This window comes from Sulfurisoma sediminicola (assembly GCF_003865015.1).
In the GTDB taxonomy this organism is placed as follows: domain Bacteria; phylum Pseudomonadota; class Gammaproteobacteria; order Burkholderiales; family Rhodocyclaceae; genus Sulfurisoma; species Sulfurisoma sediminicola.
Window position 1 is genome coordinate 1 of record NZ_BHVV01000006.1, and the last position, 53290, is coordinate 53290.

Annotated in this window: 68 protein-coding genes, 1 tRNA gene and 1 pseudogene (1 of these 70 cut by a window edge); 54 read left to right on the forward strand and 16 right to left on the reverse strand. The window is 65.7% G+C overall.

Annotated features, from left to right (window positions below; translation table 11 throughout):
• Positions 1-1033: pseudogene (locus tag EJE94_RS08760) on the reverse strand (hypothetical protein); the annotation flags it as partial.
• Positions 1034-1439: 406 nt separating this feature from the next.
• On the opposite strand from EJE94_RS08760, the gene EJE94_RS08765 reads away from it, so the two are divergent.
• Together EJE94_RS08765 and EJE94_RS08770 are read left to right on the forward strand one after the other, a co-directional pair.
• The gene (locus EJE94_RS08765; protein ID WP_121240677.1) at positions 1440-1937 is read left to right on the forward strand and encodes a peroxiredoxin; all 498 of its coding nucleotides are present in this window, start codon (positions 1440-1442) and stop codon (positions 1935-1937) included.
• Positions 1910-2392, forward strand: coding sequence for an FKBP-type peptidyl-prolyl cis-trans isomerase (locus EJE94_RS08770; RefSeq protein ID WP_121240679.1), 483 nt, complete (start codon positions 1910-1912; stop codon positions 2390-2392). The genes EJE94_RS08765 and EJE94_RS08770 overlap by 28 nt, the downstream gene beginning before the upstream one ends.
• Before the next feature lie 6 nt (positions 2393-2398).
• Here the strand turns inward: EJE94_RS08770 and mutS are convergent, their stop codons facing one another.
• Together mutS and EJE94_RS08780 are read right to left on the reverse strand one after the other, a co-directional pair.
• On the reverse strand, positions 2399-4954 hold the full coding sequence (gene mutS, locus EJE94_RS08775) for a DNA mismatch repair protein MutS (protein WP_121242183.1): 2556 nt from the start codon (positions 4952-4954) through the stop codon (positions 2399-2401).
• A gap of 56 nt (positions 4955-5010) precedes the next feature.
• Entirely contained in the window at positions 5011-5808 is a 798-nt protein-coding gene (locus tag EJE94_RS08780; protein ID WP_121240681.1) for an inositol monophosphatase family protein, read from the reverse strand.
• Positions 5809-5849: 41 nt separating this feature from the next.
• Between EJE94_RS08780 and EJE94_RS08785 the strand changes: the two genes are divergently transcribed.
• From EJE94_RS08785 to EJE94_RS08855, 15 genes are all read left to right on the forward strand, one after another.
• The gene (locus tag EJE94_RS08785) at positions 5850-6626 is read left to right on the forward strand and encodes an RNA methyltransferase (protein ID WP_121240683.1); all 777 of its coding nucleotides are present in this window, start codon (positions 5850-5852) and stop codon (positions 6624-6626) included.
• Between the two features lie 53 nt (positions 6627-6679).
• Positions 6680-7432, forward strand: a complete 753-nt coding sequence (cysE, locus tag EJE94_RS08790) for a serine O-acetyltransferase (protein ID WP_121240685.1) — start codon at positions 6680-6682, stop codon at positions 7430-7432.
• 94 nt (positions 7433-7526) lie between these two features.
• Positions 7527-8015: a Fe-S cluster assembly transcription factor gene (locus EJE94_RS08795; protein WP_121240687.1), complete on the forward strand. Its 489-nt coding sequence runs from the start codon at positions 7527-7529 to the stop codon at positions 8013-8015.
• A 15-nt stretch (positions 8016-8030) separates the two neighbouring features.
• The gene (locus tag EJE94_RS08800) at positions 8031-9188 is read left to right on the forward strand and encodes a cysteine desulfurase family protein (protein WP_121240689.1); all 1158 of its coding nucleotides are present in this window, start codon (positions 8031-8033) and stop codon (positions 9186-9188) included.
• A gap of 33 nt (positions 9189-9221) precedes the next feature.
• On the forward strand, positions 9222-10436 hold the full coding sequence (locus EJE94_RS08805; protein ID WP_121240691.1) for an IscS subfamily cysteine desulfurase: 1215 nt from the start codon (positions 9222-9224) through the stop codon (positions 10434-10436).
• Positions 10437-10462: 26 nt separating this feature from the next.
• On the forward strand, positions 10463-10846 hold the full coding sequence (iscU, locus tag EJE94_RS08810) for a Fe-S cluster assembly scaffold IscU (RefSeq protein WP_121240693.1): 384 nt from the start codon (positions 10463-10465) through the stop codon (positions 10844-10846).
• A 171-nt stretch (positions 10847-11017) separates the two neighbouring features.
• Positions 11018-11341, forward strand: a complete 324-nt coding sequence (gene iscA / locus EJE94_RS08815) for an iron-sulfur cluster assembly protein IscA (RefSeq protein ID WP_121242184.1) — start codon at positions 11018-11020, stop codon at positions 11339-11341.
• On the forward strand, positions 11341-11883 hold the full coding sequence (hscB, locus tag EJE94_RS08820) for a Fe-S protein assembly co-chaperone HscB (RefSeq protein WP_121240694.1): 543 nt from the start codon (positions 11341-11343) through the stop codon (positions 11881-11883). The genes iscA and hscB overlap by 1 nt, the downstream gene beginning before the upstream one ends.
• 6 nt (positions 11884-11889) lie before the next feature.
• On the forward strand, positions 11890-13752 hold the full coding sequence (hscA, locus tag EJE94_RS08825; RefSeq protein WP_121240696.1) for a Fe-S protein assembly chaperone HscA: 1863 nt from the start codon (positions 11890-11892) through the stop codon (positions 13750-13752).
• Positions 13749-14096: an ISC system 2Fe-2S type ferredoxin gene (gene fdx / locus EJE94_RS08830; protein ID WP_121240698.1), complete on the forward strand. Its 348-nt coding sequence runs from the start codon at positions 13749-13751 to the stop codon at positions 14094-14096. The genes hscA and fdx overlap by 4 nt, the downstream gene beginning before the upstream one ends.
• Positions 14093-14287, forward strand: a complete 195-nt coding sequence (gene iscX / locus EJE94_RS08835) for a Fe-S cluster assembly protein IscX (protein WP_121240700.1) — start codon at positions 14093-14095, stop codon at positions 14285-14287. Before fdx ends, iscX begins: the two co-directional genes overlap by 4 nt.
• Positions 14288-14289: 2 nt before the next feature.
• The gene (locus EJE94_RS08840; protein ID WP_121240702.1) at positions 14290-14943 is read left to right on the forward strand and encodes a rhodanese-like domain-containing protein; all 654 of its coding nucleotides are present in this window, start codon (positions 14290-14292) and stop codon (positions 14941-14943) included.
• Positions 14940-15716: a TatD family hydrolase gene (locus EJE94_RS08845; protein ID WP_243642574.1), complete on the forward strand. Its 777-nt coding sequence runs from the start codon at positions 14940-14942 to the stop codon at positions 15714-15716. The genes EJE94_RS08840 and EJE94_RS08845 overlap by 4 nt, the downstream gene beginning before the upstream one ends.
• A gap of 36 nt (positions 15717-15752) precedes the next feature.
• On the forward strand, positions 15753-16256 hold the full coding sequence (tpx, locus tag EJE94_RS08850) for a thiol peroxidase (RefSeq protein ID WP_121240704.1): 504 nt from the start codon (positions 15753-15755) through the stop codon (positions 16254-16256).
• 37 nt (positions 16257-16293) lie between these two features.
• Positions 16294-17319, forward strand: a complete 1026-nt coding sequence (locus tag EJE94_RS08855; protein WP_121240706.1) for an ABC transporter substrate-binding protein — start codon at positions 16294-16296, stop codon at positions 17317-17319.
• A gap of 25 nt (positions 17320-17344) precedes the next feature.
• Here the strand turns inward: EJE94_RS08855 and EJE94_RS08860 are convergent, their stop codons facing one another.
• From EJE94_RS08860 to mfd, 6 genes are all read right to left on the reverse strand, one after another.
• Entirely contained in the window at positions 17345-18577 is a 1233-nt protein-coding gene (locus EJE94_RS08860) for a DUF1015 domain-containing protein (RefSeq protein WP_121240708.1), read from the reverse strand.
• 7 nt (positions 18578-18584) lie between these two features.
• Positions 18585-19655, reverse strand: coding sequence for a 3-deoxy-7-phosphoheptulonate synthase (locus EJE94_RS08865; RefSeq protein WP_121240710.1), 1071 nt, complete (start codon positions 19653-19655; stop codon positions 18585-18587).
• Between the two features lie 7 nt (positions 19656-19662).
• On the reverse strand, positions 19663-20049 hold the full coding sequence (locus EJE94_RS08870) for a type II toxin-antitoxin system VapC family toxin (protein ID WP_121240712.1): 387 nt from the start codon (positions 20047-20049) through the stop codon (positions 19663-19665).
• Positions 20049-20276, reverse strand: a complete 228-nt coding sequence (locus tag EJE94_RS08875; RefSeq protein ID WP_121242186.1) for a type II toxin-antitoxin system Phd/YefM family antitoxin — start codon at positions 20274-20276, stop codon at positions 20049-20051. The genes EJE94_RS08870 and EJE94_RS08875 overlap by 1 nt, the downstream gene beginning before the upstream one ends.
• A 10-nt stretch (positions 20277-20286) precedes the next feature.
• Entirely contained in the window at positions 20287-20535 is a 249-nt protein-coding gene (locus EJE94_RS08880; RefSeq protein ID WP_121240714.1) for an Nmad3 family putative nucleotide modification protein, read from the reverse strand.
• 700 nt (positions 20536-21235) lie between these two features.
• Positions 21236-24688, reverse strand: coding sequence for a transcription-repair coupling factor (gene mfd / locus EJE94_RS08885; RefSeq protein WP_121240716.1), 3453 nt, complete (start codon positions 24686-24688; stop codon positions 21236-21238).
• 83 nt (positions 24689-24771) lie between these two features.
• Between mfd and EJE94_RS14955 the strand changes: the two genes are divergently transcribed.
• From EJE94_RS14955 to ftsB, 10 genes are all read left to right on the forward strand, one after another.
• The gene (locus tag EJE94_RS14955) at positions 24772-25098 is read left to right on the forward strand and encodes an isochorismatase family protein (protein WP_275540522.1); all 327 of its coding nucleotides are present in this window, start codon (positions 24772-24774) and stop codon (positions 25096-25098) included.
• Positions 25038-25313 (forward strand): isochorismatase family protein, encoded by a 276-nt coding sequence (locus EJE94_RS14960; RefSeq protein WP_275540529.1) that lies wholly within the window; start codon positions 25038-25040, stop codon positions 25311-25313. The genes EJE94_RS14955 and EJE94_RS14960 overlap by 61 nt, the downstream gene beginning before the upstream one ends.
• A gap of 9 nt (positions 25314-25322) precedes the next feature.
• Positions 25323-25730 carry an alternative ribosome rescue aminoacyl-tRNA hydrolase ArfB gene (gene arfB, locus EJE94_RS08895; protein ID WP_121240720.1) on the forward strand — a complete coding sequence of 136 codons (408 nt, stop codon included), beginning with the start codon at positions 25323-25325 and terminating at the stop codon, positions 25728-25730.
• Positions 25727-26428 carry a 3'-5' exonuclease gene (locus EJE94_RS08900; RefSeq protein WP_207855860.1) on the forward strand — a complete coding sequence of 234 codons (702 nt, stop codon included), beginning with the start codon at positions 25727-25729 and terminating at the stop codon, positions 26426-26428. Before arfB ends, EJE94_RS08900 begins: the two co-directional genes overlap by 4 nt.
• 98 nt (positions 26429-26526) lie before the next feature.
• Positions 26527-28161, forward strand: a complete 1635-nt coding sequence (pyrG, locus tag EJE94_RS08905; protein ID WP_121240724.1) for a CTP synthase — start codon at positions 26527-26529, stop codon at positions 28159-28161.
• Positions 28158-28994, forward strand: coding sequence for a 3-deoxy-8-phosphooctulonate synthase (kdsA, locus tag EJE94_RS08910; protein WP_121240726.1), 837 nt, complete (start codon positions 28158-28160; stop codon positions 28992-28994). The genes pyrG and kdsA overlap by 4 nt, the downstream gene beginning before the upstream one ends.
• Entirely contained in the window at positions 28991-29284 is a 294-nt protein-coding gene (locus EJE94_RS08915; RefSeq protein ID WP_124962426.1) for a Dabb family protein, read from the forward strand. Before kdsA ends, EJE94_RS08915 begins: the two co-directional genes overlap by 4 nt.
• Entirely contained in the window at positions 29281-29574 is a 294-nt protein-coding gene (locus EJE94_RS08920) for a DUF1330 domain-containing protein (protein WP_121240730.1), read from the forward strand. Before EJE94_RS08915 ends, EJE94_RS08920 begins: the two co-directional genes overlap by 4 nt.
• A gap of 21 nt (positions 29575-29595) precedes the next feature.
• Positions 29596-30882, forward strand: coding sequence for a phosphopyruvate hydratase (gene eno / locus EJE94_RS08925; RefSeq protein ID WP_121240733.1), 1287 nt, complete (start codon positions 29596-29598; stop codon positions 30880-30882).
• Between the two features lie 11 nt (positions 30883-30893).
• The gene (gene ftsB / locus EJE94_RS08930; protein ID WP_121240735.1) at positions 30894-31172 is read left to right on the forward strand and encodes a cell division protein FtsB; all 279 of its coding nucleotides are present in this window, start codon (positions 30894-30896) and stop codon (positions 31170-31172) included.
• Between the two features lie 7 nt (positions 31173-31179).
• Here ftsB and EJE94_RS08935 read toward each other — a convergent pair whose 3' ends face one another.
• From EJE94_RS08935 to queD, 3 genes are read right to left on the reverse strand one after another with little or no spacing between them, the layout of a single operon-like run.
• Positions 31180-31875, reverse strand: a complete 696-nt coding sequence (locus EJE94_RS08935) for an SIMPL domain-containing protein (RefSeq protein WP_121240737.1) — start codon at positions 31873-31875, stop codon at positions 31180-31182.
• Positions 31872-32399, reverse strand: a complete 528-nt coding sequence (locus tag EJE94_RS08940) for a gamma carbonic anhydrase family protein (RefSeq protein WP_121240739.1) — start codon at positions 32397-32399, stop codon at positions 31872-31874. Before EJE94_RS08940 ends, EJE94_RS08935 begins: the two co-directional genes overlap by 4 nt.
• Positions 32400-32402: 3 nt before the next feature.
• Positions 32403-32852 (reverse strand): 6-carboxytetrahydropterin synthase QueD, encoded by a 450-nt coding sequence (gene queD / locus EJE94_RS08945; RefSeq protein WP_121240741.1) that lies wholly within the window; start codon positions 32850-32852, stop codon positions 32403-32405.
• Positions 32853-32899: 47 nt separating this feature from the next.
• Here queD and EJE94_RS08950 point away from each other — a divergent pair, with 47 nt between their 5' ends.
• On the forward strand, positions 32900-33733 hold the full coding sequence (locus tag EJE94_RS08950) for a radical SAM protein (protein WP_121240743.1): 834 nt from the start codon (positions 32900-32902) through the stop codon (positions 33731-33733).
• A gap of 17 nt (positions 33734-33750) precedes the next feature.
• Here EJE94_RS08950 and EJE94_RS08955 read toward each other — a convergent pair whose 3' ends face one another.
• The gene (locus EJE94_RS08955; RefSeq protein ID WP_121240745.1) at positions 33751-34044 is read right to left on the reverse strand and encodes a helix-turn-helix domain-containing protein; all 294 of its coding nucleotides are present in this window, start codon (positions 34042-34044) and stop codon (positions 33751-33753) included.
• Positions 34045-34270: 226 nt separating this feature from the next.
• Here EJE94_RS08955 and EJE94_RS08960 point away from each other — a divergent pair, with 226 nt between their 5' ends.
• Positions 34271-35512 (forward strand): aspartate kinase, encoded by a 1242-nt coding sequence (locus EJE94_RS08960; protein ID WP_121240747.1) that lies wholly within the window; start codon positions 34271-34273, stop codon positions 35510-35512.
• Positions 35513-35531: 19 nt separating this feature from the next.
• Here EJE94_RS08960 and EJE94_RS08965 read toward each other — a convergent pair whose 3' ends face one another.
• On the reverse strand, positions 35532-36362 hold the full coding sequence (locus EJE94_RS08965) for an amidohydrolase family protein (RefSeq protein ID WP_121240749.1): 831 nt from the start codon (positions 36360-36362) through the stop codon (positions 35532-35534).
• Positions 36363-36392: 30 nt separating this feature from the next.
• The gene (locus tag EJE94_RS08970; RefSeq protein WP_121240751.1) at positions 36393-36650 is read right to left on the reverse strand and encodes a hypothetical protein; all 258 of its coding nucleotides are present in this window, start codon (positions 36648-36650) and stop codon (positions 36393-36395) included.
• 128 nt (positions 36651-36778) lie between these two features.
• Here EJE94_RS08970 and EJE94_RS08975 point away from each other — a divergent pair.
• From EJE94_RS08975 to EJE94_RS09015, 10 genes are all read left to right on the forward strand, one after another.
• Positions 36779-36871 (forward strand) — tRNA-Ser (locus EJE94_RS08975).
• A gap of 489 nt (positions 36872-37360) precedes the next feature.
• Positions 37361-37666 carry a helix-turn-helix transcriptional regulator gene (locus EJE94_RS08980; RefSeq protein ID WP_121240753.1) on the forward strand — a complete coding sequence of 102 codons (306 nt, stop codon included), beginning with the start codon at positions 37361-37363 and terminating at the stop codon, positions 37664-37666.
• Positions 37663-38091, forward strand: a complete 429-nt coding sequence (locus EJE94_RS08985) for a hypothetical protein (RefSeq protein ID WP_121240755.1) — start codon at positions 37663-37665, stop codon at positions 38089-38091. The genes EJE94_RS08980 and EJE94_RS08985 overlap by 4 nt, the downstream gene beginning before the upstream one ends.
• A complete protein-coding gene (locus tag EJE94_RS08990) occupies positions 38088-38837 on the forward strand; it encodes a hypothetical protein (protein ID WP_121240757.1) in 750 nt (249 codons plus the stop codon). Before EJE94_RS08985 ends, EJE94_RS08990 begins: the two co-directional genes overlap by 4 nt.
• Before the next feature lie 130 nt (positions 38838-38967).
• On the forward strand, positions 38968-39111 hold the full coding sequence (locus EJE94_RS14600; RefSeq protein WP_165904794.1) for a hypothetical protein: 144 nt from the start codon (positions 38968-38970) through the stop codon (positions 39109-39111).
• Positions 39111-39509, forward strand: coding sequence for a hypothetical protein (locus tag EJE94_RS08995; protein ID WP_121240759.1), 399 nt, complete (start codon positions 39111-39113; stop codon positions 39507-39509). The genes EJE94_RS14600 and EJE94_RS08995 overlap by 1 nt, the downstream gene beginning before the upstream one ends.
• A 2-nt stretch (positions 39510-39511) precedes the next feature.
• On the forward strand, positions 39512-39736 hold the full coding sequence (locus EJE94_RS09000) for a hypothetical protein (RefSeq protein ID WP_124962427.1): 225 nt from the start codon (positions 39512-39514) through the stop codon (positions 39734-39736).
• Positions 39712-41160: a type IV secretory system conjugative DNA transfer family protein gene (locus EJE94_RS09005; RefSeq protein ID WP_124962428.1), complete on the forward strand. Its 1449-nt coding sequence runs from the start codon at positions 39712-39714 to the stop codon at positions 41158-41160. Before EJE94_RS09000 ends, EJE94_RS09005 begins: the two co-directional genes overlap by 25 nt.
• A 46-nt stretch (positions 41161-41206) precedes the next feature.
• Entirely contained in the window at positions 41207-41944 is a 738-nt protein-coding gene (mobC, locus tag EJE94_RS09010; RefSeq protein WP_121240764.1) for a MobC family replication-relaxation protein, read from the forward strand.
• Between the two features lie 53 nt (positions 41945-41997).
• Positions 41998-42213, forward strand: coding sequence for a hypothetical protein (locus tag EJE94_RS09015; RefSeq protein WP_121240766.1), 216 nt, complete (start codon positions 41998-42000; stop codon positions 42211-42213).
• A gap of 1047 nt (positions 42214-43260) precedes the next feature.
• On the opposite strand, the gene EJE94_RS09020 is transcribed toward EJE94_RS09015, so the two are convergent.
• A complete protein-coding gene (locus EJE94_RS09020) occupies positions 43261-43446 on the reverse strand; it encodes a hypothetical protein (protein WP_124962429.1) in 186 nt (61 codons plus the stop codon).
• Here EJE94_RS09020 and EJE94_RS09025 point away from each other — a divergent pair.
• The 15 genes from EJE94_RS09025 to EJE94_RS09095 form a co-directional block, all read left to right on the forward strand.
• Positions 43445-44254 carry a TrbJ/VirB5 family protein gene (locus tag EJE94_RS09025; protein WP_121240768.1) on the forward strand — a complete coding sequence of 270 codons (810 nt, stop codon included), beginning with the start codon at positions 43445-43447 and terminating at the stop codon, positions 44252-44254. The genes EJE94_RS09020 and EJE94_RS09025 overlap by 2 nt on opposite strands.
• Positions 44251-45231 carry a type IV secretion system protein gene (locus EJE94_RS09030; RefSeq protein WP_121240770.1) on the forward strand — a complete coding sequence of 327 codons (981 nt, stop codon included), beginning with the start codon at positions 44251-44253 and terminating at the stop codon, positions 45229-45231. The genes EJE94_RS09025 and EJE94_RS09030 overlap by 4 nt, the downstream gene beginning before the upstream one ends.
• A 13-nt stretch (positions 45232-45244) precedes the next feature.
• Entirely contained in the window at positions 45245-45484 is a 240-nt protein-coding gene (locus EJE94_RS09035; protein WP_121240772.1) for a hypothetical protein, read from the forward strand.
• Positions 45485-45591: 107 nt separating this feature from the next.
• Positions 45592-45834, forward strand: coding sequence for a hypothetical protein (locus EJE94_RS09040; RefSeq protein WP_121240774.1), 243 nt, complete (start codon positions 45592-45594; stop codon positions 45832-45834).
• Positions 45835-45962: 128 nt separating this feature from the next.
• The gene (locus EJE94_RS09045) at positions 45963-46448 is read left to right on the forward strand and encodes a hypothetical protein (RefSeq protein WP_121240776.1); all 486 of its coding nucleotides are present in this window, start codon (positions 45963-45965) and stop codon (positions 46446-46448) included.
• Positions 46449-47130: 682 nt separating this feature from the next.
• A complete protein-coding gene (locus EJE94_RS09050; RefSeq protein WP_121242187.1) occupies positions 47131-47577 on the forward strand; it encodes a DUF6573 family protein in 447 nt (148 codons plus the stop codon).
• A 123-nt stretch (positions 47578-47700) separates the two neighbouring features.
• The gene (locus tag EJE94_RS09055) at positions 47701-47934 is read left to right on the forward strand and encodes a hypothetical protein (RefSeq protein WP_124962430.1); all 234 of its coding nucleotides are present in this window, start codon (positions 47701-47703) and stop codon (positions 47932-47934) included.
• 130 nt (positions 47935-48064) lie between these two features.
• The gene (locus tag EJE94_RS09060) at positions 48065-48472 is read left to right on the forward strand and encodes a hypothetical protein (RefSeq protein WP_121240780.1); all 408 of its coding nucleotides are present in this window, start codon (positions 48065-48067) and stop codon (positions 48470-48472) included.
• Between the two features lie 80 nt (positions 48473-48552).
• A complete protein-coding gene (locus tag EJE94_RS09065; RefSeq protein ID WP_207855861.1) occupies positions 48553-48981 on the forward strand; it encodes a DUF7673 family protein in 429 nt (142 codons plus the stop codon).
• A 28-nt stretch (positions 48982-49009) separates the two neighbouring features.
• The gene (locus EJE94_RS09070) at positions 49010-49222 is read left to right on the forward strand and encodes a hypothetical protein (RefSeq protein WP_121240782.1); all 213 of its coding nucleotides are present in this window, start codon (positions 49010-49012) and stop codon (positions 49220-49222) included.
• Between the two features lie 470 nt (positions 49223-49692).
• Positions 49693-49830 (forward strand): hypothetical protein, encoded by a 138-nt coding sequence (locus EJE94_RS09075; protein ID WP_165904795.1) that lies wholly within the window; start codon positions 49693-49695, stop codon positions 49828-49830.
• A gap of 10 nt (positions 49831-49840) precedes the next feature.
• Positions 49841-50314, forward strand: a complete 474-nt coding sequence (locus EJE94_RS09080; RefSeq protein WP_121240784.1) for an SEN1982 family lipoprotein — start codon at positions 49841-49843, stop codon at positions 50312-50314.
• A gap of 283 nt (positions 50315-50597) precedes the next feature.
• The gene (locus EJE94_RS09085; protein ID WP_121240786.1) at positions 50598-52121 is read left to right on the forward strand and encodes a hypothetical protein; all 1524 of its coding nucleotides are present in this window, start codon (positions 50598-50600) and stop codon (positions 52119-52121) included.
• Between the two features lie 75 nt (positions 52122-52196).
• Positions 52197-52652 carry an SEN1982 family lipoprotein gene (locus EJE94_RS09090; RefSeq protein WP_121240788.1) on the forward strand — a complete coding sequence of 152 codons (456 nt, stop codon included), beginning with the start codon at positions 52197-52199 and terminating at the stop codon, positions 52650-52652.
• 298 nt (positions 52653-52950) lie between these two features.
• Positions 52951-53290, forward strand: the start of a protein-coding gene (locus EJE94_RS09095; protein ID WP_207855862.1) for an ATP-binding protein. The gene runs 5702 nt beyond the window's last position; only the first 340 of its 6042 coding nucleotides appear in the window; the start codon lies at positions 52951-52953; the stop codon falls past the right edge of the window.

Sequence of the window (53290 nt, forward strand, 5' to 3'; positions counted from 1 at the left end):
CCAAGACGGCAATAGTCGGTGTCTGCTGGCTGTCGGCTGTGTAGGAATTGATCCGGAACTCTGTACCCTGCGCGACTCCAGCAGAGTTGTAGCGCTGGGCGTAGATGCCGTAGCTGCTGCCGTCCTGGTCGGAATTCCAGACCACGACGATATCGCCGCCCGTCAGCTGAACGATCTTCGGACCCGACTGTTCGGCGGAGGTTGTCGTATTGACGCGGAACTCCGTGCCCACCAGCCCGCCGGCGGCATCGTAGCGCTGGCCGTAGACGCCCCAGCTGCTGCCGTCCTGGCCGTAGGAATGCCAAGTCGCGATGAAGCCACCGTCGGCAAGGCCGGTGACTGAAACGCCAGCCTGCTGGTCGCTCGTGGTGTTGTTGATCCTGAATTCGCTGCCGGCCGGGTTGCCACTGGCGTCATAAATCTGGCCATAGACGCCCCAGCTTGAACCGTCCTGGTTGAGGGATTGCCAGGTGGCGACAAAGCCGCCGGCATTCGTGCCTTTCAGCGCTGCGACCGTTGCCAGTGACTGCTGGTCGGCCGTCTGAGTGCTGACGTGAAATTCGTTTCCGATTGCGACTCCGGCGGCATCGAAGCGCTGGGCGTAAATGCCCCCGCTGCTGCCGTCCTGTCCGTCGGAGTTCCAGGCGACCACGATTTCCCCTGTGGTCAACTGCGCGATCCTCGGATTCGCCTGATCGTTCAAGGTCGTCGTATTGACGCGGAACTCGCCGCGGCCGAGGAGGTTGAGGGTGATGTCCTTGCCGTCGCCGGCGAAGTGGAGTTTCTCGACGTTCCGCAGGGTGTCGGTGCCGTCGGTGCCGTCGGTGCCGTCGACGTCCTCCACCGTCCACACGCCGTTGGCGTAGCTGACGCGGTAGCCGGGCTGCAGGTTGCCGGCGCTGCCCGTGAGCACGACGGTGTCGGTACCGGCGCCGCCGTCGATCGTGTCGTTGCCCTCGAAACCGGTGATCAGGTCATCGCCGCTGGTGCCGTTGATGATGTCGTTGCCAGAAGTGCCGTCGAGCGTTGCCATGGCTCACTCCCAAGAAAACTGAACATTTTCGCGGGGGGCTCCCGGCAAGGGATTTCATTTGGTCGCTTACAACCGTCTGCAATTTCTCGTCCAGCGCGGGTGCCCACAACCAAGCCTTGCGAAAATGATCAGAAGAGAACAAATGACTCAAAAGACCATTCTGTGATTAATGGCATGTCCCTTATTGACAGGCGTCAAAAGCTCGCGTGATTTACGTGTGGAAAATTCGTCGCACCGTGTCAAATCTCTCATCCGATCGGGAGGTCGGTGCCGTGGAAAGAACGGTTCTCCGGTGGTCTCCGCGGGGACGTCGTCGGCCGCCTCGTTGGAAATCTCGCACAATGCAATACGGAGGTATTGGCGTCGGTTAGAATCGGCGCACTGCCTCTATGGAGGAGGAACATCGATGCTTCACCCCGGACAGCCTGCCCCCGAGTTTTCCCTGCCCGACGCGGACATGGAGGCCTTCGCTCTGGCGTCGCTGCGAGGCAAGCAGCACGTCGTTCTGTTCTTCTATCCGAAGGATGGCACGCCCTACTGCACGCAGGAGGCCATCGACTTCTCCGATCACGAGGCGGACTTCGCCAAGCTGCACTGCGAGGTGATCGGCGTCTCGCGCGACGACTGCATCAAGCACGCGGAATTCCGCGATCGGCACGGCCTCTCGGTGCGGCTGCTCTCCGACGAGGACGGCAAGGTCGGCCACAAGTACGGCGTCTACCAGTACCGCGAACACGATGGCCACAAGCGGCTGACGGTCGTGCGTTCGACCTTCGTCATCGACAAGCACGGCACGGTTCGCCACACCTTCTACGATGTCAGCCCCAAGGGCCACGCGGCGGAAATCTTTCAACTCGTCAAGGAACTCGAAAAATCATGCAAATCGGCCAAGATACCGTCGTGACCCTCAAGTATCGCGTCACGGACCCGGATGGCAACGTCGTCGACGAGGGCAAGATGCCGCTCACCTATCTGCATGGCGGCTACCACGGCATCTTCCTGCGCATCGAGGAGGAACTCGAAGGCAAGTCGGCGGGCACCGCCATCGAGGTCAAGCTGCAGCCGGAGGACGCCTTCGGCGAATACGATGCCGATCTCGTCACCGTCGAGCCGCGCGACCTGTTCCCCGACACCATCGAAGTCGGCATGCAGTTCGAGCGCGCCACCGAGGGCGAGTCCGACGAGATGCTCTACACCATCACCGACATCGCCGGCGACAAGGTCGTGGTCGACGGCAACCACCCGCTGGCGGGGGCGGCGCTGGTGTTCGCATGCACCGTCACTGAAGTGCGCGCGGCCTCGGCCGAGGAATTGGCCCATGGCCACGTGCATGGCCCCGAGGGCCACCATCACCACTAGCGCGCCTCAGCCTTCGCCGAGGCGTTTCAGTTCGTAGAGTTTCTCCAGCGCCTCGCGCGGCGTGAGGCTGTCCGGGTCGATCGCGGCCAGCGCGTCGAGCGCGGGGTGGGGTTCGGAAAATGTCGGCTCCGGCGGGACGCCGTTCGGTGCGGCGAAAAGGTCGGGCTGCGGCCCCATCGCATCCTTCGCCGCTTCGCGATTTTCCAGTTGCACCAGCCGGCGCTTCGCGTCTCGGATCACCGCGACGGGCACGCCCGCCAGCGCCGCGACCTGGATGCCGTAGCTCTGCGAGGCCGGGCCTTCCTCGACCGCGTGCATGAAGACGATGGTGTGGGCATGCTCCACTGCGTCGAGATGCACGTTGGCGCACTCCGGGTAGTCGTGCGCGAGTCGCGTCAGCTCGAAATAGTGGGTGGCGAAGAGCGTGTAGGCGCGATTTTTCTCGATCAGGTGGCGGGCGATGGCGAAGGCCAGCGCGAGGCCGTCGAAGGTCGAGGTGCCGCGGCCGATCTCGTCCATCAGCACCAGTGATCTTTCGGTGGCGCCGTGGAGAATCGCGGCGGCCTCGGTCATCTCGACCATGAAGGTCGAGCGCCCCGAGGCGAGGTCGTCGGCGGCGCCGATGCGGGTGTAGATCGCGTCGATCGGGCCGAGGCGGCATTCCGTCGCCGGCACGAAGCTGCCGCAGTGGGCGAGCAGCACGATCAGCGCCGTCTGGCGCATGTAGGTCGATTTGCCGCCCATGTTGGGGCCGGTGATGAGCAGCAGCTTGCGCGTCGTGGCCAGTCGCGCGTCGTTGGCGATGAAGGTGTCGATCTGCCGCTCGACCACCGGGTGGCGGCCGCCGCGGATGTCGAGCACCGCCTCGTTGACGAAGCCCGGTGCACGATAGTCGTAGCGCACGGCGGCCTCGGCGAAAGCTGCGAGGCCGTCGAGCAGGGCGAGCGCGCGGGCGATGCGCTGGAGTTCGGCGATCCACTGCGCCAGCGTGTCGAACAGTGCGTCGAACAGCTGTTTCTCCAGCGCCAGCGCGCGTTCGTTGGCGGAGAGCGCCTTGTCCTCGAAAGCCTTGAGTTCCGGCGTGATGTAGCGCTCGGCGTTCTTCAGCGTCTGGCGGCGGCGGTAGTCGTCCGGCACCCTGGCGGCGTTGGCGTGGCTGACTTCGATGTAGAAGCCGTGCACCTTGTTGTATTCGACCTTGAGGCTGCCGATGCCGCTGCGCTCGCGTTCGCGCGCCTCGAGCGCGACGAGGAACTCGCCGCAATTGGCCTGCAGTCCTCTCAGCTCGTCGAGCTCGGCCGACCAGCCCGGCGCGATGACGCCGCCGTCGCGCAGCAGCGCAGCCGGCTCGGCCGCGACGGCGCTCTCGAGCAGTTCGAGGCAAGCGGGCGGGGCGGCGAGGTCGCGGGCGATATCGCGCAGCAGGGCGGACTCGGCGCCGGCGAGCATGGATGCGAGTTCGGGCAGGCGGGCAAGGCTGTCGCGCAGGCTGGAGAGGTCGCGCGGCCGGGCGTTCTTCAGCGCGACGCGGGCGGTGATGCGCTCGACGTCGGCGATGCCGCGAAGCTGGTTGCGCACCGCCTGGGCACGGCCGTCGCGGGCCTCGCCGATCAGCTCGCCGACGGCGACATGGCGGGCGGCGGCCGCATCGCGGTCCGCGAGGGGATGGTGCAGGCAGTGGCGCAGCCAGCGCGAGCCCATGGCCGTGGCGCAGAGGTCGAGTTGCGAGAGCAGGGTCGGTGCGGGCTGACCGCGCAGCGTCTCGGAAATCTCCAGGTTGCGGCGGGTGGCGGCATCGAGGCGCAGGTAGCTGCCCTCGTGTTCGACGCCGAGGGCGGTGACGTGCCCCAGCGCCTGCATCTGCGTGCTTCGCGCGTACTGGAACAACGCGCCGGCGGCGGCGACGGCCAGGGTCAGGTTCTCGGCGCCGAAGCCGGAAAGGTCGCGGGTACCGAAGTGCGCGGCGAGTTCGCGCCGGGCGGACTCGATGTCGAAGTGCCAGTCGGGCAGGCGCTTGGTGCAGGCGTCGCCCGCGGCAAGCTCGCCGCGCAATGCGTCAGGCAGCAGCAGCTCGGCCGGCCGCAGTCGTTCGAACTGGTGGGGGAGGGCGGCGATATCGGTCTCGAGCAGGCGGAAGTCGCCGCTGGCGAGGTTAAGCCAAGCCAGGCCGCAGCGGTCCTTGTCGATCGTGAGCGCGGCGAGCAGGCTGTCGCGTTTCTCGTCGAGCAGCGCCGAGTCGGTGAGCGTGCCGGGGGTGACGATGCGCGCCACGGCGCGCTCGACCGGGCCCTTGGCCGTGGCGGGATCGCCGATCTGTTCGCAGATGACCACCGACTCGCCGAATTTGACCAGCCGGGCCAGATACTGCTCGACGGCGTGGTGCGGCACGCCGGCCATGGCGATCGGCCGCCCGGCCGACTGGCCGCGCGTGGTCAGGGTGATGTCGAGCAGCCGCGCGGCCTTCTCGGCATCGTCGTAGAACAGCTCGTAGAAGTCGCCCATGCGGTAGAACAGCAGCATGTCCGGATGCTGCGCCTTGAGGCGCAGGTACTGCTGCATCATCGGCGTGTGGCCGGCGAGGTCCGCTTCCCTCGCGGCCGGCGGCGCGGCGGGGCGGCTCACGCGGCGAGCTTGGACGTCCGGTGGGACTGCACGATCTGCAGCAGCTGGCCGAAGATCTTCGGCGTGCCGGCGACGATGTTGCCGGTGGCGAGGTAGTTGCTCTCGCCGGCGAGGTCGGAGACGAGGCCGCCGGCTTCGGAGACCAGCAGGGTACCCGCCGCCATGTCCCAGGGCGACAGCCCGAATTCCCAGAAACCGTCGGTGCGACCGCAGGCGACGTAGGCGAGGTCGAGCGATGCCGCGCCCGGCCGGCGCAGGCCGGCGGTCTTCTGCGTCAACTCGCGGAAGATCGCGGTGTAGGCGTCGGCGTGGTCGAACATGCGATAGGGGAAGCCGGTGCCGATCAGCGCCTCGGCCAGCTTGGCGCGCTTGGAGACGCGGATGCGCTTGTCGTTGACGAAGGCGCCGGCACCCTTGCTGGCGGTGAACAGCTCGTTGCGCGTCGGGTCGTAGACCACGGCCTGGTTCATCACGCCCTTATGGGCGAGGCCGATCGAAACCGCGTACTGCGGGAAACCGTGGATGAAGTTGGTGGTGCCGTCGAGCGGGTCGATGATCCACTGGTATTCCGAGTCGCCGGAGCTGCCGGTTTCCTCTGCCAGGATCGCGTGCTTCGGGTAAGCTTCGCGGATGGTATCGATGATCGCGGCCTCGGCGGCGCGATCGACCTCGGTGACGTAGTCGCTCTGCTGCTTGACGCCGACCTGGAGACGTTCGATATCGAGGCTGGCGCGGTTGATGATCTGACCGGCGCGGCGCGCGGCCTTGACGGCGATATTGAGCGTGGGATGCATGATGGTCCGAACTGCACGGCTGCGAAGGCCGCGATTCTAATATGAACACTCCGCAGCCGCTCGCTTCCGCCCTTTCCCGCATCCGCGTCGTGCTGTCGCGCACCAGCCATCCGGGCAACATCGGCGCCGCCGCGCGGGCGATGAAGACCATGGGCCTGTCGCGCCTGGTGCTGGTGACGCCACGCCATTTCCCCGATGCGCAAGCCGAGGCCATGGCCGCCGGCGCCACGGACGTACTCGAATCGGCGCAGGTCTGCGCCACGCTGGAAGAGGCGCTGGCCGGCACCGTCTTCGCCACGGCGATGACGGCGCGCCGGCGCGAACTGGCGACCGATCCGCTGTGGGTGCGCGAGGCGATGGCCGAGGTGGCGGAACAATTGGCGCGGGATGCGAGCGGCGAAGTGGCCATCGTCTTCGGCAACGAGACCTCCGGCCTCTCCAACGAGGAACTGGCGCTGTGCCCGCGCTGGGCGATGATTCCCTGCAATCCCGAATGGACCTCGCTCAACCTGGCGGCGGCGGTGCAGATCGCCTGTTACGAGTTGCGCCAGGCAAAAGTCGGCGCCGGCGACACGCCGATGGTGGCCGACGCCGGCGAGCGGGCGACCTTTGACGAGGTCGAGGGCCTCATCGGCCACCTTGAAAGCGCAGCCCTGGCCAGCGGCTTTCTCGACCCGGCGTCGCCCAAGCGGCTGATGCACCGGATGCGGCGCCTGTTCTCGCGCGCCGCACTCGAGAAGGTCGAGGTCAACATTCTGCGCGGTCTCATCGCCAGCCTGCTGGAACGCCGCGATTCGCGCTCGCCCGGTGAAAGTTGACCGCTGGTGTCGGATATAATCGCCATCCCTATCAACCCGGGTTTCCCCTTGCCATGTTCGACCGCCTGCGTGAAGACATCGCCTGCGTTTTTCAGCGCGATCCCGCCGCGCGCACGCAATGGGAAGTGCTCACCTGCTACCCGGGCTTGCATGCGCTGACGTTGCATCGATTCGCCCACTGGCTGTGGGGCCATAGGCTGCGCTGGCTGGCGCGGCTCACCTCACATTTCACCCGCTGGTTCACCGGCATCGAGATCCATCCCGGCGCGACCATCGGCCGCCGCGTCTTCATCGACCATGGCATGGGTGTGGTGATCGGCGAGACCGCCGAGATCGGCGACGACTGCACGCTCTATCACGGCGTCACCCTCGGCGGCACTTCCTGGAACCGGGGCAAGCGCCACCCGACGCTGGAGCGCGGCGTGGTGATAGGCGCCGGCGCCAAGGTGCTCGGCCCCATCACCTTGCGCGAGGGCGCCAAGGTCGGTTCCAACGCGGTGGTGGTGCGCGAAGTGCCGGCCGGCGCCACGGCGGTCGGCATCCCGGCACGCATCGTCGATGCCGGCGACGATGCCGCGCGGCAGGAGAAGGCCGAGAACCTGGGCTTCTCGGCCTACGCCGTGACCAAGGACGAGGGCGACCCCCTGGCCCTGGCGATCCATGGCCTGCTCGACCACGCGGTCGAGACCGACCGCCGCATCGCGGTATTGCTCGCCCATCTGGAGCGCTGCGGCGTGCCGCTGGCCGACGAGATGGCCACCGCCGACCAGTTCGATCCCAAATATCTCTCGAAAATAGTTGACTAAAAACGTCGGACTCATTAAAGTCGATTAAAACGCTCAGGTATTGATTGCCGCGGCGCCGACCCCAAGTGAAGATTGAACCGGAAAGGACTTAAAAATGAGACTGACGACCAAAGGACGTTTTGCCGTGACGGCCATGATCGACCTGGCCCTGCGCCAGCACGAAGGTCCGGTGACGCTGGCCGGCATCGCCGAGCGCCAGAAGATTTCGCTCTCCTATCTCGAGCAGCTGTTCGGCAAGCTGCGCCGCCACCAGCTGGTGTCCAGCGTGCGCGGCCCCGGCGGTGGCTACTGCCTGGCCAAGGGCATGGAGACGGTGTCGGTCGCCGACATCATCCGCGCCGTCGACGAGCCGCTCGACGCCACCAGCTGTGGTGGCAAGCGCGACTGCCATGGCGAAGACAAGCCCTGCATGACGCACAACCTGTGGACCAGCCTCAACGAGCGCATGTACGACTACCTGAGCTCGGTGCATCTGGCGCAGCTGGTACACGAGCAGCGCAACCGGCCCGAGTGCGCCATGGCAGTCGAGACGCGCGGCGTGCGTCGTCCGCGCCGCATGACCGTGGTCGCCACCGCCTTCTGACCGCGACGTTCCACGATGTTCCAGCCGACCTATCTCGATCACAACGCCACCACGCCGGTGCATCCGGCCGTGCTCGAGGCCATGCTGCCGTATTTCTCGCGGCAGCATGGCAACGCATCGAGCCGGCATGAGTACGGCCGTGCGGCGCGACGGGCGATCGACGAGGCGCGGCAGCGCGTGGCCTATGCCGCCGGCGCGCATCCGACCGAAGTGATCTTCACCAGCGGCGGTTCGGAAGCCAACAATCTCTTCATCAAGGGCGCCGCCGCCGTGCGCAAGCCCGGCATGGTGGCCGTGTCGGCGATCGAGCATCCCTGCGTGCGCGAGCCGGCGAAGCAGGTCGCCCGCGCCGGCTGGACGCTGCGCGAGATCGCGGTGGACCGGGATTGCCGTGTCGTCGGCGCCGACTTTTCCGCCGTGCTCGCCGCGCGGCCGGAGTTGCTGTCGGTGATGCTGGCCAATAACGAAACCGGCGTCGTGCAGGATGTCGCCGCTCTCGCCGAAGAAGCGCGATCGACCGGCGCCTGGTTCCACACCGATGCGGTGCAGGCCCTCGGCAAGATCCCGCTCAATTTCCGCGACCTCAACGGCCACGGCGTCCATGCCATGACCCTGTCGGCGCACAAGCTCGGCGGTCCCAAGGGCGCCGGTGCGCTGATCCTCGACAAGCGCGTCGAGGTCCAGGCCCTGATCGCCGGCGGCGGCCACGAGCGCGGCCTGCGCTCGGGCACCGAGAACGTACCGGCCATCGTCGGCTTCGGCCTCGCCTGCGAACTCGCCACGGCCGGCCTCGCCGACGGTGCCGCACGCGTCGGCGCCTTGCGCGACGAACTCGAACGCGGCCTCGTCGCATTCGGCGCAACCATTTTCGGCGCCGGCGCAGTGCGCCTGCCCAACACCGTCTATTTCTCTTTGCCCGCGATCGACGGCGAGACCTTGGTCGGCAAGCTCGACCGGGCGGGCTACGCCGTCGCCAGCGGTGCCGCCTGCTCGTCGGCCAATCCCGAGGCCTCGCACGTGCTGCTGGCGATGGGCGTCGATGCCGCGCTGGCGCGCGGTGCGGTGCGCGTGAGCCTCGGCGCCGCATCGTCGACCGCCGACGTGCGCGGCTTCCTCGCCACGCTCGGCGAAACCGCCCGACAACTGAATCGAATGACCGCCCTGGTGCATTAGGCCAGGAGCGCTTTTACCAACGGAGACACCCCGATGCTCAAGCTGCCCATCTACCTCGACTATTCCGCCACCACCCCGGTCGATCCGCGCGTCGCCGCGAAAATGATTCCCTGGCTGACCGAACACTTCGGCAACCCGGCCTCGCGCTCGCATGCCTACGGTTGGGAAGCCGAGAAGGCGGTCGAGGATGCCCGCGAGGAAGTCGCCAAGCTGGTCAATGCCGACCCGAAGGAAATCATCTGGACCTCGGGCGCGACCGAGTCGAACAACCTGGCGATCAAGGGTGCCGCGCATTTCTATGCGGGGACCAAGGGCAAGCACATCGTCACCGTCGCCACGGAACACAAGGCGGTGCTCGACACCTTCAAGGAACTCGAGCGCCAGGGCTTCGAGGCGACCTACCTCGAGCCTCAGCCGAATGGCCTGATCACCCTCGAGCAGTTCAAGGCCGCGCTGCGCAAGGACACGGTGCTCGCCTCGGTGATGGCGGTCAACAACGAGATCGGCGTGATCCAGCCGATCGCCGAGCTCGGCGAAATCTGTCGCGAGGCCGGCGTGATCTTCCACGTCGACGCCGCCCAGGCCACCGGCAAGATGCCGCTCGACCTGGCCAAGCTCAAGGTCGACCTGATGTCGTTCTCGGCGCACAAGACCTACGGCCCCAAGGGCATCGGCGCGCTCTACGTTCGCCGCAAGCCGCGCATCCGCCTCGAGGCGCAGATGCACGGCGGCGGCCACGAGCGCGGCCTGCGCTCCGGCACGCTGGCGACGCACCAGATCGTGGGCATGGGCGAGGCCTTCCGCCTGGCCCGCGAGGAGATGGCCACCGAGAACGAGCGCATCCGCATGCTGCGCGACCGCCTGCTCAAGGGCCTGACGGACATCGAGGAGACCTACGTCAATGGCGACCTCGAGCAGCGCGTGCCGCACAATCTCAACGTCAGCTTCAACTACGTCGAGGGCGAGTCGCTGGTCATGGCCGTCAAGGACATCGCGGTGTCGTCCGGTTCGGCCTGCACCTCGGCCTCGCTCGAGCCGTCCTACGTGCTGCGCGCGCTGGGCCGCTCCGACGAACTTGCGCACAGCTCGATCCGCTTCTCCATCGGCCGCTTCACCACCGAGGAGGAAATCGACTACACCATCAAGCTGCTGCACGACAAGCTCGGCAAGCTGCGCGAACTCTCGCCGCTGTGGGAAATGTTCAAGGACGGCGTCGATCTCAATACTGTCCAATGGGCTGCACACTAAGCGTCTGCAAAGAAAGGGAAGCAACCATGTCTTACAGTCAGAAGGTCATCGACCACTACGAAAACCCCCGCAACGTCGGCTCGTTCGCCAAGGACGACGACAGCGTCGCCACCGGCATGGTCGGCGCGCCGGCCTGCGGCGACGTGATGAAGCTGCAGCTCAAGGTCGGCAAGGACGGCGTCATCGAGGACGCCAAGTTCAAGACCTACGGCTGCGGCTCGGCCATCGCCTCCAGCTCGCTCGTCACCGAGTGGGTCAAGGGCAAGACGCTCGACCAGGCGCTCGACATCAAGAACACCCAGATCGCCGAGGAGCTGGCGCTGCCGCCGGTGAAGATCCACTGCTCGATCCTGGCCGAGGACGCCATCAAGGCGGCCGTCGCCGACTACAAGAAGAAGCACGGGGAGTAAGAATATGGCCCCCACGCTCACTTCGTTCGCTGCCCCCACGGGGGGCGTTGCCTCCCTCGGGGCGGCCCTTCGGGAGGCATGACCATGTCCGCCTGTACCACCACCACTTCGCCCGAAGCGTCTGCCAAGGCCCAGGCCGCGCCCTCGGGCTGGCAGGGCATCGAGCGTGCGCTGCCGGTGACCTTGAGCGAGGCCGCCGCCGCCCACATCGCCAGGTTCATCGCCAAGCGCGGCAAGGGCATCGGCATCCGCCTCGGCGTGCGCACCTCCGGCTGCTCGGGCATGGCCTACAAGCTCGAATTCGCCGACTCGCCCAACCCCGAGGACATCGAGTTCCTCAGCCACGGCGTCAAGGTCCTGGTGGATCCGAAGAGCCTGCCCTACCTCGCGGGCACCGAGCTCGACTACACCAAGGAAGGCCTCAACGAGGGGTTCAAGTTCAACAACCCCAACGTCAAGGACGCCTGCGGCTGCGGCGAGAGTTTCAACGTCTGATGGTTTTCAGCCAGGAACCCCTCGGCCGCGACTTTTTCGCGCTGTTCGGCCTGCAGCACCGCTTCGCGCTCGACATGTCCGAGCTCGAGGTGCTGTATCGCGACATGCAGGCGCGCGTGCACCCGGACAAGTTCGCCAGTGCCGGCGAGGCCGACAAGCGCCTGGCGATGCAGCTGGCGACGCACGCCAACGAGGCCTATCTCACGCTGAAATCTCCGCTCAAGCGCGCCCAGTACCTGCTGCATCTGGCCGGGCACGATCCGCAGATCGAACACAACACCGCGATGCCGACGGATTTCCTCATCGAGCAGATGGAGTGGCGCGAGGCCGTGATCGAGGCGCGCGAGGCGGCCGACGTGGCCGAGCTCGATCGCCTGCATCACCGCATGCGCAAGGAAATCTCGCTCCAGTATGATGCGTTGCACCAGGCGCTGGACGCGCGCACGGATCACGCGCGCGCCGCCGAGGTGGTACGCCAGCTGATGTTCCAGGAAAAACTGCTCCACGAAATCGACGACGCGCTAGAAGCCGTCGAAGCTTAAATAACGATGGCACTACTACAGATTGCCGAGCCCGGCGAATCCGCGGCTCCCCACGAACATCGCCTCGCCGTCGGCATCGACCTCGGCACCACCAACTCGCTGGTCGCCACGGTCAGGAGCGGCATGGCGGTCGTCCTCGGCGATGCGCTCGGTCGCCCGCTGCTGCCCTCGGTGGTGCATTACGACGGCGAACTCAAGGTGGGTTTCGAGGCGCAGGCCCTGCAGTCGCTCGACCCGAAGAACACCATCGTCTCGGTCAAGCGTTTCATGGGCCGCGGCCTCAAGGACATCGCCCATATCGAGTCGATGCCCTACGACTTCGTCGACGCCGCGGGCATGGTCAAGCTGCGCACCGCCGCCGGCGTCAAGAGCCCGGTCGAGGTCTCGGCCGACATCCTCAAGGTGCTGCGCGAGCGCGCCGAGGCCTCGCTCGGCGGCCAGCTCACCGGCGCCGTCATCACCGTCCCGGCCTATTTCGACGACGCCCAGCGCCAGGCCACCAAGGACGCGGCGCGGCTGGCCGGCCTCGATGTCCTGCGCCTGCTCAACGAGCCGACCGCCGCCGCCATCGCCTACGGCCTCGACAATGGGGCCGAAGGCATCTACGCCGTCTATGACCTCGGCGGCGGCACCTTCGACGTCTCCATCCTGCAGCTGTCCAAGGGCGTCTTCCAGGTGCTCGCCACCGGCGGCGACTCGGCCCTCGGCGGCGACGACTTCGACCAGCGCGTCTTCTGCTGGATCATCGAGGAGGCCAAGCTCGCCCCGCTGTCGCCGCAGGACGCGCGGCTGCTGCTGACCCACGCGCGCGAAGCCAAGGAATACCTGACCGCCCATGGCGAGGCGCCGATCACCGTGCGGCTGGGCAGCGGCGAGTACGTCGATGTCAAGCTGACGTCGGCCATTTTCACCGAGATCACCAAGACCCTGGTGCAGAAGACGCTGGCGCCCACGCGCAAGGCCCTGCGCGACGCCAAGTTGTCGCCCGAGGAGATCAAGGGCGTGGTGATGGTCGGCGGCGCCACGCGCATGCCGCAGATCCAGCGTGCCGTGGCCGACTACTTCGGCCGCGATCCGCTCAACAACCTCGATCCGGACAAGGTCGTCGCGCTCGGCGCGGCGATTCAGGCCAACCTGCTCGCCGGCAACCGCGCCGCCGGCGACGACTGGCTGCTGCTCGACGTGATCCCGCTCTCGTTGGGTCTCGAGACCATGGGCGGCCTGGTCGAGAAGGTCATCCCGCGCAACTCGACCATTCCCGCCGCCCGCGCCCAGGAATTCACCACCTTCAAGGACGGCCAGACGGCGCTCGCCCTGCACGTGGTGCAGGGCGAGCGCGAACTGGTGTCCGACTGTCGCAGCCTGGCGCGCTTCGAACTGCGCGGCATCCCGCCGATGGTGGCCGGCGCCGCCCGCATCCGCGTCACCTTCCAGGTCGATGCCGACGGCCTGCTGTCGGTGAATGCGCGCGAGCAGACCATGGGCCACGAGGCGCACGTCGAGGTCAAGCCGTCCTACGGCCTGAGCGACGACGAGATCACCTCGATGCTCAAGGACAGCTTCAACCATGCCTCCGACGACGCCTTCCGCCGCGCCCTGCGCGAGGCGCAGGTCGAGGCGCAGCGCCTGATCGAGGCGGTGCAGTCGGCGCTGCGCGAGGATGCCGCGCTGCTCTCCGAAAGCGAGCGCGGCCACATCGACGCCTGCCTCGCCCGCTTGCAAAGCGTGATGATGGGCGATGCCCGCCTCGCCATCGACGACGCGATGGACGCGCTGGGCAAGGCCACGGCGGAATTCGCCGCCCGGCGCATGAACCAGAGCGTGCAGCGCGCGCTCTCCGGCAAGAAACTCAGCGAAATCGAATCATGACCCAGATCATCGTCCTGCCGCATGTCGAACTTTGTCCCGAGGGCGCCGTTTTCGAGGCCGCGGTCGGCCAGTCGATCTGCGACGCCCTGCTCGACAACGACATCGAGATCGAACACGCCTGCGAGAAGTCCTGCGCCTGCACCACCTGCCACGTCGTGATCCGCGAGGGCTTCAACTCGCTCGAGGCAGCCGAGGAAACCGAGGAGGACCTGCTCGACAAGGCCTGGGGCCTCGAGCCGACCTCGCGCCTGTCCTGCCAGGCCCTTGTGACCGCGACGCCATTGGTGATAGAAATCCCGAAATACACCATTAACATGGCGAAGGAAGGGCACTCGAAGAAATGAAATGGACCGACACCCTCGACATCGCGATCGAGCTGGCCGAGCGCCATCCCGAGATCGATCCGAAGACCGTCAATTTCGTCGACCTCATGCGCCTGGTGATGGCGCTGCCGGGGTTCGAGGAGGACGAGCGCCATTGCGGCGAGAAGAAGCTCGAGGCCATCCAGTTGGCCTGGATGGAAGAGCTGGACTGAGCATGGGCCTCCGGCGCGATCTCCTGGTTTTCGCCGCCGGCCTTTCCCTCGCGGCGGTGGCCGCGGCCGACCAGCCCGTCGGCATCACCGCCACGCTGCCCTACGTCGATGTCGTCCATGACGGCAAGCCCTTCCGCATCGAGCGCGAGCAGGACAATCTCAACCAGATCGAGCCCGACTACTCGCTGACCTCGCGGCCGTGCCCGCCCTACTGCATCCAGCCGATGCTGCTGGCGCCCGGAGTGGAGACCATCGGCGAGCTCGAGCTGCTCGATTACCTGCGCCGCGCCGCGAACGGCGAGGCGGTGGTGGTGGTCGACTCGCGCGAGGAGCACTGGCTGCTGCGCACCGGCATCATTCCCGGCGCCATGCACCTGACGTGGACCGAGCTGCACCCGGCGCACACCGACTCGGCCAGGATTGCCGACACCCTGCAGTTCGTCTTCGGCGTGGCGCGCACCGGCATCCTCTGGAATTTCGAGAACGCGCGCACCGCGGTGTTCTACTGCAACGGCGTCTGGTGCGGCCAGTCGCCGACCAACATCAAGCAGTTGCTGGCGCTGGGCTACCCGCCCCACAAGCTCAAGTGGTACCGCGGCGGCATGCAGTCATGGAAGAGCCTGGGCCTGTCCACTGCCTCCTATTTGCTGAAGTGACGCCGCCGCTGATCGACAGCCACTGCCATCTCGATGCGGCCGAGTTCGACGCCGACCGCGCGGCGGTGGCTGCCGCGGCGGTGGCGGCGGGGCTCGCGACCATCGTCATTCCGGCCATCGAGCGCGCCAATTTCGGCGCTGTGGCGAGCGTCTGCCGCGAGTTCCCCGGCTGCGTGCCGGCCTACGGCATCCACCCGATGTATGTCGATCGCGCCGAGCCGGCCGACCTCGACGCGCTGCGGGCGACGCTCGCGCGCGAACCCGCCGTCGCCGTCGGCGAAATCGGCCTCGATCGCTTCGTCGAGCCGCGCGACGACGGCCGCCAGGCGTTCTATTTCGTCGAACAGCTGAAGATCGCCCGCGACCTCGGGCTGCCGGTGATCCTCCACGTGCGCCGGGCCATCGACCCGATCCTCAAGCAGCTGCGTCGCATCGGCGTGGCCGGGGGCATCGCCCACGCCTTCAATGGCAGCCGCCAGCAGGCCGACGAGTTCATCAAGCTCGGCTTCGTCCTCGGCTTCGGCGGCGCCATGACCTACCCGCGGGCGGCCCGCATCCGCGAGCTGGCGGCGACGCTGCCGCTGGAGGCCATCGTGCTCGAGACCGACGCGCCCGACATCCCGCCGGCCTGGCGGGTCGGCGCCCGCAATGCGCCGGACCAGTTGCCGCGCATCGCGGCGGAGCTGGCGGCGCTGCGCAATCTGCCGGTGGCGGATATCATAACGGCCACAACAAGCAATGTCTGCCGGGCGTTGCCGCGCCTGGCGCACTGAGTTTCACCAACCCCCCGACCAACAAGGAGAGAACCAATGAGCACCACCGTCACCCTGCAAGGCAATCCGGTTCCCGTCGACGGCGACCTGCCGGCCAGGGGCGCCAAGGCGCCCGCCCTCACCCTGACCAACGGCGAGCTCGCCGACGTCACGCTCGCCAATTTCGCCGGCAAGCGCAAGGTGCTTAATATCGTCCCCAGCCTCGACACGCCGACCTGCGCCACCTCGACGCGCAAGTTCAACGAGAAGGCCGCCGCGCTGAACAACGCGGTCGTGCTGGTCGTGTCTGCCGACCTGCCCTTCGCCGCCGGCCGCTTCTGCAGCACCGAAGGCCTCAAGAACGTCGCCCACCTGTCCACCTTCCGCCATCCAGAGTTCATGAAGGCCTGGGGCGTCGCCATTTCCGGCGGCCCGCTGGTCGGCGTCACCGCGCGTGCCGTGGTCGTGCTCGACGAGAACGACAACGTGCTGCACAGCGAAATGGTCGGCGAGATCGCCAACGAGCCGAACTACGACGCCGCGCTCAAGGCCCTCGGCTGAGTTTCGTTCGCGAGCGGCGGGCGCGCCCGCTAGGCCGATGAGCATCGCCCGTCACCTGCTGCGCCTGGCTGCCGCCATCGTCGCCGTCGCCGCGCTCTGCGGTGCGGCGGCGCGGGCTGACGTCCTGCCCGTCACCGTCAGCCTGCCCGGTCCGGGCAGCACGGTGTCGCTGCCGCTCGAGCTTGCCATCTCACTCGGCTACGACCGCGCGGAGGGCATCGCCATCAGGCCGCGGTACATCCTCGGCGGCGGCACGCCGTTGCGGGACCTCCAGTCCGGTCTCGCCAACTTCACCATTCACGGCATGCCGGCGGCGATGCTCAATCGGCTGCAGGAGGAGCACTACGTCACGCTGATGCCCATCGACGACCAGCCGCAGTACGTCCTCATGGTGCGCCGCGGGCTCAAGGGCAGGATCAAGTCGCCACGTGACCTGGCCGGCTACACCATCGGCATCCATGCCAATTCCCTCACCAACAGGACGACCTCGCATCAGCTGACCGAACAGCTGCTGCAGAGCTCGGGCGTCGGCCGCGACAAGGTGCGCTACGTCGCCGAGGGCACGGAGTGGGCGAGCGTATCGTCGGCGTTCCGCTCGGGAGCCGTCGATGCCGGCATGACCGACGAACCCTTCGCCACGCGCCTTGCGGCGGAAGGCCTCGCCTATCCGATATTCAAGACCACCGCCCGAGCGGAGCAGCGGCGCCTGGCCGGCGAGGGTTTCCTGCGTGTCGCACTGCATGGCCTGCGCGACCACATCGAGGCCGATCCAGCCGCCGCCGAGCGCATGGTACGGGTGCTGCAGAAGGTGCTGCGCTGGATCGCCACCCACACGCCGGAGCAGATCGTGGATCAGCTGGCCCTAGGCGGCGAGATGCGCAAGGTGATGCTCACCGTGTTGCGCGGGAATCCGCGCCAGTACAGTCGCGACGGTCGTTTCTCGACGGCGCAGCTGCGCGAGACCGAGATCTTCTTTCACGCCAGCAACCCGGAAAACGCCGCGGCGCAGCGCCTGACGATAGACAGCATGGTGTTCGACCGCTGGGCCGGGCGCAAGCCCTAGGCGATGGCGCGGCGCGCCGTGCCGCTCAGTCGAGCACGTGCGAGACGAGGCCGTCGGCGAGCTTGGGTTCGAACCAGGTCGACTTCGGCGGCATCACCTCGTTGGCGTCGGCCACCGCCATCAACTGGTCGAGGCTGGTCGGGTAGAGGGCGAAGGCGACGGCCATCTCGCCCGAGTCGACGCGGCGCTCGAGTTCCTCCAGGCCGCGGATGCCGCCGACGAAATCGATGCGCTTGTCGCGGCGCAGATCGGTGATGCCGAGGATGGGGCCGAGCAGGTGGTCGGAGAGCAGGCTGACGTCGAGGCGCGCCACCGGATCGGCCGGGATCAGTTCCGGCCTGATGGTGAGCTTGTGCCAGCGGCCGTCGAGATACATGCCGAATTCGCCGGGACGCGACGGCTGCACGCGCGCAGCCGCTTCCTCGACGGTGAAGGCCGCGGCGAGGCGTGCCGCCAGCGCCGACTTCTTGAGGCCGTGGAGATCGGTGACCACGCGGTTGTAGTCGAGGATGCGCATCTCGCGGTGAGGGAAGATCACGGCGAGGAAGTAATCGCTGCTGCCGTCGCCGGCCGTGCCGCCGCTGCGGCGTGCCGCGGCGACGCGCGAGGCCGCGGCCGAGCGGTGGTGGCCGTCGGCGATATAGAGCGCCGGCATCGCATCGAAGGCGGCGGTGATCTGCGCAATCAGCCCGGGATCGCGCATGACCCATATCTGGTGGCGGATGCCGTCGTCGGCGGTGACGTCCGCTTCCGGCGAGCCGAGGTGCGTCTGGTCGAGCAGGGCGTCGACGACCGGGTCCGACGCGTAGGCCAGCAGCACCGGCCCGGTCTGGGCGTTGAGCGCCTCGATCTGGCGGACGCGGTCGTCCTCCTTGTCGGGCCGGGTGAACTCGTGCTTTTTGATGCGGTTGCAGTCGTAGGCGGCGACCGAAGCGGCGGCGACCAGGCCGGTCTGCACATGCCCACCCATGGTCAGGCGGTAGGCGTAGTAGCAGTCCGCAGCGTCGCGCCGCAGCACGCCGGCGTCGAGCATGGCCCGGAGGTTGGCCGCGGCCTTGGCATAGACGGCGGGCGCGTAGGGGTCGGTTCCCGGCGGCAGGTCGATCTCGGGCTTGGAGATGTGGAGGAAGGACCACGGCTTGCCGCTGGCGCGCACGCGGGCCTCGTCGGTCGACAGCACGTCGTAGGGCGGCGCGGCGACGTCGGCGGCACGGCCGGGGGCCGGGCGCAGACCGCGGAAGGGCTTGATCAGCGACATCGGACGATTACTCCTTCGAACGCCCGGCGAGCGGGCCGCGCAGCGCAGCGCGCGCGTCGCGGATCATCGTCTCGGTGGTCGGCCAGTCGACGCAGGCGTCGGTGACCGAGCAGCCGTACTTCAGCTGCGACAGATCGGCCGGAATCGGCTGGTTGCCGGACTCGATGAAGCTCTCGACCATGAGGCCGACGATGGAACGGTTGCCGAGGCGGATCTGGTTGACGCAGTCGGTCATCACCAGCGGCTGCAGCTCCGGGTTCTTGTAGCTATTGCCGTGCGAGCAGTCGATCACCATGTTCTGCGCCAGCTTGGCCTTGGCCAGCGCCTTTTCGGCGATGGCCACCGACACCGTGTCGTAGTTGGGACGGCCGCCGCCGCCGCGCAGCACCAGGTGGCCATACTTGTTGCCGCGCGTGCGCACCACGCTCGATCGGCCCTGCATGTTGATGCCGAGGAAGCTGTGCGGGCTGGAGGCCGAGAGGATGGCATTGACCGCGGCGTCGAGCGAGCCGTCGGTGCCGTTCTTGAATCCGACCGGCGTCGACAGGCCCGAGGACATCTCGCGATGCGTCTGCGATTCCGAGGTGCGGGCGCCGATGGCGGTCCAGGCGATGAGGTCGCCGACGTACTGCGGTGCGATCGGATCGAGCGCCTCGGTGCCGCAGGGCAGGCCGAGTTCGTTGAGGGCGATGAGGAACTCGCGCGCCTTCGAGAGCCCGTCCTCGATGTGGAAGGAGTCGTCCATGTACGGATCGTTGATGAAGCCCTTCCAGCCGGTGGCGGTGCGCGGCTTCTCGAAATAGACGCGCATCACCAGCAGCAGGGTATCGGCCACCTCGTCGGAGAGCGCCTTGAGACGGCGCGCATAGTCGAGGCCGGCGACCGGGTCGTGGATCGAGCAGGGGCCGATGACGACGAACAGGCGCGGGTCCGTACGGTCGAGGATGCGCTCGATCGCGCGGCGCCCGGCGACCACCGTCTGCGCCGCCTTGTCGGTCAGCGGCAGGCGGGCATGGATCTCCTCCGGCGTCGGCATCGGCGCGAAGGCTTCGATATTGAGGTTTTCGGTCTGTTGCATGGAGGGCTTACCAGATCCGCTTGACGCGGTAGTTTGAAAAAGCGGCATCCGCCGAAACGATGGCGAGCTTGCGGGCCTTCGCCTGGGCGACCAGGAGGCGGTCGAAAGGGTCGCGGTGATGCATGGGAAGCGATTCGACGACGGCGATGTCCTGCAGTTCGATGGGCAACCACGAGAAGCCGTTGGCTTCGAGGTGGCTGGCGACGTAGCGGTCGACCGGCAATGCCAGCTTCAGCTTGCCGATGCCGCGTTTGATCGCGAGTTCCCACGCGCTCGCGGCGCTGAGGTGGACGCGATTGTCGCGGTCTTCGATGGCTGCGCGCGCCTTGGCGGAGAGCAGGGTGTCGTCCTCTACCCAGCGCAGGAAGGCATGGGTGTCGAGCAGGATGTCCATCACATGTAGGCCTGAAAATCCTCGAGAGGTGCGTCGAAGTCGTCCGCGATGTAGAGGATCTGGCCCTTGCCGCTGCCCGGCTGGCGCTTGCCAGCCGGCGGCGCAACCGGCACGATGCGCACCAAGGGCTTGTTGTCGCGGGCGATCACCACTTCCTCGCCCATCAGCGCCTTGCGCACGAGCTCGGAAAAATGGGCCTTGGCATCGGCGATGTTGAACTGGTTCATGTTGGTCATCTTACATGACCAACATGGCGGGGGTCAAGGCGGACTTGCGGCTGAGTGCGGGGCGCGAGGTTGGCTGACTGGAATCCGCACCAGAAAGCAGCGCTTGGACATCAGCGTCTTGGACGTTGATGTCGGCAAATGTGAAATTGTCGGCCTGGCTTGGGATCGGCAGGGAAATCATCCGGCCATCTGGCAGGATCGGACTGGCGATACCTCCAGCCGCGGAGTCAAACCCTTTGCGAGATAGGATCAGCTTCATCTGAAGAACGCCCCTTCGTTATTGGATCCACCAACGGTACTCAGAGCCGCAGAGCACCATGAACCACACAGATCCGAACGCGCAGGCCATGCGTTAATCGCCCCACCATCCTCTCGCCCTGTTCCTGCCTCATGGCAATGCGCCCGCTATCCCTTGTTTGGAAACGGCGTATAGCCCCACTCCACCGGCGGGAAGTCGCCCCGGGCAGCGGGTGCCGGCGCTTTTCTTGTGGGTTCTGTCGAGCATGCCCATTGCACGGTCATATTCTCCACGGCATCCCGGTAGCCAATCGAATATCCGGCGGCCAAGCAGAGAAGACCGAAGATGGTTCCATAGAAGATTACTCGCATGGCTCGTCCGTCAGGTTGGTCAACGTCGAAAACATCGACGCCGCGTGCTCTGAAGTGTCCTGGTCATCGGCACGAATGGCTGCGTCTCAACGCAGCAATGCCAGATCCGAAGTGAAGGGGGATGACCGGCACGGGAAGCTCCGATTGTCGAAAAATGCAATTGTACGGACAGGACAGGCGCAGGACGTGAGCCCGTCATAGGGACATGTCGGGTAATCGCTACGGATTCTCTAGACACTCCAGGCGTCAGCAATGGCCGACAACCGGCCGTCCCAACGAAGCCTCCATCGGCCGATATCTGGATTTTCGGAGGGCGAACATCGCCGTCACGCCATCGCCGACTTTTCCGCTCAGGGCTTGAGGCGCTTGAAGAGTTCCTTCACCGCCTGAACCCGTTCCTTCAGCGTGGCGGTCGGCTTCTGCCACGCCAGCTTGTCCGGCCCGGCGAGCTTGAAGCTGCGGTCGGACTGGATCAGCAGGATGACATCGGCGGGGTCGATGGGCGGGTTGGGTGTCAACTGGAGTTGAATGGCCTTGTCGCCGGCATCGAGCTTGACCACGCCGAGCGGCTTGCCGGCGAGGCGCAGGCGGTGCGTCTCGACCAGCGCGAGCGCCTGCTGCGGCAGGTCGCCGAAGCGGTCGATCAGCTCTTCCTGCAGCGCGCGCAGCTCGTCCTCGTCGTCGCAGTTGGCCAGGCGCTTGTAGAGCGTCAGCCGCTCATGCACGTCGGGGCAGTAGGCGTCGGGCAGCAGGGCGGGGAAATGCAGGTTGATCTCGGAGGTGACGCCGAGCGGCTGGGTGAGGTCGGGGACCTGCTTGCCCTCCTTGAGCGCCTTGACCGCCGCGTTGAGCATGTTGGTATAGAGGGCGAAGCCGACCTCGTGGATCTCGCCGCTCTGCGATTCGCCGAGCACCTCGCCGGCGCCGCGGATCTCGAGGTCGTGCATGGCGAGGAAGAAGCCGGAGCCGAGTTCCTCCATCGCCTGGATCGCCTCGAGCCGGCGCTTGGCCTGGGCGCTGGGCTTGGCATCCTGGTCGGTGAGCAGGTAGGCATAGGCCTGGTGGTGCGAGCGGCCGACGCGGCCGCGCAGCTGGTGCAGCTGAGCCAGGCCGAACTTGTCGGCGCGGTTGATGACGATGGTGTTGGCGTGCGGGTTGTCGATGCCGGTCTCGATGATGGTGGAGCACAGCAGTAGGTTGTGCTTCTGCTGGGTGAATTCGCGCGTCACGCGCTCGAGTTCGCGCTCGGGCAGCTGGCCGTGGCCGATGACGATGCGTGCCTCGGGCAGCAGCTCCTGCAGCTTTTCCTTCATGTTCTCGATGGTGTCGACCTCGTTGTGCAGGAAATACACCTGGCCGCCGCGCTTGAATTCGCGCAGGCAGGCCTCGCGCACCTGGCCCTTGGACCAGGGCGAGACGAAGGTCTTGATCGCGAGGCGCCTCGAAGGCGCCGTGGCGATGACCGAGAAGTCGCGCAGTCCCTCCAGGGACAGTCCCAGCGTGCGGGGGATCGGGGTCGCGGTCAGCGTCAGCACGTCCACCTCGGCGCGCAGCGCCTTGAGCGCTTCCTTCTGGCGCACGCCGAAGCGGTGCTCCTCGTCGATGATGACGAGGCCGAGACGGGAGAAGGAGACGTCCTTCTGCAGCAGGCGATGGGTGCCGATGAGGATGTCGATCTTGCCCTCGCCGAGCAGCTTGATCGCCTCGGCCTGCTCCTTGGCGCTGCGGAAACGCGAGAGTTCGGCGACCTTCACGGGCCAGTCGGCGAAACGGTCGGAGAAGTTCTGGTAGTGCTGCTCGGCCAGCAGCGTGGTCGGGCAGAGCACGGCGACCTGCTTGCCGTCGGCGACCGCGACGAAGGTCGCGCGCATCGCCACTTCCGTCTTGCCGAAGCCGACGTCGCCGCAGACGAGGCGGTCCATCGGCTTGCCCGAGACCATGTCGGAGATCACCGCGCCGATGGCGGCGAGCTGGTCCGGCGTTTCCTCGAAGCCGAAGCCTTCCGCGAATGCTTCGAGGTCGTGGGTCTGGAACCGGAACTCGTGGCCCTGGCGTGCGGCGCGTTGTGCATAGAGGTGCAGCAGCTCGGCGGCGGTGTCGCGCACCTGTTCGGCGGCCTTCCGCTTGGCCTTTTCCCACTGCCCGGAGCCGAGGCGGTGCAGTTCGACGGCCTCGGGATCGACGCCGCTGTAGCGCGAGATCACGTGGAGCTGTGCCACCGGCACGTAGAGCTTGGCGCCCTCGGCGTATTCGAGGTGGAGGAACTCCTCGGCGCCGCTGCCCATGTCCATGTGCACCAGGCCGTGGTAGCGGCCGATGCCGTGCGATTCGTGCACCACCGGGTCGCCGATCCTGAGCTCGGAGAGGTCGCGCAGCCAGCCTTCGAGGTTGGTGCGGCGCCCGGCGCTGCGCTTGCCGCGGGGGCGTGCCGTGGCGGCGTAAAGCTCGTTTTCGGTGAGGACGACGAGGTCGGCGAGGGCGAAGCCGCCGGAGAGCGGCGCGACGCCGAGCGAGAACTTGTCAGCCCCGGCGAGGAAGGAAGCGAAGTCGGCGCAGGGGGCGGCCGGCAGGCCGTGCTCGGCGAGGTACTCGGCGATGGTTTCGCGCCGGCCCGGCGATTCGGCGAGCAGCAGGGTGCGGCCGGGGAAGGTGTCGAGATGCGTGCGCAGTGCGGCGAGCGGGTCGTCGGCACGGCGGTCGACGGCGATGACGGGCGGGACGCGAGCGCCCGTGGCGCCGTCAGCCGTGTCGCCAGCGCCGACTTTCAGCGCGTACTGCGGGAACTTCTGCGCGGCGACGAAGAACTGCTCGTCGGAGAGGAACAGCTCGGCCGGCGGCAGCACCGGGTGGGCGAGGTCGCCCTTGAGCATGTTGTGGCGGCTCGTGGTGTCCTTCCAGAATTCGCCGATCGCGGCCGATACGTCGTGGTGCAGCAGCAGGGTCGTGTCCGCCGGGAGGTAGTCGAACAGCGTGGCGCAACCGGGTGACTCGTCGAAGAACAGCGGCAGGTAGTACTCGATGCCGGCCGGCGGCGTGCCCTGCGACACCGACTTGTACAGCGGATTGCGCGAGGCGTCGCCCTCGAAGCGCTCGCGGTAGCGGCGGCGGAAGGTGTTGCGGCCGGCCTCGTCGAGCGGGAACTCGCGCGCCGGCAGCAGGCGGATTTCCGGCACCGGGTAGAGCGTGCGCTGGGAATCGACGTCGAAGACGCGGATGGTCTCGACCTCGTCGTCGAACAGCTCGATGCGGAATGGCAGGGCGGTGCCGGTGGGGAAGAGGTCGATGAGTCCGCCGCGCACGCTGTATTCGCCGGGGGCGACGACCTGCGTCACGTGCTGGTAGCCGGCGACGGTCAGTTGTTCCTTCAGCTTGTCGAGCGCCAGGCGGGTGCCGCGCCCGACGAGGAAACTGCGCGCGGCGAGGTACTCGCGCGGCGGCAGCGGCATCAGCGCGGTGGCGGCGGCGGCGATCAGCAGGTCGCACTCGCCGCGCGTGACCGCATTGAGCGTGGCCAGGCGCTCGGACACCAGGTCCTGGTGCGGCGAGAAGCTGTCGTAGGGCAGGGTTTCCCAGTCGGGCAGCAGGTGGATGCGCAGCGACGGCGCGAACCAGGCCGCCTCCTCCTGCAGGCGCTGGGCGTCGAGCGGGCTCGCCGCGACGACGCAGAGCAGCCTGTCCGGTCGCGCCAGTTGTGCAATGGCCAGCGCGTCGGCCGAGCCGGTCAGCGGCGGGAGGGTCTGGCGTTGCCCGGCCCGGCCGGCGTCGGGCAGGCCCGGCAGCAGCGGGGGAAATTCGGAAGCCAAGGGAGCCGTGCGATGTGGAGGGGCGCGGCCATTATATCGACTGCGCCGTGGTACCCTGAATCGAGTAATTCGAGGAGCAATCGATGTTGATCAAGGCCGACGAATCCGCGCTGCTGGTGGTGGATATGCAGGGCAGGCTGCTGACCTTGGTGCAGGACTGGCAGCGCATTCTCGACAACGTGATGTGGCTGACGCGCGTGGCGCGGAAGATCGGCGTGCCGGTGATGGCGACCGAGCAGTATCCCAAGGGCCTCGGGCGCACCCAGCCCGACCTGGCGGCGCTGATCCCCCCCGCGGCCTCGCCGAAAAGAAACACTTCTCCTGCGTCGCGGCCAACTGCCTGCCGGGGCTGCCCGGGGCCGAGCGGCGCCAGGTGGTGGTCTGCGGCATCGAATCCCATGTTTGCGTGATGCAGACCGCGCTCGACCTGCGCGCCTCGGGCAAGGAGGTGTTCGTCGTGGCCGATGCGGTCTCCTCGCGCAGCCCCGACGACAGGCACTACGCGCTGGAGCGCATGCGCCACCAGGGCATCGAGATCGTCACGCGCGAGATGGCCGCCTTCGAGTGGCTGCAGGTGGCCGGGACCGACCTGTTCCGCGAGGTCAGCAGGAACTTCCTGCGCTGAGCGTGCCCGATGTCCGAAGACCTGCTGAACGAGGACGAGGTCGAGTTCGTCGCGATCCGGGCGCAGGGCGCCGGCGGCCAGAACGTCAACAAGGTCTCGAATGCCGTGCATCTGCGCTTCGACATCGGCGCGTCGTCGCTGCCCGAGCCGATCAAGGCGCGGCTGTTGCAGCTGCGCGACCAGCGCATCAGTGCCGACGGGGTGGTGGTCATCAAGGCGCAGGCGCACCGCAGCCTTGCGCGAAACCGCTTCGACGCGCTGGCCCGGCTGCGCGAGCTGATCGCGCTGGCGGCCTTCACGCCGCGGCCGCGGCGGCCGACGAAGCCGACCAAGAGCTCGCAGCGTAAACGCGTCGACACCAAGGTCCAGCGCGGCCAGGTCAAGGCGCTGCGCGGGCGCGTGGAAAAATCCGAATGACGTCTGCCATGAAGCGGGCAGCCGTGGCCGATGCGGCACTGCCGCCTTACCCCGGCATCGCGCTGGCCGACATTCTTCTGGTCGATTCTCCAGCCGCGGCGGCGGAGGCGGCTGCAGCGCTGCTGGCCGCGGATGTCGTGGGCTTCGACACCGAATCCAAGCCGACTTTCGCCAAGGGAGAGGTTTCCACCGGGCCGCATCTGGTGCAGCTGGCCACCGATGCCAGGGCCTTTCTGTTCCCCGTCGAGCGCCTGCCGAGCCTCGATGCGCTGAAGGCCGTCCTCGAGTCGTCGCGCATACGCAAGGTCGGCTTCGGCCTCGACAGCGACGTCGCGCGGCTGAAAGCCAAGCTGGGCATCGAGACCAGGAACGTGCTCGACCTGGCCGTCGCGCTGCGCGGCGCCGGCGAAAGGAACACGGTCGGCGCCAGGGCGGCGGTCGCACGCTATTTCGGCCAGCGGCTGCAGAAGTCGAAGCGGGCATCCACCTCGAACTGGGCCCAGCCGCGGCTCTCCGAAAGCCAGATGCGCTACGCCGCCGACGATGCCCAGGTCGCCCTGCGAGTGTATCGGGCGACGCGCCTGCAGACGGCGCCGGAGCACCCGGCGGCGCCCCATCGTCCCGTCCGTTCCCTGGCGGCCATCGTGAAGCACCTCCTGGAAAAATGGCTCCGCCTGAAGCCGCCGCGGCAGGACTGAGGGGACCGAGTCGCTTTTCGTGGCCGAAACGGCAATCGGCTCCCGCGGCCGTCACCGGCTTTTCGCTATAATGCCGATTTCCTGCAGCGGCAGCCCTCATGGCCAAGTACGTCTTTGTTACCGGTGGTGTCGTGTCCAGTCTGGGCAAGGGCATCGCCGCCGCCTCCCTCGGTGCCATCCTCGAATCGCGCGGCATCAAGGTCACCCACCTCAAGCTCGACCCCTACATCAACGTTGACCCGGGCACGATGTCGCCGTTTCAGCACGGCGAAGTGTTCGTCACCGAGGACGGCGCCGAGACCGACCTCGATCTGGGCCATTACGAGCGATTCACCAGCGCCAAGATGGGCAAGCGCAACAACTTCACCACCGGCCAGATCTACGAGTCGGTGATCAAGAAGGAGCGGCGCGGCGAGTACCTCGGCAAGACGGTGCAGGTGATCCCGCACATCACCGACGAGATCAAGATCTACATCAAGCGCGGTGCCGAGGGCGCCGACGTGGCGATCGTCGAGGTCGGCGGCACGGTCGGCGACATCGAATCGCTGCCCTTCCTCGAGGCGATCCGCCAGATGGGCATCGAGGAGGGCAGGAACAACGCCTGCTACATCCACCTCACGCTGCTGCCCTACATCCCGACCGCCGGCGAGCTCAAGACCAAGCCGACCCAGCACTCGGTCAAGGAACTGCGCGAGATCGGCATCCAGCCCGACATCCTGCTCTGCCGCGCCGACCGCGAGGTCCCCGCCGACGAGCGGCGCAAGATCGCGCTGTTCACCAACGTCCAGCCCGAGGCCGTGATCGGCGCGCTCGACGCCGACAGCATCTACAAGATCCCGGGCATGCTGCACGACCAGATGCTCGACGAGATCGTCTGCCACAAGCTCGGCATCCTGGCCAAGGCCGCGAATCTCTCGGTGTGGAAAAACCTGGTCGATTCTTTGGAGCATCCGCAGCACGAGGTCAATGTCGCCTTCGTCGGCAAGTACGTCGATCTCACCGAATCCTACAAGTCGCTGACCGAGGCGCTGGTGCATGCCGGCATCCACACGCGCAGCAAGGTGAAGATCCATTACATCGATTCCGAGGCGATCGAGACCGGCGGCACGGCCGGCCTCGAAAGCATGGATGCGATCCTCGTTCCGGGCGGCTTCGGCAAGCGCGGCACCGAAGGCAAGATCGCCGCCATCCGCTATGCCCGCGAGAACAAGGTGCCCTATCTCGGCATCTGCCTCGGCATGCAGCTGGCGACCATCGAGTTCGCGCGCCATGTCGCCGGCTTCGAGGGCGCCAACAGCACCGAATTCGATGCCGACACGCCGCACCCCGTGGTCGCGCTGATCACCGAGTGGAAGGACCGCGAGGGCCGCGTCGAGAAGCGCGACGCCAAGTCCGACCTCGGCGGCACCATGCGCCTGGGCGCGCAGCGCTGCCCGATCAAGGCCGGCACCCTGGCTTCGAAGATCTACGGCGCCGAGGTGAACGAGCGGCACCGCCATCGTTACGAGGTCAACAACACCTACGCGCCCAAGCTCGAGGCGGCCGGCATGGTGATCTCGGCGCGCACCCCGACCGAGGACCTGCCGGAGATGATGGAGCTGCCGGCGGAGATGCACCCGTGGTTCGTCGGCGTGCAGTTCCACCCGGAATTCACCTCCAACCCGCGCACCGGCCATCCGCTGTTCATCGCCTACGTCAAGGCGGCGCTGGTGCGCAAGGGCGTCGCCAAGTGAAACTCTGCAACTTCGATGTCGGCCTCGAGCGACCGCTGTTCCTGATCGCCGGCCCCTGCGTGATCGAGTCGCGCCAGATGGCCCTCGACACGGCGGGCGAGCTGAGGGACATCTGCACGGCGCTCGGCATCAACTTCATCTACAAGTCCTCCTACGACAAGGCCAACCGCAGTTCCGGCGCTTCGCCGCGCGGTCCCGGCATGGAGGAGGGGCTCGACATCCTGGCCGAGGTCAGGCGCAAGATCGGCGTGCCGGTGCTGACCGACGTGCACAGCGAGAACGACGTCGCCGCCGTGGCGGCCGTGGTCGACGTGCTGCAGACCCCGGCCTTCCTCTGCCGCCAGACCGATTTCATCGAGGCCGTGGCGCGCTGCGGCAAGCCGGTCAACATCAAGAAGGGCCAGTTCCTCGCTCCCGGCGACATGAAGCAGGTCGTGGCGAAGGCCAAGGCCGCGAACGGCGGCGCCGACACCATCATGGTCTGCGAGCGTGGCGCCTCCTTCGGCTACAACAACCTCGTCTCCGACATGCGCAGCCTCGCGATCATGCGCGAGACCGGCTGCCCGGTCGTGTTCGACGCCACCCACTCGGTGCAGCTGCCGGGCGGGCAGGGCACCTCGAGCGGCGGCCAGCGCGAGTTCGTGCCGGTGCTGGCGCGGGCGGCGGTGGCGGTCGGCGTGGCCGGGCTGTTCATGGAGACCCACCCCGATCCCGCGAAGGCGCTGTCGGACGGCCCCAACGCCTGGCCGCTGCCCAAGATGTGGCCGCTGCTGGAAAGCCTCGTGGAACTCGACGGCGTGGTCAAGCGCCGCGGCTTCGCGGAGTGGGCATGATTGCGCACCTGGTCCTGTTCAAGCTCAAGCCCGGCGTGGCGCGCGACGATGCGCGCGTCGCGGCGGCCGCGGCGGCGATGAGCGATCTGCCGCGAAAGATTCCTGCAATCAAGGCGTGGCACCATGGCTTCAACCTGACCGCGGATGAGGCGGCCTGGGACTACGGACTGCATTCGGCCTTCGCCGGCGAGGCCGAACTGCACGGCTATTTCGAACATCCGGCGCACCTGCCGGTACTGGAGCGGTGGAACGAGATCGCCACGCTCGCCTTTACGGATTTCAAGCTATGAGCAAGCCTGCCTACCTCGTCGTGGATGCGCAATCGACCGACCCGGAGCGCATGGTCGAATACCGCCGCCTGTCGACTATCGCCGTGGAGAAATTCGGCGCGCGCTTTCTCGTGCGCGGCGGTGCCTACGATGTGCTCGAAGGCGAGTGGCGGCCGCAGCGCCTGGTCGTGATCGAGTTTCCGAGCATGGAGAAGGCCAAGGCCTTCTACGATTCACCCGAATATCTCCTGGCGCGTTTGGCGCGCGAGGGAGTGTCGTCCTTCGACATGGTGTTGGTCGAGGGCTACTGATTTACTGATGAGGAAAATGAGATGAGTGCCATTGTTGATGTTGTCGCCCGCGAGATCCTGGATTCCCGCGGCAATCCCACCGTCGAAGCCGACGTCCTGCTCGAGTCCGGCGTCATGGGCCGCGCCGCCGTGCCTTCCGGTGCCTCCACCGGTTCGCGCGAGGCGATCGAACTGCGCGATGGTGACAAGGCGCGCTACCTCGGCAAGGGCGTGCTGACCGCCGTCGAGAACGTGAATACCGAAATTTCCGAGGCCGTGATCGGCCTTGACGCCGAGGAGCAGGCCTTCATCGACAAGGCCATGATCGAGCTCGACGGCACCGACAACAAGTCGCGCCTCGGCGCCAACGCCATCCTTTCCGTGTCCATGGCCGTGGCCAAGGCGGCGGCGGAGGAAGCCGGCCTGCCGCTCTACCGCTACTTCGGCGGCAGCGGCCCGATGCAGATGCCGGTGCCGATGATGAACGTCGTCAACGGCGGCGCCCATGCCAACAACAACCTCGACATCCAGGAGTTCATGATCCTGCCGATCGGCGCCACTTCCTTCCGCGAGGCGCTGCGCTGCGGCGCCGAGGTTTTCCACAACCTCAAAAAGCTGATCGACAAGCGCGGTTACCCGACCACCGTCGGCGACGAGGGCGGCTTCGCCCCCAACGTCTCGGGCAACGACGAGGCCATCGAACTGATCCTCAAGGCCATCGAGGCCGCCGGCTACACGCCGGGCCAGGACGTGGGGCTCGGCTTCGACTGCGCCGCATCCGAGTTCTACAAGGACGGCAAGTACATGCTGTCCTCGGAGAAGATGGAGCTGACCTCCGCCGGCTTCACCGACTACCTGGAGACGCTGGTCGACAAGTATCCGATCATCAGCATCGAGGACGGCATGGCCGAGGGCGACTGGGACGGTTGGAAGCTGCTCAACGACAGGCTCGGCAAGAAGATCCAGATCGTCGGCGACGACCTTTTCGTCACCAATCCCAAGATCCTCAAGGAAGGCATCAGCCGCGGCGTCGCCAACTCCATTCTGATCAAGGTGAACCAGATCGGCACGCTGACCGAGACTTTCGCCGCGGTCGAGATGGCCAAGCGCGCCGGCTGGACCAACGTGATCTCCCACCGTTCGGGCGAGACCGAGGACTCGACCATAGCCGACATCGCCGTCGGCCTCAATGCCGGCCAGATCAAGACCGGCTCGATCAGCCGCTCCGATCGCATCGCCAAGTACAACCAGCTGCTGCGCATCGAGGAAGATCTCGGCGATACCGTGACCTATCCCGGGCGCGACACCTTCTACAACCTCAGGAAGTAAGCATCTCCAGCATGCGCTGGCCGACGTGGATACTGCTGGCAATCATCGTATTGCTGCAGTATCCGCTCTGGCTCGGCAAGGGCGGCTGGTTCAAGGCGCGCGAACTGGAGGCTCAGCTGCAGGTGCAGCGCGAGGCCAACCAGAAGCTGGAAACGCGCAACGCCGCGCTCGACGCCGAGGTGCGCGACCTCAAGACCGGCTACGACGCGATCGAGGAACGCGCGCGCTTCGAGCTGGGACTGATCAAGGACGGCGAAGTCTTCGTCCAGGTGCCGCAAAAAAACCCCTGAAGCGCCGCTAATCGATCAGCTCGATCTGGCCGTTGAGGTTGACCGTGATGGTCGATTCGCCGGTCTCGGCCGGCAGCGGCGCCGCGTCGGCGGCGGCCATCATCGCGCCGCGGAACAGCGGTTGCGGCGGGGCGTAGCCGCTGCCGATGTTCATGCTGCGGATCCTGTAGGGCTTCTTCAGCGCCGCGGCATAGCGTGCGGCCTTGGCCTGGAAGGCGGCGATGGCTTCGAGTGCGGCGTCGTCCTCGGCGGCGCGGCGGGTTTCCGGCGCCGGCGCGAAGCCGACCTGGCTCACCGCGAGCTGCGACGACTGCAGCTTGCCGAGCAGTGCCGACAGCGCGGCGGCGTCGCGGCTCTCGAGCGCGATCTCCGAGCGCGTGCGCCAGCTTTCGATGGTGCGTCCCCCCTTGCCGTAGACGGGATAGGTGTGGCTGTTGCCGGTCTTCACCGTCACGCCCGGCTGCGCCTTGGCCGTCGCGAGGCCGCCGGCGATGGCGGCATTGACGCGGTGGGCGACGTCGGCGGCATCGGCGCCGGTGAGTTCGACATGGGCGGTGGCGCGACCGAGATCATTGACGACGCTCCTTTGCACGTCGACGCGGAAGTCGATCAGCGTGCCGGCGGGCGTGGGCGGCGCGGTCTGGGCGGCGGCGGGCAGCGTGGCGAGCAGCGCCGCGGCGGCGATGGCGGATAGCAGCTTCATGGGGCGATCTCCTCGAGTTCCTTGCGGTAGCGGCGCGCGTTGTCGACGTAATGGGCGGCGCCGTGGAGCAGGCGCGCGACCTCCTCGTCGGAGAGTTCGCGCACCACCTTGCCCGGCGAGCCCATCACCAGCGAGCGCTCGGGGATCACCTTGCCCTCGGGGATGAGGCTGTTGGCGCCGATGAGGCAGTGGCGGCCGATCACCGCACGATTCAGCACGATGGAGCCGATCCCGATCAGCGAACCGTCGCCCACGGTGCAGCCGTGGAGCATCACCATGTGGCCGACGGTGATGTCGCGGCCGAGCGTCAGCGGCACGCCCTCGTCGGTGTGCAGCACCGAGCCGTCCTGGATGTTGCTGTTTTCGCCGATGACGATGGGGTCGTTGTCGCCGCGCAGCACGGCGTTCCACCAGATGCTGGCGCCCGCGGCGAGGCTGACATCGCCGATCACCGTGGCATTCGGGGCGATCCAGGCGCCCGGGTCGATCCGCGGGCTCCTGTCGGCGATGCGGAAGACGCTCATGGTTCAGGCCCGGGCGCGCGTGGCGTCGGCCCAGCAGTTCGGTGTCTCGTAGAGGCGCACGCGCTCGAGCCGCAGGTGGTTGCCGAAGGTGTCCTGATAGGCCGGATCGAGCAGCCCGAAAGCGATGCGCGCGAGGTTCTCGGCCGTCGGCACGGCATCGAGCAGCACGGTCTTGTGCCCCGGCAGCGTGGCGAGGAAGGCGACGAGCGCGGTGTCGCCGCGGTAGGCGAGGAAGGCGTGGTCCCAGGCATCGACGACGCAGCGCCGGGCGATTTCCTTCACTTCGGAGAAGTCCATCACCATGCCGGTGTCGGGGCGGCCCGCGGCCTCGATCACCTCGCCCGCGAGCGTGATCTCGATGGCGTAGCGGTGACCGTGCAGGTGACGGCACTGGCTGCGGTGGTCGGGGATGCGGTGGCCCGCGTCGAATTCGAGCCGGCGTGTGATCAGCATGGGGCCTTGGGGGATAATCCTGTGATGAGGAAAGTATATCAGCGGCCATGCTGAGCACCGACGACCACAGCCGCGACAGCGCGGGCATGCGCTACGTCTATCCCGTGGTGTCGCGCCGCGCCGGCGGTATCTCGATCGGCATCAACCTCAATCCCAACAACGCCTGCAACTGGCGCTGCGTCTATTGCCAGGTGCCGGACCTCAAGCGCGGCGGGCCGCCGCCGATCGATCTGGCCTTGCTCGCTGCGGAATTCGAAGAGTTCCTGCGCCGTGCCGCCGCCGCCGACTTTCTCCAGCGCGTGGCGCCGGCCGGGGCGAGGCGCATCGTCGATGTCGCCTTCTCCGGCAACGGCGAGCCGACCAGTGCTCCCGAATTCGGCGCCGCGCTCGACATCGTCGCGCAGGCGCTGGAGCGCCACGGCCTGCTCGGCAAGGTGAAGATCCGCCTCATCACCAACGGCAGCCTGGTCGATCGCGTGCGGGTGCGCGAGGCGCTGACACGTCTCGGCCGACTCGGCGGCGAGGTCTGGTTCAAGGTCGATGCCGTGGGGCCGGCGCCGAGTTTTCGCATCAACGGCGTACGGATGAATGCGGACACGGTGCGGCGCCGCCTGCGCCTGTGCGGCGGGCTGGTCGAAACCTGGGTGCAGACCTGCGTCTTCGCCTGGGACGGCACACCGCCGGCCGAGGCCGAGGTCGCCGCCTACGTCGATTTCCTGCCGGGTGTGCAGGATGCGGTGGCCGGGGTGCTGCTCTACGGGCTGGCGCGGCCTTCGCTGCAGCCCGAAGCCAGCCGCCTGGGGCGGTTGCCCGAGAGTTGGCTTGGTGATCTGGCGGGGAAGATCGAAAAACTCGGGCTGACCGTGCGGGTCAGCCCGTAGTTGCGGCCTGAAGGACCTCAGGCGGCCTTCTTGGCGGCCTTGGCGCGCTTCTTCAGGTCCTTGAACAGATCCTGCTCCTGACTCTTGAGGTACTCGATGACCTCGTAGTCGTCGCGGCGGATCTTGCCGATGTCGATGTTCTCGACATGCACCAGGCGCAACAGGTGCTGCACCGGGCGCGGCATGTTGCGGCCGCTCTCGTAACGGGAGCCGCCACTCTGCGTGACACCGAGCTGGGACCAGAATTGCTGCTGGTTCAGACCAAGCTTGCGGCGGATTTCGCGCGCATCGATTTTATCGATTTGTTTCATGTGGTTACCTTTGCTGGTGGGTTCGGGATCACTATGACGGAAGTGATAGGTCGCAAGCATAGTGGATATTCGGATGTCAAACAAGCGAGTGTGGGCCAGTCCATACAAGTGTTCGTGAAATTGGTCACGGACGTCTTTCGAGGGCAACTCCGCCAACCCCTTCCGTCACGGGGCGTCACGCGGATATAATCGCGAGCTTTTCCAAAGAGTTAACCCACCCATAGCCATGGCGCTCATAGTTCAAAAATACGGCGGCACCTCGATGGGCTCGCCGGATCGCATCCGCAACGTCGCCAGGCGCGTCGCGCGCTGGAAGGCTCAGGGCCACCAGCTCGTCGTCGTGGTCTCGGCCATGAGCGGCGAAACCAACCGCCTCATCGCGCTGGCCAAGGATCTTTCGCCGCAACCCGACCCGCGCGAACTCGACGTGATGATCTCCACCGGCGAGCAGGTCACCATCGCCCTGCTGGCGATGGCGCTGAAGGACATCGGCCTCAAGGCCAAGAGCTATACCGGCGCGCAGGTCAAGGTGCTGACCGACTCGACCTTCAACAAGGCCCGCATCCTCGACATCGACGAGGCCAACATGCGCCGCGACCTCGACGACGACACCGTCGTCATCGTCGCCGGCTTCCAGGGCGTGGACGAGCACGGCAACATCACCACCCTCGGCCGCGGCGGCTCCGACACTTCGGGCGTGGCGCTGGCCGCGGCGCTCAAGGCCGACGAGTGCCAGATCTACACCGACGTCGACGGCGTCTACACCACCGACCCGCGCATCGTGCCCGAGGCGCGCAAGCTCGAGCGCATCACCTTCGAGGAAATGCTCGAGCTGGCGAGCCTCGGCTCCAAGGTGCTGCAGATCCGCTCGGTCGAATTCGCTGGCAAGTACCAGGTCAAGCTGCGCGTGCTTTCCAGCTTCGAGGAAGAGGGCAAGGAAACCAATGGCACGCTGATCACTTTCGAGGAAGACACCACCATGGAACAACCGATCATCTCCGGCATCGCCTTCAACCGCGACGAAGCCAAGCTCACCGTGCTCGGCGTGCCCGACCGCCCCGGCATCGCCTACCAGATCCTCGGCCCGATCGCCGACAGCAACATCGACGTCGACATGATCATCCAGAACGTCGGCCACGACGGCACCACCGACTTCTCCTTCACCGTCAATCGCGGCGAGTTCGCCCGCGCCAAGAAGATCCTCGAAGAGCAGATCAAGCCCCATGTCGGTGCGCGTGCCATCGAGGGCGACAACAAGATCTGCAAGGTCTCGGCCGTCGGCGTCGGCATGCGCTCGCACCCGGGCGTGGCCAGCCAGATGTTCCGCGCCCTGGCCGAGGAAGGCATCAACATCCAGATGATCTCGACCTCCGAGATCAAGATCTCGGTGGTGGTGGACGAGAAGTACCTCGAACTCGCCGTGCGCGTGCTGCACAAGACCTTCGAGCTCGACCAGGCCGCCGCCTGATCTTTCCTGTCCTGTTCGGCTACTTGCCGAACAGCCGCTCGGCGTTGCGGAACGCGATCTTCTCCGCGACGTCGCGCGGCAGCTGGGCGAGCCAGCCGCGGTATTCGCCCATGATTTCGCCGTAGCGCGCCCAGCGCTCGTTGACCCAGGTGTCCGACCCCAGCAGGAAGCGGTCGGGATACTTGAGGAACAGGCCCCTCCATTCCGCCGACAGCTTGCCTCCCTCGCTGATGCCGTAGCGGTAGGACAGCTCGCCCCACATCTGCGGATAGCGTTCGAGGTAGCGCGCCACCTTGTCCGGCGAGGTGCCGAAGCCGGTGTGGGCCCAGACGATCTTCGCCTGCGGGTTGTGGCTGAACAGAATTTCCAGCGCCTCGTCGTCGGCGTGGGCGTGCAGGAACAGGTCGTGTTCCACCGCGAAATTCACCGTGCGTTTCACCCACTCCGTCGCGGCGGCCTTGCCGGTGAGGTGGAACTCGCCGATGCCCCTGTAGTAGCCGCGCTTGTATTCGCTGCGGATCAGTTCGAAGATCTTCGGGTCGTCGAACCAGGTCTGGAGGTCGCCGCGCACGATGTAGGGCCGGATGAAGGGCACGACCCGGATGTCCTTCGGCTTCGCTTCGACCAGCGCGCGGGTGCCGTCGTTGGGGCGGCTGTTGGCGAGGATGCCGGTGACGCGATTTTCGCGCAGCAGTTCGAGCACCTTGTCCACCGGGTAGTAGGGAGTCGGCTCCCAGTTGTAGTGCAAGTGGGCATCGAACAGCGGCAGCGGCGGGCTGGTCGGCTCGGCGGCGGGCGCTGCGGTCGCGCCGAGGCCGATGACGAAAAACAGGGCGAAGATGCGGGCCATGGTCGTCTCCGTAGCGACGGAGACGCCAGTCTAGCGCAGGACCAGCGAGAAGCCGCCGCCCGGAAGCAGGGCTTCCTCGGTCTCCGGAATGAACAGTCCGCGCACCACCGCCTGGATCTTGGCCAGCATGGTCGCCGAGAGGACCTCGCTGTTTTCGAGAACCAGTTCCTCGTCGAGCTTCAGTGCCCGGGCGATCGGGCCGTAGTGGAAGGCGAGGCTGCCTTCGTGGAAGCTCTCGCGGCCGATCAGTTCGTCGAGGTCGGTTTCGGCGGTACAGGTATGTTTCATCGCGGTCTCCCCGGGGGCTTGCACCATTGGCGATCCCAGGGCGGCCTGCTTGAGTATCCCCGTGACTCAAACCGCGGGTGCCTTGGGCTATAATTCGTCCCGCAATTCGGCGCTTGCGCCGGGTTTGCGGAGAAGTGGCCGAGTGGTCGAAGGCACGCCCCTGCTAAGGGCGCATCTGGGCAAAACCTGGATCGAGGGTTCGAATCCCTCCTTCTCCGCCAAGAACATAAAACCCGCACTGCCACAGGCTTTGCGGGTTTTTTCTTGGTAGCCCAAAAGCATAATATCCGAGTACGTCGCAAGGTCATTATGCCAAAATTCCAGCCTTGATTGCAACGGAAGTGTCATGGAAATGCACTGGAATGCACCACGGTGTCTTAATTCGTCCTCGGCACTGTCATGGAATTGCGATGGCGTCACCTTAACACCGACGGCATAACGAGCTACTGCACGAATACAAGGCCGTTTGGCGTGCTTTTCAAGCATATAACCCATTGAAAAAGAACAAGAAACGTATTGACATGGGGTGTTGGATGGGTAGAATCGGCACTGTCGATTGTTACTGATTGATGGCAAGCTAGGCCTACAAGCAGTTGTGCGCCACGCGATGCGATGCGTGGCGTGGGGGCATCAAGGACAAGTCCCCCGGGTGTCCCGTCCCTCCCCGCCCTGGCGGGGTGTGATGCAAAAATCCAATCAGGATTTACATCATGGTGGACGCGCTCGTCGTTTACACGGCTCTGCAGCTCTGTGAGCTGCTGGGCATCTCAAAACGTCATTTCTACAAGCTCCTCGGCGACGGCGTGCTGCCGCCGCCGGTCCGGCTCGGCCGCGCGACGCGCTGGCCGGCCTCGTCGATCGATGCTTGGCTTGCTGCGCAAGTCACTCAACCTCCATCCTCCTCGCCTGCGCGGCGCAGCCGCGCAGGCCGGCCGAGCGCGGCTGAGACCTTGGCGGCTCGGCGGGCGGGGCTCACCGTGCGTGAGTTCCGCGCGACGCGGGGAGGTGTGCAATGAAGAATGCATATCCGCCGGCGATCAAGAAAGTCATCTCCGCTTACGCGCCAGTCGCTAGAGTCTGGGCGCGCGCGGCTGGGGTTGAGCTTGAGGACGTCGAGCAAGAGCTCGCCGCCGCGGCGCTGGGCGGCGAGGATCCTTTGCGCGCCGTGCCCCGGGCTTTCGGGATCCGCAAGATCGCTGGCGTCTGGCGCGGATCAGACGCGGTCATCGTCGCGATCGCGCTCGACGATGAGGTCGACGCTGCCGCCGAGGCCGGCGGCGACCTTCGCGAGGATCCGAGCGGCCTCGCCGACGCCGCGGCCGGAGGCACGGCGGCCATGGCTGCGCGCGCGGGCACCACACGTCGCGCGGTGCAGATGCGGCTGGTGGCGCAGCTACGCCGCCTTCGCGAGGGCGACCTCTTTCTCGGGGGTGTGGCATGACGATCCTCACCGTCGTGAAAAAGGAGCGTTTTAGCGTCGTTCCGGATCGGATTCTTGAGGATCGCCGGCTCTCCCTCGCGGCGCGCGCCGTGGCGGCTTGGTTGCACGGGCGGGCGGACGGATTCGAGGTTCGCGTCGAGGCGATGCGCACGCGGTTCCTCGGGCTGTCAGAGAAATCGTGGCGTGCGATCCGGAAGGAATTTGAGCTGGTCGGTTGGTGGCGCTCGAGGCGGGAGAAAGTGGCAGATGGAAAGTTCACATGGAGCCACACCTTCTGCGCCGACGAGGAAGCAACCATCCTACCCCACAGCATGGATGGCGGCGGCATGGATGCGCGAGGGCAGGTTAACCATGAGGACGTTCACCAAGAGGAAAAAGCAGCAGCAGAACTTGATGCTGCTGCAGCTGAGACTCAGGCGACGGTACGGGGGTGGGACATCCTGCATGGGGTCAAATGTTGGAGAAAAGAGCCCGGCGATAAGCCTCTAGTGGTGGGGCTGATGGCGAGGCACGGGGTTGAAGCCGTCGAAGCGGCAGCCGCACGGCTGGCCGCCGAGCTGGGCACCCTGCCGCTCCCGAGCCAGGTCGAGGCGGCCTTGGCCGCCTCGAAGGCGGCGGCAGCATGCGAAGCCAAGCGCAGCGCAGCGCTGGGGCGCCGCGCTGATGCGCCGCCGCCAGCGGCGGCTGAGCGGGCCCGGGCGGGAGTCGCGAAGGCGAAGTCCGTGCTCGCCGGGCGATTGCCGTGAGCCGCGCGTGCTGCCGCGGTGGCTCTTCGCCTCGACGCCATTGATAAACGGGACAGGAAACGATCCGCAAGCTCCTACCTGTCCCCCGCCCGGCGGCACTCGCCGCCGGGCACCCTTCCAGGAGAAACACATGGACGATTACATGCAATTTCTGCTCAACAAGCATCGTGAATTCATCCTCGCGGCCGCGTGCACGGACGGGCCGATGAACCGCGATTACCTCGTCCTGATCGAGGTGATCGAGGAAGTCATCCGCGGCGAGGCCGGGCTCTGATGAAAGAAGTTGACTCTGCGACCGGGCTCGCGGCGCGGCTGCTCTACCTGCTGCTCTCGCTGCTGCTCTCATTTCACTTTGCCTGGGCGGCCACCTGGCAGGCCGAGCGCTGGCCCGAGGCCGCGGCGCGGCGGAGCGCGATCCGCGCGTTGATTGTGACGAACCTTCCCGGCAAGGATCAACCAGTGACCATCGAGGCGCCGGGGCCACGCGGCCTCGAGATTTTTCAAGTATCAGCGTCGGCAGCGCACGCGTACTACCAGACACACGGCCCGACGCACGGCGAGATCGCGCTGCGGCTGGCCGCTTGTTTCCTCGCCGCCGGGCTGGCCGTTGGCACCCTGCGCAACTTTCTCATCAAGGGTGGGGCGGTGACCGCCCCACCTAGAAAGGAATGACGGTGGACTCCATCAAACTGATTACGTCATACATCGCCGGCGCCAGCCTCGCCTGGCTGGTGCTCGCCGTCGTCGCCGGCGCCTTCGGCCTCGGCTGGGTCGGTAATGCCGGCGCGGGCATAGCCGCGGCGCTGTTGCTGGCGCTGGCGCCGGGGTTTGTCCTGCGCCTCGCCGCGGCCGGCCGGGGGGGCTGGGCCTGGCGGTGCTGCTTGTTGCCAAGCTGCTGAGGTTCCTCCAGTACGTGCCGGTCGCCGGCCTCGTTGCCCGCGCCTTCGCGGCCGCCTGGGAAAGGCTCTTCCAGGCCATCGGCCTTCTTGAACCGCAGCAGCAACAGCGCGCCACGGCCGACGTTGGCGAGGACGCGGCGGCCATGTCCAGGCTCGCCGCCAGCTTCGACCCGGAGCCCTACATCGACTTGCGCAAAGGCATCTTCCTCGGCCTCGACGAGACGAGGAAGCCGATCTACGTGCCCCAAGGCCTCTGCAGCAAAAACCACTGGCAGATCCTCGGCGAGAGTGGCGTCGGAAAGAGCTCCCTCGCCGGCGTGCTGCTGTCGCAGCTAGCCATGGCGGGGGAAACCGTCATCGTCTTCGACCCCAAGAGCGATGCCAACCTCCCAGGCGTGCTCGCCCGAATGACCGGCGGGGCCGGCGTGCCGATGAAGGTCATCGACTTGCGCATGACCGCGCCGCCTCAGCTCAACCCGCTGGCAGGCTGCCGGCAGGATCAAGTCGAGGAACTGCTCCAGGTCGGCTTAGAGCTGGGCAAGACAGGCCATGCCGGCGCGGACTTCTACCGCGGCGAGGATCGGGAGAAGGTCGAAGCCCTGGCGAACTACTTCCAGGCCGGCGCGAGCAGCCTGCCGGCGTTGCTCCAGGCAGCCCAGGGCGACGAGGCCATCGTTGGAGCTACAAACCTCTTCCGCGAGCTCCGGCAGCTGTGCCGGCTCCCAGCCTTCAACACGGCGAAAGAATTCGACCTGAGCGGTTTTATCGCAAATGCCGGGCTGCTGTACGTCATCGGCTCGACCGTCGACCTCAAAGTTCAAGCGGCGCAGCGCCTGCTGCTCCAGCGCGTCATGCAGATCATCGAAGAGCGCCAGGATCGAAGCCGGCCGATCGCGACGTTCCTCGACGAGCTCAAATTTTTGCTCTCACCGGCGGCACTTCGGGCTGCCTCCACGATCCGCGACCGCAACTGCCACCTTATCTTCGCGCATCAGAGCCAAGGCGACCTCCACGACTGCCCCGGCCTCGACGCCAACGCCGTTATCGGCGCGGTGTGGGGGAACAGCAGCATCAGGATTGTGTACAAAACCACCGACGCCAAGACCTGCAAGGAGCTGGAACTGCTGTCCGGCAAAGAGCGCGCGTGGTCGGAAACCACGAGCAAGACGAAAGAGCTACTCGGCCCGCAGGAAGGCGGCTGGCGCGAGTCGGAGCGGTACCGCTTTCCCGCCCACATCTTCGCGCATCTTCCCAAACCCCTTGGACAGGAGGCCAGCGTCGGGATTGTCTTCGGCGTCGGCCCGGCCTTCTTCCTCTCCACCCGCTGGCTCGCGAGCGGCCCGGCGCCGCAGCCGGAGGCTGTCGAGCCGTATGTCGGCGCCGATGGCAAACCCGTTGCGACCAGCGCGGCCGAGTTGATCTGACTTCGCCGACCTGCCATGGCAGGCATCACCACATCGGAGAGAACCAATGGCGCTGATCCACGACAAGCAGGAACGCGAGCAGCGGCAGGCAGCCAAGCGGCGCGCGCTGCTGCGCTGGTTGCGCGTCGAGATTTTCACGCGGCCGGGGATCGCTGGCGACGTGATGGGCATCACGTCCGCGCGCGCGGTTCGCAAGACCGTCGCGGCGATGGCGCGTGACGGCCTTGTCGTCACCTACACCTTGGCGCTCGGTAGCGGCGTCAAGCTCGCCCTGATCGGCATCACCGCGCATGGTCAAGGCATGGCCTTCGATCCAGCGATCGACGACGGCCCCGAGTCGAAATACTTCGAGCCCTCGCGTGTGCCGGTTTCCGTGCTGGCGCACGCGCTCGACCTCCAGCGCCTGCGCCTCGCCGCCGAGCGTGCCGGCTGGCACGGCTGGCGGTATGGAGACCGCGAGGCCAAGTGGCAGAAAGGCCAGAGCAGACCCGACGCGATTGTCACAACGGCTGCCGGTGAAATCGTGGGCGTCGAGTGCGAGCGCACGATCAAAACCTTGAAGCGCTACGAAGTCGTGATCGCCGACCGCCTGCAGGCGATCAAGGCCGGCAAGTTCACCCGCGTTTTGTACACATCTCCGACGCCAGAGATCGCCGCCGCCGTCGCGGCGATGTTCGCCAAGGTCGAGGCCGTGCCCGTCGCCGGTCAGCGCGTGAAGCTCGAGCAGCGCCACCGCGATGCGTTCCGCTTCACCGACTACCCATCCTTTGTCGTCGCCGCGTGATGCGGTTTGTACACAGCCCGTAAACATTTCGTACACAACCGGAGAGCAGAAGCATGAGCATCCTCAAACCGAAAGCCAAGAACCAGACCGGCACGCTCAGCGTGCGGTTGCCGCTCGATCTGTGCGCGCAGATCGAGCGGCTACGCAATGACGCGGATGCGGCCGGCCTTGTGTTCGACGTGTCGGCGCTGGTCGCCGACAGTCTCGCCAAGGCCGTCAAGCTGGCGCGCGCGGAGATCGCGGCGGCCAGCGGTCAGCCTGGCGGCTGACGTGTGCACGCTCTGCAAGCAGATCGGTGCACACGAGCCGGGTTGCGCATCGTGCCGGCCGGCCTTCGCCGACCTCCCGATTCGCACCGCCGGCAGGGCATCGGATCGATGCGGGCTACGCCCGCCCGATCCTCGCCCGCTGGAGCCTACCCGTGGAGCCTCCCCCCGGTGATACCGGGGAGGCTCCAGCGGGCGGCCCCAGCCTCCGCCCCACGGGGCGGAGCCACGACCGGGCTGTCGCCCGCTCGTTGGAACTCCGGCAGCCCGCTGGCGCGGACTGCCTGCGCGGCCCCGTGGGTCGCTCCCTTAAACCGCCTGCGGCGGTTTGCCCCCAGGGGGGCCCAGGTCGCTAGGTCGGCTGGACGCCGCCCTCCCTCACGGTGCCTTGCCGCGGACGCCCACGCGACAGCGGCGCTCGGCCCCCGTAAAGCTGGGCTCGCCGAGGGTGTGTGTCTCGCTTCGCTCGCCCCACCCCCTTTCGGCTCGGCCTTCGGCTGCCGACGACGCCGCTTCGCGGCTGTCGGCACCCACCTTTACGGGGGCCGAGCGCCGCTGTCGCGCCGTCGGCGTCCGGGGGCTGCGCCCCCCACCTCGACGATGCCGCCTGGGGGCGGCCCGGTCGCCTGCCGGCTCCCTATCGTCGGGTGGCTCCCCCCGCCTTCGCCGTTCCGCCCTAGGGGGCGGAGCCGGCTCAGGGGCGGCGGCGAGACGCTCCCTTCGGTCGCTTCGCCTTGCCCCATCCTCGCTCGACTTTGGCCGGCTTCGCCGTCCAGTCTCGCGGGATGGCTCCCCCTTCGCTGCGGTCGCTGCGCTCCCTTCGCTGCGGCGCTTCATGGCCTCCGCTTCGCTGCGGCCATTGCGCTTGCCTGCGCCATCGGCGGGGCGCTGCGCGGCCCCTTCGATAGCTGCGCGCACCCGCAAAACCATGCCGGCAGCTGCGCAGGCCGGCGTGGTTTTCCGGTGCTTTGCCCTCCGGCCCGAGGGCATTTCCGGCCTCGCCTGCGGCGTCGGCCTGCATGCCCCGGGCCTGCGCGCGCCCCGTCAATCTCACCTCGCCGATCCGCTTTGCGGATCGTCTCGATTCGATTTTTCGGAACCGATTGCCGCTGCATGCGCGGCCGGCTGCGCCGTGCCGGCATGGCAGATCGAGGGCAGGAATGCGACGGTGTTGCGCTCGGCTTCGCCTCGCCGCCATAGAAGTTGTAGCCCCTCAATTTCGAAAGGAACAACCATGAAAACCCTCGTTCTCGCCCTGCTCCTGCTGCTTGGCCTGGCTTCGCCGGCCAGCGCCCAGGTCGCGGTCATCGACTCGACCAATCTGGTCAAAAACACACTGACCGCGTTGCAGACCGCGCAGAGCTACGCCCAGCAGATCAATGATTACGTAATCCAGGCGCAGATGCTGGAATCGGCGCTCAAGAACCTCAAGACGCTCAACCCCAGCGCCGTTTCCGGCCTGGTCAATTCCGCCGGGCGCGTCGGGATCGACGTTGCCAAGAAGCTTGGCGAAGACACGACGGATATCCAGCAAGTCCTGCGCACGGTGAACACCCTTTATCGTTCCGGAACCCAGGCTGCCGCTCTGGCGAACCAGGGCGCGGGCGTCTATAGCTCGGCCGCGGATTACACCTCGCGAATTCAGCAGATGGCCGGGCTCGCGAACATGACCTGGGGCGAGTTCTTCGCGGCTGAGAAAGCTCGGGCGAAGGCTGGCGAACGGCAGGCGGTTGCCAACCTGAACGAGGCCATGCAGATCAAGGCCGCGGTCGAGAACCACGGCCGGAACACCGAGCGGGCGCTGCAAGGCAGTCTCGACGCCGAGGGCGTCCTGCAAGCGGTTCAGGGCCTTGCGGCGATCAATGCCGTGATGTCCCAGCAGCTCGGCGACCTGACGGCCGCCATCGCCACTTCGACCGCCGCTCAGGCTGACCGCATCCGCGAGGCGGAGGGCGACAAGATCACGGCGCGCGCGGAGCGCGATCGCGATGCCGAGGCCGTCCGCGGGATGTACGACATCCTCAAGCAGCGGGGCAAGAAATGACCACATTTTCCTTCGCGGCCCTGTTCTCCGCCGTCGATACGGCGCTCGCCGCGACGAGCGCCGATCTGCTGCCCCTGTCGCTGTCGATCCTGGGCAGCCTCGCCGTCATCCGAGTGGTCTGGTTCGGCCTCGAGCTCGCCCTTTCGGGCGGCGTCGTGACCTCGTTGGTCGGCCCATTCGTACGGATGATCCTGGTGATCTTCTTCGCCCTCTGGGCGGCGAAGGGCGGGCTTATGGACGGTATCGTGAGCATCACCGATCATGTGCTCGACGCACTCGGCGTCGGCGGGGGGAAGCTCGCCCAGCTGGGCTCAAGCGGCATGGATACCCTCGCTGCGGCGATCGGCAGCCTCGGCGAGGCGATGACGGCGCTCATCAACCCTGAGCTCCTGCATCCATTCGACACCATCGGCCGGCTCATCATGTACGGCGTGCCGGTGCTCATCCTGGGCCTCGCGATCGGCACGGTCATGGCCGCCGGCATCGCCTTCTTCATCGCTGTCGCCCTCGGCGCCGTGCTGCTCAAGGTCGCGGCGGTGCTCGCGCCCTTGTTCATCCCCTTCCTGATCCTGCCGCAGACTAATTTCCTGTTTGACGGCTGGCTCAAGTTCGCCATTGGGGCGGCGCTGTACAAGCCTGTCGCGGCGATCATCGCGGGCATCGGCGGGGCGCTGCTCGCCGGCATGTCCGGCATTCTCGGTGCGCTCCCCGCCGGCGGGGGCGCGGTCTCGACCGCTGCGAACGCGGCTCAAGCCACCCTCGCGGCGCTCGGGGTGGCGGGGCTGGCTGGCCTTGTGCTCTACCTCATGCTCCAGGTCGGCACGATCTCGACCGCGCTGGTCGGCGGCGCTTCACTGAATGCCGGCCGCGTCACCGGCGCCGTGCGCAATGCGATGCGCGGCGGCAAGGGCGGCGGCACCGACAGCGGCGGGAAAGGCGGCGGCTCGAGCGGCTCGGGCGGGGCGGCGAAGCCTTGAGAGGGAGGACATCATGTACTACGGCATTCATTCTGAAGCGCTCGTTCAGTTCCTCAGCCTTCGCGCGCTCATGACGCGCGAGCAGCGCGCCTGGCTTATCGCGCCGGAGGCTCGGAGCCTCGCTGAGGCCTTCTGGCTGGCTTTGCACATGACCCGGCAGGACAGCCTGGCGCTGTGGCTCGGCTTCTGGTTCATGGTCTATGTCACGCCGGCCGTTGCCATCGGCAATTGGATATCCAGCCTGATCAATTGATGCCGCGCTGCCGGGCTTCGCCCTGGCAGCGCGGCGGCGCTTCGCCTCGATGCCATATACCGGCGAGACGGGCAGGTGCCCACCTCGCAACCGAAAGGAGTTTCACCATGAGCAAAGAAAAGACCGAGCACGAGCATGTCGCGCTGCCCAGCAACATCGCAGACCTCTTCGCGGCGGGGCAGGCCGCGCTCGAGGCTGGGAAGCTGGACGATTGGGACAAGGACTTCTTGACCAAGAACGCCGCGCGCTATGAAAAGTGGGGCGACGAGACCTACCTGTCAGCGAAGCAGATCGAGATCCTCACACGCATCGCCGGCAAGGCCATCGAGGCGACCGACGAGGCCGCTTGATCTTCACGGCCCCGCTAGGGCCCGAACTGGGGCCCTAGCAGTCGGGCCCGGTGGCGTAAAAGCCGCTTCGCGAAAGGCCAGGGGCCGAACTCGGGCCCTGGCGGGCCCCAAGCTCTAGGAGGAATGTAATGTGCAATACACCCATCATCCTCGCTGACCTGTTGATTCAGGTCATCGCCAAGGCCGGCGATGCCGTGCGCCTTGGCGTCGCCGGCGAGGCGGCGCTCGCGCCGCTCTGCGCATGTTTCATGAAATCGACGGGACTCCCGGCGCGCTGGTGCGTGCCGTATGTGAAATGCGGCGACACTTGGCGGGGCGGCGGCGTCGCCATGACTGGCGTCGACTTGCCGCAAGGCGATCCGGCCGTGGTCGAGGTGCTGCCCAGCCTGGCGCTGGTGTTCTTCGAGGGGCTCGAGGATGCGCTCGACGGCGGGATCGTTGTCCGGCTGGCCGGCGGTGCGGTGTCACACACCGCCTACCCCGGGCCTGAGCATCGCGCCGATACTTGGCCCGAGTGGGCCTATGGGGTCGAGGGTCTGGCGCAGCTGCCGTACATCTGGCCGGGTCACTATAACCACTTGGTAGCCATTGCCTCCGGGTACATCGAGGCGTGAGACAAAATCAGCTCACCGTGGCCGAGGCCCTTGGCGGCCCCTTGCGGGGCCGAGCTTTCGTCGCGAGCGATCGAGCCTCGCGAGCGAGTCTCGACCCTGCGGGCTTCAATCCCTGCCGCCTCCGCGCCTGCGGCGCTGCGCGTCCCTTGCCCTCCGCGAGGCCACGGCTTGCCGGTCCGGCTCGTAGATGGCTATCGCCAACTCGCCGGCTCCGGCTGGCGCCGACGCCTCACTGCGCCCCCTGCGGGCTTGCCGTGAAGCCTGGTCAGCATCGCCCCGCTGCGCGGAGCGAGGACAGGAGGGCGCTACGCGCCTCCAGATGGTCGGGGGGCTTCAGAGCGCCAGCGGCAAGTCGCGGCGGCTCGCTAGGGCAAGTCTTTGGTGCCAGTCTACGCCAGTTCTGCGGGGGCGGCTGCGCCGCCGCTTCGCGCGCCTCTTCGCCCGGTCTCGCCGGAAATGCGCCGGCGAGCTGCGGCCTCGATTGCGCCCCTTGCCCTGTCATGCCTGTCACGTCGCCTTGCACCGCTCGAAACCCCGCCGCTTTGTTGCCACTGGCGCCCTTCGCGAAAGCCCCCCGCCCCTCCGGCGGCGGTCCGCAGGGAAAGGCAAATCCGGAGGAGGCGGGACGGCGGGGCGTAGCGGCAGCTTCGCAGGCCGCAGATCAACGACAGGAGAAATGACCATGTACGGACACCCGAACTTTACCCAGCAACACGCCGAGGCCCTGAAGCCCGAGACCGATCCGATCTTCGGCGAGGTGATCCACAGCTACACCCGCGCCCAGGCGCATTGCGATGGCGTTCTGATCGATCTCAGCGACACGGCACGCGAGGCCGGCATCGCTTTCCCGGTGGCCATCACCAAGGCGGCTTGGGCGGACTGCGTGGAATGGACGGACGAGGACAGCAAGCGCCAGACGTATCAGGACGAGGCCGGGCGACTGTGGGACGTGATCTGGATGCTCAAGCTCGCTGCAAGGCGCGGTGGCTCGGAGATCCGCTACCAGCTTTACCGGGTGCCGCGTGGTGGGCGTGGCGTACGGCCGAGGCTCGTGACGCTCAAGGCGATCTGTGGGCCAGGCGACCAGGGCGAGGCGGTTATCACGGTGATGCTGCCAGGCGAGGACTGAAAAATTCCGGTACGGAATTCCGAACAAAAAAATGCAATTTCGCCACTTGCGCATGTGAGCTTGTGCTGTAGCGTGAATCGAGTAGGGCAGTCGCCCAGCTATTTTTTGACCGAGGAGAAGAACATGCGAATCGTGAAATTCAGGGTGGACGGCAAGGACACTATTGGTGTGCGTGTCAAGGACGGGCAGGGGGTCGGGCAGGCGCTGGAGGCGAGGCTGAAGCTCGACAGGGGCTATTCCTGGTGCTCAGTCGAGCGCGATGGCTGGACCGACTTCGACCGGCTGCCGTTTTATCGCTACGAGCACGGCTTCGGTGGCGGATCGGCGGTGGTGATCGGGGAGACAGGCGAGGACTGAAAATTTCCGGTACGGAATTCCGAGAAAAAATGCAATTTCGCCACTTGCGCATGTGAGCTTGTGCTGTAGCGTGAATCGAGTAGGGCAGTCGCCCAACCCATTCCTCGGGATCAGAGGTAGGAGAATCAATATGAGCAACACCAACATCACCAAAGAGCAGGAACAGGCCAGCATCGCATTCGTCGACAGGCTTTTCACGCACGTCAGCGGCCGAGCGCACGTGCGCCTCAACGGCGACCTGGCTGGCTTTGATGCAGTCAGGAAGAAGGTCTACATCGACAGCTACACAGAGAAAACCGTCTCGATGCCGGCAGGCGCCTTCTTGTCCCACCTGGCGCGCGAGGAAATCGCAGAGCTTGATGTCCTTGAGGACTGGGATGGCAGCAATGAGTACAAGCTAAGCACCGCCGTGCTCCTTGCCGCCAAGCGCGCGATCCGTCGTTACCACGGCGGCTTGGTCAAAGATGAAGACGGCCAGCCGTGCTTTGAGATGGTCGCGGATGGTGTTGTTTCGCGTAGCTACAACGTCGATCAATGACGCGTCTTCCCCGCTCTGAACGGCGGGGCTTGTCGCGCTTTTCTGTTCGCACGCATCCCATTTCTTACCAGGAGCAAACCATGGAACGCAAAGCAGGAATGTTGATTCACCGCCAGGGAGAGCTTTCGCCAGAAGCCAAGGCGGCTTTCGCTGAAATGGATCGTGAGCGAGCAGAGGCACAGCGCCAGTTGCCCGCCATCCGTGCAGCGGGCCTCGAAGCCCTTAAGCACCTGCTGCCCATCGCGCAGGGAAGTAGTGGCCAATGTCGCCACGTCGCAGCCTTTTTGCTGGGTCTCTACAACGGCAACCGCTTCAAATTCGACCTCACGGAATTTCGCTGCTTGGACCGGAAGATATTTAACGACTGCATGGCCGTGCTGGCGATGGACTATCAGCCCGAACAGGAAGTCCAAGGCTATTTCGAGGACGGTGGCCGAGTCTGGGAACAACTAGCCAAGGATTGGAATATCACCGACTACAGCCGCCCACCAAGCAACGGCAAAAAATGACCACCACTCAAAACCAAGGAGACTCACCATGAGCAAACGCAAAAACAAGATCATGCGCAAGATCGAAGACCTCGACCTTCTGGCCGCGGGCCTCGCTATGCGGCGTCAGGACGGCACCGGCGTCACCACCGCGGACCTCAAGCGGTTGCGCATGGCCATCGAGCGCGTCCGGCTGGCTGTTGATGGAGGTCCGGCCGGTACTAAACATGACGCGCTAAATGTTGCCGCATGTGCGGCCTGAACATTCCATGGATACAGGGCGTCGGCGCCAATGATGCCGCGTTATATATGTCGCCATGTTTAGCAAGGAGTAGTCGCCATGTGGCAATAGATAAAATGCGGATTCGGCCATGCCTTTGGCGCCCGGCTCGGCTGGGAAGCTGGCGGATTGGTCTGGAAGGTGCGGCGCCTCAGAATGGATCTGGGGGACGAGTTTGTCATGCTGCCACGTTGAGGGGTAGTCGCTGGTCGCGGGCGTTATCAACCTTTGGCTTGCTGATCTTTTTGACCGGGCCATCAATCTCGATGCCCCAATCCTTACGGGCGGTCTCGAACCAAGAGCGAGCGATTTGAGCTCCGAAACGTATGGTTTAATTCGACTTTGTCAGATTCACCCCAACGCTGATGCTTCGCGCATGAGAGTCTGTTTTCGATACGCATGATCCATTGCCGCGCGCATTCGCCGATGCCTATCCTCAATCATGGCGACTCTTGATCCTGATCAAATCCCTTGCCGATGCCAAGGTGGTCATGAAGGAAGCCATCAACATCGCCATTGACTACGGCGTCATTAGCAGCTTCAACCGCCAGCACTTCTTGCAGGCGCTGTCGGATATCTCAAATCGGTAAGGAGAACCACATGAAAAAATGCATGATCGCAGTCCTGGCTGTTGCCATTTCGTTCGCGACGGCCTGCAGCAGCACGGAAATGGACATCACGGCTCAGGTCGATGCCAAACTAAACGAGGATGTGATTCCATGCGTAATGACAACGCTTCAATATATGACGCAGCCGGAAAAAGCCGCATTCATGAAAGTAGGGTTGCTCACCAACGACATGAAGGTGACCGACAAGGGGCAGAAATACTTCAAGCGCGGCTTGTTCTGCTACGGCCGGCTAAAGGTCGAAAAGGTGACCACGATCACCGATCGCAGCGAGCCATCAGTGGGCATGAAGGCGACCGAAGTGAAGTTCACCGCAAAGCTGGTTGATATTGCTGACTGGGCGACCGATCCAGAAATAGAGAAGGTGTTTCCACGCATCAAAGAAGAAATCGCCAATCTATCGAAATCTCACAATCGCCGCGAACTGATCGTGCAGGGGAAAAAATAGCAATGCCGGCTCGCACCTACAGGAGATATGCGAGAAACTTAGCAACCATCTGGACTGGAATCAAGCCAATCGCCATGACTCCGACCCAGAACAGGAACGGATGATCCTGTCTGGAAACGCCAAGCATCAGAGAACATAAAAAGGATGGCACGTGCGTAGGAGGCAGTTCATTCGCGCTGCGGGAACCGGCGCAGGCATCGCATTGTTCCCATCTTTTTGGAGCGGAAGCCTTCTCGCTCAGGACAGCGACGCACGACTCGCCGTCAACTCCACGATCCGAGGAATGACGCCGGCAGAGGTTGCCGATGCCGTTGAAGCCAAAACCCTGATCAATGCCTTCAAACGGACCGGGCGGTTACCGCTCGAGCAATTTCTTGCGGTCCGAGGGGCGCGTCTCAAGAACCTGATCGAGAGTTTCCCGGAGACGCTCAGCGACGTCCAAATGGCTAGGATCGGCCTTGAATTGGCCATGTTGATCAATGCCAGCCGTAGTTTCAAGGCAACCAAAACCAGAGGAGTTGGCAAGCTCCTGGGGTCAGGGGTCGAGGTGCCGGCAATTGGCGTAGTCGCCGTCGACATGAAGGGGTATTGCCTCGACAAGGAACTGCCCGCACCTGGAGGCGGAGCCAGAATCCGACTGAGACCGGCGAATCTCTATCTGAATGGGCCGTTGGCCGACATTGAACAGGCTGTCCTGGATTACGCCGCCGCTAATCCGAACGCCGTTGACTATCACCAACTCCAGCATGTTCTCTGGGGTCTGCGTGGCGTTGAGAGCGTATCCCCGTACACAATCTCCATGGCCCAGCGTCGCGACCTGCTCGACATCCTGAATCGAGCGAAGCCCGGCTCGTCCATTCGTTTTCTTGAAACCGCGATGAAAGCGGACCAGAAGCGAAAGTCGGAAGCATTCCTCCGTAAGCTGCTCCCGATCATCGGGGACCTTGAGAAGATCGGTGTATCCCTCGACAAGTTGTCTTCAAAATCATCGGGGGCCCAGTCTGTCGACAGCCATCTCGCCATGTTGCGAGACATGCCCACAACCGGCGATCCGCGCTCCGTACCCGAAGAGGCGGCGTATTCAATCCTCGCACCAGGTGTCTATGCTGTTACCGAAGGCACCAATTCACTGGAGGTCAGAACGCATATCCTGAACGTGTCTGGGCAACAGTTCGCATTCATACCCTCGGAGTGGGTCGCCGAAACCCAACTGGCTCAACAGCGAGTCGCCTTTACTTCGATCAAGAGCGCTGCATCGTCGCCAGGCGCGATCCCGAGCGGAAACTATGAGGTCAGCGATCATACGAAGGATGCGGTTCGAGCTATGACGCTCAAGGCACTTGGCATGGCGGATCCAGCTAAGGCAAAGTCCTACAGCGAGAAGCTGGCTGCGAATAACAAATTCATCGCCTCTGCCGCCATGGTCACTGGGGCCAATTTCGTCACGGCATTCCCTGTTGTCGGGAATGTCCTGTCCGCTGCCGAGTTTCTGAGCGGCCAGGATTTGTTCATGAATTTCGGAAAGCCGTTGTCGTCGGAAGAACGAATTCTTGCCGGCCTTGGGGCCATACCAGGCTATGGATCAATGTTTAAGGTCGCTGGTGGAGCCGGCAAGCTGTCTTCAATCGTGGCAAAGGCGTTGGAGAGCCCTGCGGTCACGAAGGTGCTTAAGACGGCAGACCGGGTGGAGATGGCGAAGGATATCGCTGGAGTCGGTGATTTCCTTGCCAGCGAAAGTGACGCCCAGTTCTGGAACGCATCCGCGGATATCGCCCAGAAGTTACTGGCCGAATATCGGGTGGCGTGATTCGGATGACCACGCCAGTCCTCGGGCTTCAATCGTTACAACATCCAATGAAGGAGAAACAATGAGAAGATCGCAGTGCTGGCGCTGATCATGGGATTCGCTATGGCATGCAGTGGCACGGAGGCTGATGTTAGAGCAAGAGTGGATGCGGAACTCAAGGACGCCCCAATCGCTTGCCTCATGTCCACGCTTCAAGCCATGACCCCGACCGAAAAGTCGGCCTTCATGAAGGTCGGGCTAATCACCGAAGACAAGAAGGTCACGGAAAAGGGGCAGAAATACTTCAAGCGCGGCTTGTTCTGCTACGGCGACCTGTCCGTAGAAAAGATCAACAGTATGACGGATCGCAGCGAGCCGTCGGTTGGCATGAAGGCAACCGAAGTAAAGTTCACGGCGAAGCTGGTTAATGTTGCCGACTGGGCGACTGACCCCGAGATTGAGAAGGCATTCTCCGGGATCAAAAGGCAGATCGTGGACTTATCCAAGCCGCACGAACGCCGCAAACTTCTTGTTGAAGGAAAAACGAAGTAAGTCATAGATGGCGCGGAGGGCAAGCAGAACTAGGCGCTCAACATCCTATAGCACTACGTCCGATTCTCGGCCGACGCGGTCATTGGGACAGTTTAGGAACTACGTCTGGTAGGTGGCGGATTGCCGACGTTAGGCTTTACCAGGATGCCCGGGGCGTCCTCACATCGTGTTTCCCCTTGGTCGCGGTGTGGTGCCGAGACTTGACTCGGGGGGATCGCTACAATGATGCTTCCGCAATCGCTGGTAAGGACATGACGTTGGCTATTCTCGCCAAATTATTCGTGCAGCGGGTATGCCTTTGAGCGAGGATTTGGGCGCGCCGGACACTGCACGAGACAATGCATCGGCGCCGGCAGAGGGCGAGCGCCGGGCGATGCGCGGCTATATGGGTCAATACGCAAGGGCCGCCGCGGCGATCTACGCGGAACTGGAACGAGGCCAATTGCAGTGGATCGGCGTTGCAGACCGTAGCGCGGGCATCGCGGATGATCTGGTGCTGGGATTCGATGGACTGGTGGTAGGTCACCAGTTCAAGACGTCCAGGTTTCCGGGCACGTTCACGGTCGAAACGCTCTTCACCGGGGCCAAGGGGCTGCTCAATCCACTGGTGAATGCTTGGCGCAGCATGCGCGCGGCAG

Bases quoted from the DNA above. Each gene is read 5' to 3' on its own strand.
- EJE94_RS08765 (WP_121240677.1), top strand. From the start codon at position 1,440: ATGCTTCACCCCGGACAGCCTGCCCCCGAGTTTTCCCTGCCCGACGCG.
- EJE94_RS08770 (WP_121240679.1), top strand. From the start codon at position 1,910: ATGCAAATCGGCCAAGATACCGTCGTGACCCTCAAGTATCGCGTCACG.
- mutS (WP_121242183.1), bottom strand. From the start codon at position 4,954: ATGATGCAGCAGTACCTGCGCCTCAAGGCGCAGCATCCGGACATGCTG.
- EJE94_RS08780 (WP_121240681.1), bottom strand. From the start codon at position 5,808: ATGCATCCCACGCTCAATATCGCCGTCAAGGCCGCGCGCCGCGCCGGT.
- EJE94_RS08785 (WP_121240683.1), top strand. From the start codon at position 5,850: ATGAACACTCCGCAGCCGCTCGCTTCCGCCCTTTCCCGCATCCGCGTC.
- cysE (WP_121240685.1), top strand. From the start codon at position 6,680: ATGTTCGACCGCCTGCGTGAAGACATCGCCTGCGTTTTTCAGCGCGAT.
- EJE94_RS08795 (WP_121240687.1), top strand. From the start codon at position 7,527: ATGAGACTGACGACCAAAGGACGTTTTGCCGTGACGGCCATGATCGAC.
- EJE94_RS08800 (WP_121240689.1), top strand. From the start codon at position 8,031: ATGTTCCAGCCGACCTATCTCGATCACAACGCCACCACGCCGGTGCAT.
- EJE94_RS08805 (WP_121240691.1), top strand. From the start codon at position 9,222: ATGCTCAAGCTGCCCATCTACCTCGACTATTCCGCCACCACCCCGGTC.
- iscU (WP_121240693.1), top strand. From the start codon at position 10,463: ATGTCTTACAGTCAGAAGGTCATCGACCACTACGAAAACCCCCGCAAC.
- hscB (WP_121240694.1), top strand. From the start codon at position 11,341: ATGGTTTTCAGCCAGGAACCCCTCGGCCGCGACTTTTTCGCGCTGTTC.
- hscA (WP_121240696.1), top strand. From the start codon at position 11,890: ATGGCACTACTACAGATTGCCGAGCCCGGCGAATCCGCGGCTCCCCAC.
- fdx (WP_121240698.1), top strand. From the start codon at position 13,749: ATGACCCAGATCATCGTCCTGCCGCATGTCGAACTTTGTCCCGAGGGC.
- iscX (WP_121240700.1), top strand. From the start codon at position 14,093: ATGAAATGGACCGACACCCTCGACATCGCGATCGAGCTGGCCGAGCGC.
- EJE94_RS08840 (WP_121240702.1), top strand. From the start codon at position 14,290: ATGGGCCTCCGGCGCGATCTCCTGGTTTTCGCCGCCGGCCTTTCCCTC.
- tpx (WP_121240704.1), top strand. From the start codon at position 15,753: ATGAGCACCACCGTCACCCTGCAAGGCAATCCGGTTCCCGTCGACGGC.
- EJE94_RS08855 (WP_121240706.1), top strand. From the start codon at position 16,294: ATGAGCATCGCCCGTCACCTGCTGCGCCTGGCTGCCGCCATCGTCGCC.
- EJE94_RS08860 (WP_121240708.1), bottom strand. From the start codon at position 18,577: ATGTCGCTGATCAAGCCCTTCCGCGGTCTGCGCCCGGCCCCCGGCCGT.
- EJE94_RS08865 (WP_121240710.1), bottom strand. From the start codon at position 19,655: ATGCAACAGACCGAAAACCTCAATATCGAAGCCTTCGCGCCGATGCCG.
- EJE94_RS08870 (WP_121240712.1), bottom strand. From the start codon at position 20,049: ATGGACATCCTGCTCGACACCCATGCCTTCCTGCGCTGGGTAGAGGAC.
- EJE94_RS08875 (WP_121242186.1), bottom strand. From the start codon at position 20,276: ATGAACCAGTTCAACATCGCCGATGCCAAGGCCCATTTTTCCGAGCTC.
- EJE94_RS08880 (WP_121240714.1), bottom strand. From the start codon at position 20,535: ATGAAGCTGATCCTATCTCGCAAAGGGTTTGACTCCGCGGCTGGAGGT.
- EJE94_RS14955 (WP_275540522.1), top strand. From the start codon at position 24,772: ATGTTGATCAAGGCCGACGAATCCGCGCTGCTGGTGGTGGATATGCAG.
- arfB (WP_121240720.1), top strand. From the start codon at position 25,323: ATGTCCGAAGACCTGCTGAACGAGGACGAGGTCGAGTTCGTCGCGATC.
- EJE94_RS08900 (WP_207855860.1), top strand. From the start codon at position 25,727: ATGACGTCTGCCATGAAGCGGGCAGCCGTGGCCGATGCGGCACTGCCG.
- pyrG (WP_121240724.1), top strand. From the start codon at position 26,527: ATGGCCAAGTACGTCTTTGTTACCGGTGGTGTCGTGTCCAGTCTGGGC.
- EJE94_RS08915 (WP_124962426.1), top strand. From the start codon at position 28,991: ATGATTGCGCACCTGGTCCTGTTCAAGCTCAAGCCCGGCGTGGCGCGC.
- EJE94_RS08920 (WP_121240730.1), top strand. From the start codon at position 29,281: ATGAGCAAGCCTGCCTACCTCGTCGTGGATGCGCAATCGACCGACCCG.
- eno (WP_121240733.1), top strand. From the start codon at position 29,596: ATGAGTGCCATTGTTGATGTTGTCGCCCGCGAGATCCTGGATTCCCGC.
- ftsB (WP_121240735.1), top strand. From the start codon at position 30,894: ATGCGCTGGCCGACGTGGATACTGCTGGCAATCATCGTATTGCTGCAG.
- EJE94_RS08935 (WP_121240737.1), bottom strand. From the start codon at position 31,875: ATGAAGCTGCTATCCGCCATCGCCGCCGCGGCGCTGCTCGCCACGCTG.
- EJE94_RS08940 (WP_121240739.1), bottom strand. From the start codon at position 32,399: ATGAGCGTCTTCCGCATCGCCGACAGGAGCCCGCGGATCGACCCGGGC.
- queD (WP_121240741.1), bottom strand. From the start codon at position 32,852: ATGCTGATCACACGCCGGCTCGAATTCGACGCGGGCCACCGCATCCCC.
- EJE94_RS08950 (WP_121240743.1), top strand. From the start codon at position 32,900: ATGCTGAGCACCGACGACCACAGCCGCGACAGCGCGGGCATGCGCTAC.
- EJE94_RS08955 (WP_121240745.1), bottom strand. From the start codon at position 34,044: ATGAAACAAATCGATAAAATCGATGCGCGCGAAATCCGCCGCAAGCTT.
- EJE94_RS08960 (WP_121240747.1), top strand. From the start codon at position 34,271: ATGGCGCTCATAGTTCAAAAATACGGCGGCACCTCGATGGGCTCGCCG.
- EJE94_RS08965 (WP_121240749.1), bottom strand. From the start codon at position 36,362: ATGGCCCGCATCTTCGCCCTGTTTTTCGTCATCGGCCTCGGCGCGACC.
- EJE94_RS08970 (WP_121240751.1), bottom strand. From the start codon at position 36,650: ATGAAACATACCTGTACCGCCGAAACCGACCTCGACGAACTGATCGGC.
- EJE94_RS08980 (WP_121240753.1), top strand. From the start codon at position 37,361: ATGGTGGACGCGCTCGTCGTTTACACGGCTCTGCAGCTCTGTGAGCTG.
- EJE94_RS08985 (WP_121240755.1), top strand. From the start codon at position 37,663: ATGAAGAATGCATATCCGCCGGCGATCAAGAAAGTCATCTCCGCTTAC.
- EJE94_RS08990 (WP_121240757.1), top strand. From the start codon at position 38,088: ATGACGATCCTCACCGTCGTGAAAAAGGAGCGTTTTAGCGTCGTTCCG.
- EJE94_RS14600 (WP_165904794.1), top strand. From the start codon at position 38,968: ATGGACGATTACATGCAATTTCTGCTCAACAAGCATCGTGAATTCATC.
- EJE94_RS08995 (WP_121240759.1), top strand. From the start codon at position 39,111: ATGAAAGAAGTTGACTCTGCGACCGGGCTCGCGGCGCGGCTGCTCTAC.
- mobC (WP_121240764.1), top strand. From the start codon at position 41,207: ATGGCGCTGATCCACGACAAGCAGGAACGCGAGCAGCGGCAGGCAGCC.
- EJE94_RS09015 (WP_121240766.1), top strand. From the start codon at position 41,998: ATGAGCATCCTCAAACCGAAAGCCAAGAACCAGACCGGCACGCTCAGC.
- EJE94_RS09025 (WP_121240768.1), top strand. From the start codon at position 43,445: ATGAAAACCCTCGTTCTCGCCCTGCTCCTGCTGCTTGGCCTGGCTTCG.
- EJE94_RS09020 (WP_124962429.1), bottom strand. From the start codon at position 43,446: ATGGTTGTTCCTTTCGAAATTGAGGGGCTACAACTTCTATGGCGGCGA.
- EJE94_RS09030 (WP_121240770.1), top strand. From the start codon at position 44,251: ATGACCACATTTTCCTTCGCGGCCCTGTTCTCCGCCGTCGATACGGCG.
- EJE94_RS09035 (WP_121240772.1), top strand. From the start codon at position 45,245: ATGTACTACGGCATTCATTCTGAAGCGCTCGTTCAGTTCCTCAGCCTT.
- EJE94_RS09040 (WP_121240774.1), top strand. From the start codon at position 45,592: ATGAGCAAAGAAAAGACCGAGCACGAGCATGTCGCGCTGCCCAGCAAC.
- EJE94_RS09045 (WP_121240776.1), top strand. From the start codon at position 45,963: ATGTGCAATACACCCATCATCCTCGCTGACCTGTTGATTCAGGTCATC.
- EJE94_RS09050 (WP_121242187.1), top strand. From the start codon at position 47,131: ATGTACGGACACCCGAACTTTACCCAGCAACACGCCGAGGCCCTGAAG.
- EJE94_RS09055 (WP_124962430.1), top strand. From the start codon at position 47,701: ATGCGAATCGTGAAATTCAGGGTGGACGGCAAGGACACTATTGGTGTG.
- EJE94_RS09060 (WP_121240780.1), top strand. From the start codon at position 48,065: ATGAGCAACACCAACATCACCAAAGAGCAGGAACAGGCCAGCATCGCA.
- EJE94_RS09065 (WP_207855861.1), top strand. From the start codon at position 48,553: ATGGAACGCAAAGCAGGAATGTTGATTCACCGCCAGGGAGAGCTTTCG.
- EJE94_RS09070 (WP_121240782.1), top strand. From the start codon at position 49,010: ATGAGCAAACGCAAAAACAAGATCATGCGCAAGATCGAAGACCTCGAC.
- EJE94_RS09080 (WP_121240784.1), top strand. From the start codon at position 49,841: ATGAAAAAATGCATGATCGCAGTCCTGGCTGTTGCCATTTCGTTCGCG.
- EJE94_RS09085 (WP_121240786.1), top strand. From the start codon at position 50,598: ATGACGCCGGCAGAGGTTGCCGATGCCGTTGAAGCCAAAACCCTGATC.